The sequence below is a fragment of the Kitasatospora sp. NPDC002543 genome (assembly GCF_053594915.1).
In genome coordinates, this window is record NZ_JBSFWR010000042.1 from 1 (window position 1) to 57671 (window position 57671).

Annotated in this window: 44 protein-coding genes and 3 pseudogenes (1 of these 47 running past the window's edge); 20 read left to right on the top strand and 27 right to left on the bottom strand. The window is 73.3% G+C overall.

The features are described from left to right. Positions 1-112 precede the first annotated feature (112 nt). Positions 113-1825 carry a DUF262 domain-containing protein gene (locus ACWD4P_RS19325; protein WP_449780371.1) on the bottom strand — a complete coding sequence of 571 codons (1713 nt, stop codon included), beginning with the start codon at positions 1823-1825 and terminating at the stop codon, positions 113-115. Positions 1826-2018: 193 nt separating this feature from the next. Here ACWD4P_RS19325 and ACWD4P_RS19330 point away from each other — a divergent pair, with 193 nt between their 5' ends. Further along, a complete protein-coding gene (locus ACWD4P_RS19330) occupies positions 2019-2672 on the top strand; it encodes an MBL fold metallo-hydrolase (RefSeq protein ID WP_449780372.1) in 654 nt (217 codons plus the stop codon). 71 nt (positions 2673-2743) lie between these two features. Here ACWD4P_RS19330 and ACWD4P_RS19335 read toward each other — a convergent pair whose 3' ends face one another. From ACWD4P_RS19335 to zapE, 6 genes are all read right to left on the bottom strand, one after another. Further along, positions 2744-3721: a TerC family protein gene (locus tag ACWD4P_RS19335; RefSeq protein ID WP_449780373.1), complete on the bottom strand. Its 978-nt coding sequence runs from the start codon at positions 3719-3721 to the stop codon at positions 2744-2746. Positions 3722-3977: 256 nt separating this feature from the next. Next, positions 3978-4556, bottom strand: coding sequence for a TerD family protein (locus ACWD4P_RS19340; protein ID WP_359817166.1), 579 nt, complete (start codon positions 4554-4556; stop codon positions 3978-3980). A 259-nt stretch (positions 4557-4815) separates the two neighbouring features. Further along, a complete protein-coding gene (gene uvrB, locus ACWD4P_RS19345; protein WP_359817164.1) occupies positions 4816-6906 on the bottom strand; it encodes an excinuclease ABC subunit UvrB in 2091 nt (696 codons plus the stop codon). Positions 6907-6950: 44 nt separating this feature from the next. Continuing rightward, on the bottom strand, positions 6951-7259 hold the full coding sequence (locus ACWD4P_RS19350; RefSeq protein ID WP_449780374.1) for a helix-turn-helix domain-containing protein: 309 nt from the start codon (positions 7257-7259) through the stop codon (positions 6951-6953). Further along, on the bottom strand, positions 7256-7633 hold the full coding sequence (locus tag ACWD4P_RS19355; protein ID WP_449780375.1) for a type II toxin-antitoxin system RelE/ParE family toxin: 378 nt from the start codon (positions 7631-7633) through the stop codon (positions 7256-7258). The genes ACWD4P_RS19350 and ACWD4P_RS19355 overlap by 4 nt, the downstream gene beginning before the upstream one ends. A gap of 57 nt (positions 7634-7690) precedes the next feature. Next, positions 7691-8737, bottom strand: a complete 1047-nt coding sequence (gene zapE / locus ACWD4P_RS19360; protein WP_359817253.1) for a cell division protein ZapE — start codon at positions 8735-8737, stop codon at positions 7691-7693. A 210-nt stretch (positions 8738-8947) separates the two neighbouring features. Here zapE and ACWD4P_RS19365 point away from each other — a divergent pair, with 210 nt between their 5' ends. From ACWD4P_RS19365 to msrB, 4 genes are all read left to right on the top strand, one after another. After that, a complete protein-coding gene (locus ACWD4P_RS19365; RefSeq protein WP_359817158.1) occupies positions 8948-9739 on the top strand; it encodes a pyrimidine reductase family protein in 792 nt (263 codons plus the stop codon). Between the two features lie 51 nt (positions 9740-9790). Further along, the gene (locus ACWD4P_RS19370; RefSeq protein WP_359817157.1) at positions 9791-10252 is read left to right on the top strand and encodes an indole-3-glycerol phosphate synthase; all 462 of its coding nucleotides are present in this window, start codon (positions 9791-9793) and stop codon (positions 10250-10252) included. A gap of 131 nt (positions 10253-10383) precedes the next feature. Continuing rightward, on the top strand, positions 10384-11772 hold the full coding sequence (gene murC, locus ACWD4P_RS19375) for a UDP-N-acetylmuramate--L-alanine ligase (RefSeq protein ID WP_359817251.1): 1389 nt from the start codon (positions 10384-10386) through the stop codon (positions 11770-11772). Positions 11773-11828: 56 nt separating this feature from the next. Next, positions 11829-12233: a peptide-methionine (R)-S-oxide reductase MsrB gene (gene msrB / locus ACWD4P_RS19380; protein WP_359817155.1), complete on the top strand. Its 405-nt coding sequence runs from the start codon at positions 11829-11831 to the stop codon at positions 12231-12233. 52 nt (positions 12234-12285) lie between these two features. Here the strand turns inward: msrB and ACWD4P_RS19385 are convergent, their stop codons facing one another. The 7 genes from ACWD4P_RS19385 to ACWD4P_RS19415 form a co-directional block, all read right to left on the bottom strand. After that, the gene (locus ACWD4P_RS19385) at positions 12286-13479 is read right to left on the bottom strand and encodes a cytochrome P450 (RefSeq protein ID WP_449780376.1); all 1194 of its coding nucleotides are present in this window, start codon (positions 13477-13479) and stop codon (positions 12286-12288) included. Beyond that, positions 13476-14033 carry a GTP-binding protein gene (locus ACWD4P_RS19390; protein ID WP_359817250.1) on the bottom strand — a complete coding sequence of 186 codons (558 nt, stop codon included), beginning with the start codon at positions 14031-14033 and terminating at the stop codon, positions 13476-13478. The genes ACWD4P_RS19385 and ACWD4P_RS19390 overlap by 4 nt, the downstream gene beginning before the upstream one ends. A 70-nt stretch (positions 14034-14103) precedes the next feature. Further along, positions 14104-14457, bottom strand: a complete 354-nt coding sequence (locus ACWD4P_RS19395; RefSeq protein WP_359817151.1) for a DUF742 domain-containing protein — start codon at positions 14455-14457, stop codon at positions 14104-14106. After that, complete coding sequence (locus tag ACWD4P_RS19400; RefSeq protein ID WP_359817149.1) at positions 14454-14885, bottom strand: roadblock/LC7 domain-containing protein; 432 nt, start codon at positions 14883-14885, stop codon at positions 14454-14456. Before ACWD4P_RS19400 ends, ACWD4P_RS19395 begins: the two co-directional genes overlap by 4 nt. Beyond that, a complete protein-coding gene (locus ACWD4P_RS19405; RefSeq protein ID WP_449780377.1) occupies positions 14882-16801 on the bottom strand; it encodes an ATP-binding protein in 1920 nt (639 codons plus the stop codon). The genes ACWD4P_RS19400 and ACWD4P_RS19405 overlap by 4 nt, the downstream gene beginning before the upstream one ends. A 115-nt stretch (positions 16802-16916) precedes the next feature. Continuing rightward, the gene (locus ACWD4P_RS19410; protein WP_449780378.1) at positions 16917-17927 is read right to left on the bottom strand and encodes an MBL fold metallo-hydrolase; all 1011 of its coding nucleotides are present in this window, start codon (positions 17925-17927) and stop codon (positions 16917-16919) included. Positions 17928-18156: 229 nt separating this feature from the next. Next, positions 18157-19110 carry an N-acetyltransferase family protein gene (locus tag ACWD4P_RS19415; RefSeq protein WP_449780379.1) on the bottom strand — a complete coding sequence of 318 codons (954 nt, stop codon included), beginning with the start codon at positions 19108-19110 and terminating at the stop codon, positions 18157-18159. Between the two features lie 327 nt (positions 19111-19437). On the opposite strand from ACWD4P_RS19415, the pseudogene ACWD4P_RS19420 reads away from it, so the two are divergent. The 3 genes and pseudogenes from ACWD4P_RS19420 to ACWD4P_RS19430 all read left to right on the top strand — a co-directional run bounded on the left by ACWD4P_RS19420 (position 19438) and on the right by ACWD4P_RS19430 (position 22871). After that, a pseudogene (locus ACWD4P_RS19420) lies at positions 19438-20750 on the top strand (DUF692 domain-containing protein). Between the two features lie 92 nt (positions 20751-20842). Next, on the top strand, positions 20843-21922 hold the full coding sequence (locus tag ACWD4P_RS19425; RefSeq protein WP_449780380.1) for a TIGR04222 domain-containing membrane protein: 1080 nt from the start codon (positions 20843-20845) through the stop codon (positions 21920-21922). A 166-nt stretch (positions 21923-22088) separates the two neighbouring features. After that, positions 22089-22871: a TIGR04222 domain-containing membrane protein gene (locus tag ACWD4P_RS19430; RefSeq protein ID WP_449780381.1), complete on the top strand. Its 783-nt coding sequence runs from the start codon at positions 22089-22091 to the stop codon at positions 22869-22871. Between the two features lie 604 nt (positions 22872-23475). On the opposite strand, the gene hemQ is transcribed toward ACWD4P_RS19430, so the two are convergent. From hemQ to ACWD4P_RS19445, 3 genes are read right to left on the bottom strand one after another with little or no spacing between them, the layout of a single operon-like run. After that, positions 23476-24201, bottom strand: coding sequence for a hydrogen peroxide-dependent heme synthase (hemQ, locus tag ACWD4P_RS19435; protein WP_359831592.1), 726 nt, complete (start codon positions 24199-24201; stop codon positions 23476-23478). Then, positions 24198-25628: a protoporphyrinogen oxidase gene (gene hemG, locus ACWD4P_RS19440; RefSeq protein ID WP_449780382.1), complete on the bottom strand. Its 1431-nt coding sequence runs from the start codon at positions 25626-25628 to the stop codon at positions 24198-24200. Before hemG ends, hemQ begins: the two co-directional genes overlap by 4 nt. A gap of 34 nt (positions 25629-25662) precedes the next feature. Next, a complete protein-coding gene (locus ACWD4P_RS19445) occupies positions 25663-26262 on the bottom strand; it encodes a Uma2 family endonuclease (RefSeq protein WP_359831596.1) in 600 nt (199 codons plus the stop codon). A gap of 55 nt (positions 26263-26317) precedes the next feature. Here ACWD4P_RS19445 and ACWD4P_RS19450 point away from each other — a divergent pair, with 55 nt between their 5' ends. Then, the gene (locus ACWD4P_RS19450) at positions 26318-26758 is read left to right on the top strand and encodes a DUF523 domain-containing protein (RefSeq protein WP_449780383.1); all 441 of its coding nucleotides are present in this window, start codon (positions 26318-26320) and stop codon (positions 26756-26758) included. Between the two features lie 38 nt (positions 26759-26796). Here ACWD4P_RS19450 and hemE read toward each other — a convergent pair whose 3' ends face one another. Next, on the bottom strand, positions 26797-27810 hold the full coding sequence (hemE, locus tag ACWD4P_RS19455) for a uroporphyrinogen decarboxylase (RefSeq protein WP_359828445.1): 1014 nt from the start codon (positions 27808-27810) through the stop codon (positions 26797-26799). A 234-nt stretch (positions 27811-28044) separates the two neighbouring features. On the opposite strand from hemE, the gene ACWD4P_RS19460 reads away from it, so the two are divergent. From ACWD4P_RS19460 to ACWD4P_RS19480, 5 genes are all read left to right on the top strand, one after another. Further along, positions 28045-28707 (top strand): DUF3000 domain-containing protein, encoded by a 663-nt coding sequence (locus tag ACWD4P_RS19460; RefSeq protein ID WP_449780384.1) that lies wholly within the window; start codon positions 28045-28047, stop codon positions 28705-28707. Positions 28708-29027: 320 nt separating this feature from the next. Continuing rightward, the gene (locus tag ACWD4P_RS19465; RefSeq protein WP_359828442.1) at positions 29028-29744 is read left to right on the top strand and encodes a response regulator transcription factor; all 717 of its coding nucleotides are present in this window, start codon (positions 29028-29030) and stop codon (positions 29742-29744) included. 188 nt (positions 29745-29932) lie between these two features. Continuing rightward, positions 29933-31180 carry a ribonuclease D gene (locus ACWD4P_RS19470; protein ID WP_359828441.1) on the top strand — a complete coding sequence of 416 codons (1248 nt, stop codon included), beginning with the start codon at positions 29933-29935 and terminating at the stop codon, positions 31178-31180. A 241-nt stretch (positions 31181-31421) separates the two neighbouring features. Further along, entirely contained in the window at positions 31422-32639 is a 1218-nt protein-coding gene (locus ACWD4P_RS19475) for a thiolase family protein (protein WP_359828440.1), read from the top strand. Positions 32640-32641: 2 nt separating this feature from the next. Then, a complete protein-coding gene (locus ACWD4P_RS19480) occupies positions 32642-34789 on the top strand; it encodes a 3-hydroxyacyl-CoA dehydrogenase NAD-binding domain-containing protein (protein ID WP_359828438.1) in 2148 nt (715 codons plus the stop codon). Between the two features lie 157 nt (positions 34790-34946). Here ACWD4P_RS19480 and ACWD4P_RS19485 read toward each other — a convergent pair whose 3' ends face one another. The 3 genes from ACWD4P_RS19485 to ACWD4P_RS19495 all read right to left on the bottom strand — a co-directional run bounded on the left by ACWD4P_RS19485 (position 34947) and on the right by ACWD4P_RS19495 (position 39997). Further along, entirely contained in the window at positions 34947-36473 is a 1527-nt protein-coding gene (locus ACWD4P_RS19485; protein ID WP_359828436.1) for an ArnT family glycosyltransferase, read from the bottom strand. Positions 36474-36622: 149 nt separating this feature from the next. Beyond that, positions 36623-38530: a 1-deoxy-D-xylulose-5-phosphate synthase gene (dxs, locus tag ACWD4P_RS19490; protein WP_449780385.1), complete on the bottom strand. Its 1908-nt coding sequence runs from the start codon at positions 38528-38530 to the stop codon at positions 36623-36625. Between the two features lie 288 nt (positions 38531-38818). Further along, the gene (locus ACWD4P_RS19495) at positions 38819-39997 is read right to left on the bottom strand and encodes an ROK family transcriptional regulator (protein ID WP_359828433.1); all 1179 of its coding nucleotides are present in this window, start codon (positions 39995-39997) and stop codon (positions 38819-38821) included. A 474-nt stretch (positions 39998-40471) separates the two neighbouring features. Here ACWD4P_RS19495 and ACWD4P_RS19500 point away from each other — a divergent pair, with 474 nt between their 5' ends. Both ACWD4P_RS19500 and pepN read left to right on the top strand, forming a co-directional pair. Beyond that, on the top strand, positions 40472-42175 hold the full coding sequence (locus ACWD4P_RS19500) for an outer membrane protein assembly factor BamB family protein (RefSeq protein ID WP_449780386.1): 1704 nt from the start codon (positions 40472-40474) through the stop codon (positions 42173-42175). A 148-nt stretch (positions 42176-42323) separates the two neighbouring features. Beyond that, positions 42324-44903 carry an aminopeptidase N gene (gene pepN / locus ACWD4P_RS19505; RefSeq protein WP_359828975.1) on the top strand — a complete coding sequence of 860 codons (2580 nt, stop codon included), beginning with the start codon at positions 42324-42326 and terminating at the stop codon, positions 44901-44903. 186 nt (positions 44904-45089) lie between these two features. Here the strand turns inward: pepN and ACWD4P_RS19510 are convergent, their stop codons facing one another. From ACWD4P_RS19510 to ACWD4P_RS19530, 5 genes and pseudogenes are all read right to left on the bottom strand, one after another. Beyond that, a complete protein-coding gene (locus tag ACWD4P_RS19510) occupies positions 45090-45317 on the bottom strand; it encodes a hypothetical protein (protein WP_359828974.1) in 228 nt (75 codons plus the stop codon). A gap of 247 nt (positions 45318-45564) precedes the next feature. Continuing rightward, positions 45565-47688, bottom strand: a complete 2124-nt coding sequence (malQ, locus tag ACWD4P_RS19515) for a 4-alpha-glucanotransferase (protein WP_449780387.1) — start codon at positions 47686-47688, stop codon at positions 45565-45567. Between the two features lie 166 nt (positions 47689-47854). Beyond that, positions 47855-48361, bottom strand: a complete 507-nt coding sequence (locus tag ACWD4P_RS19520; protein ID WP_449780388.1) for a hypothetical protein — start codon at positions 48359-48361, stop codon at positions 47855-47857. Further along, positions 48355-49233 carry a hypothetical protein gene (locus ACWD4P_RS19525; protein ID WP_449780389.1) on the bottom strand — a complete coding sequence of 293 codons (879 nt, stop codon included), beginning with the start codon at positions 49231-49233 and terminating at the stop codon, positions 48355-48357. Before ACWD4P_RS19525 ends, ACWD4P_RS19520 begins: the two co-directional genes overlap by 7 nt. Positions 49234-49284: 51 nt before the next feature. Further along, a pseudogene (locus ACWD4P_RS19530) lies at positions 49285-50058 on the bottom strand (RHS repeat-associated core domain-containing protein); the annotation flags it as partial. Here ACWD4P_RS19530 and ACWD4P_RS19535 point away from each other — a divergent pair. Beyond that, entirely contained in the window at positions 49960-50217 is a 258-nt protein-coding gene (locus ACWD4P_RS19535) for a ricin-type beta-trefoil lectin domain protein (protein WP_449780390.1), read from the top strand. The pseudogene ACWD4P_RS19530 and the gene ACWD4P_RS19535 overlap by 99 nt on opposite strands. 283 nt (positions 50218-50500) lie before the next feature. Then, entirely contained in the window at positions 50501-54511 is a 4011-nt protein-coding gene (locus ACWD4P_RS19540) for a beta-N-acetylglucosaminidase domain-containing protein (RefSeq protein WP_449780391.1), read from the top strand. A 344-nt stretch (positions 54512-54855) separates the two neighbouring features. Here ACWD4P_RS19540 and ACWD4P_RS19545 read toward each other — a convergent pair. Continuing rightward, positions 54856-55359 (bottom strand): annotated as a pseudogene (locus ACWD4P_RS19545) (HNH endonuclease); the annotation flags it as partial. Between the two features lie 550 nt (positions 55360-55909). On the opposite strand from ACWD4P_RS19545, the gene ACWD4P_RS19550 reads away from it, so the two are divergent. Both ACWD4P_RS19550 and ACWD4P_RS19555 read left to right on the top strand, forming a co-directional pair. Next, positions 55910-57016: a mechanosensitive ion channel family protein gene (locus ACWD4P_RS19550; protein WP_449780396.1), complete on the top strand. Its 1107-nt coding sequence runs from the start codon at positions 55910-55912 to the stop codon at positions 57014-57016. 245 nt (positions 57017-57261) lie between these two features. Next, a protein-coding gene (locus ACWD4P_RS19555; RefSeq protein WP_449780392.1) for an ROK family transcriptional regulator crosses the window boundary here: on the top strand, positions 57262-57671 show its 5' portion. Its footprint extends 781 nt past the window's final position; the window shows 410 of its 1191 coding nt (coding positions 1-410); it begins with the start codon at positions 57262-57264; its stop codon lies beyond the right edge, outside the window.

The following is a 57671-nucleotide window of genomic DNA, read 5'->3' on the forward strand; positions in this document are numbered from 1 at the left end:
GCCCCCGCCGCCGGGTCGAAGCAGCCCGCCGCTCCGATCGACGAGGAGCCCCCGCCGTACGAGGAGGACGCCCCGTACGACGCGTACGAGGAGGCCACCGGCGCGTGGTGTGTCACCAGTCCTGGCCGGGCTCCAGCTCGGAGCGCTCGTCGTCAGCATGGACCGAGCTCACGGACGCGATGTCCTCGTAGTTCCACTCGGCCATGCTCGAGATGAACCTTCGAAGTTGGTCCTCCACCACTTCCTGGCGAAGGCTGAGAAAGTCGTCCCGGTCATCGGCGGACAGCTTCTGACTCGCCTCGCGGGAGATGCAGTGCGATTCCAGCACCGCATCCCAGGTGTCCTCGTCCATGTTCAGCGGCCTGATGCCGAGCAGGCCAGGCACTTCACTGACGGGTTCGTCCCGGCTCGGCAGGATCAGTCGGTTGGCCGCCCAAAGCTGCTGCCTCGGCGACGGCACCTTCGTGAAGAACCTGCGCACCGCGACGGCCGCGGTCACCTGCTCGGCCAGGATGTCGCTGAGCTCCTCGGCCGAATACTCAAGTCCGGTGATCGGCGACCGGGGTCGCAGGGCCCACCAGGAGCAGAGGATGATCCTTCCGGTGGCCTCGTTGGTCCGGAACCGCTTGGCGTCCGGGATCGAGGATTGAGCTGTCTCCATCGACGCCAGGAGCCTCGCCACGGACCCGTCCTCGTCCTTTGGGTGGATCCGCGTGGCCAACGACCGGGCCATCTGCGTAAAGCTCCCCTTGAAGACCGCAGGCCCTGCCACAACGACCCGCCAGTACAGACGGCGGAGGAGCTTGCGGTTGCGCTTCTCGGGGTTCGGGAAGTGCGCAAAGAACCGCGCGAACACCACCAGGGGCGCCCGATAGGCGAGGAGCGAGAGATGCGGGACCCCGACTTCCTTCTGGAAGAAGGTGATGGCCCGGATGAGCGCCAGCTCCCCTTCGGCGTAGGCCGTCTCCTGATCCTCCCCCGGAAACTCCGGATCGGTACGTCGCCGGCTGTCGTCGAACTCCGTCCGCGGTTCGCGGGTGATGTCCGGACCGCGCCTGGCGAGGATGGAATGCAGCACCGTGTCGTTGTCGATGGTGCCGAACCCAGTACGGGCCGCCACCCGATCAGCGATCTTGCTGATGGACAGTCGACTGCTGGCGCCCTTTTCGGGACCCGCGAACAGGGCGGAGAAGATCTCCGCCCTACTGAGTCGCTTGCCGAAATTGTTCATCCGGTCGAAGATGTCAGTCAGGATCGCTTCGTCGTGCTGCTTGACAAGATAGGCCGGCACCTTGTATTGACGCAGCCGCTTCGCGACACTCCGGGCCTCGTTGAAGTATTCGGAGGCACCCTTCCCCGCCCCGGCGAACCAGCCCAGAAGTTCTTCCAGGTCAAATAGTGTGGGCAAGGGAATGTGATGTGGCTCCGCAACCTTGGGAGTGGGAATGAATTCCCGCTTTTCCAAGTCGTAGTAGACGTCGAAGGGCTCCCGTCGATTACCAAGCGAGTGCAGCGCATTCGCCAGACTCGTGACCCGCTGCTGCCCGTCAACCACCCACAACGCCTGATCCGTCTCCGGCGCCTCGACAGTCAGCGCGCCCAGGCGGACGAGGTCCGAGGGAGAGTGGCGCACCCAGAGCAGGAGGCTCCCGATGGGATATCCGCGAACGATGCTGTCGAAGAGCCTGATGACATCCCTGGACGTCCATCGGTAATCGCGCTGGAAATGCGGGACACGAATCCGGCCGGACCACGCCTCGGCGATCAAGTCTTCCAGATCATACGTAGCCGCACTTGGCTGCGTATCAAGCCCCGGTGTGCTCATTGACCCTCCCCTAATGTAATCATCGTCACGATCCCACCCCGCCAAGGATTTGGCAAACACATTGCCCGCCGCTCCCGAATGTGCTAATGACAGGAAGAATCCCGCCCGAGGTGAACGGAACGCCGGTCCGGCGACGGCGTTCGTCATGCGGGAGGATGCTGTCAGGGCAATCCTCACGACAGGGAGCGAACGGATGACGTACCACGGAGCGGTCAAGGTCGGCGGGGCGCCGGACGTGCGGGAGCTGGCCCACCTGATCATCACCAAGGTGGCCGTCGGCCCGTACGACAACAACGCCTACCTGCTGCGCTGCCGGGCCACCGACGAACAGCTGCTGATCGACGCGGCCGCGGACGCCCCGGTGCTGCTGGAGACGGTGGGCGAGGAGCTGGGCACCGTGGTCACCACCCACCGGCACCACGACCACTGGGGGGCGCTGGCCGAGGTGGTCGCCACCACCGGCGCCCGCACCGCGGCCGGCGAGCACGACGCCGAGGGCATCGACGTCCCCACCGAGCTGCTGCTCGCGGACGGCGACACGCTGCGGGTCGGCGAGGTCGCACTGACCGTCCGCCATCTGGTCGGGCACACCCCGGGCGCCATCGTGCTGGTCTACGACGACCCCCAGGGCCACCCGCACGTCTTCACCGGCGACTGCCTCTTCCCGGGCGGCGTGGGCAACACCTGGGGCGACCCGGAGGCCTTCCGGACCCTCTACCGGGACGTCACCGAGAAGATCTTCGACGCCCTGCCCGACGAGGCCTGGGTCTACCCCGGCCACGGCAACGACACCACCCTCGGCGCCGAGCGCCCGCACCTCGACGAGTGGCGCGAGCGCGGCTGGTAGCCCTCCGCGCCGGACGGCGGGGCCCCCGCGACCGGAAGCGGTCGCGGGGGCCCCTGTGCGCCCTCGGCGGGTCAGGCGTCGAGCTTCTCCTGCTCGTCCCGGTCCGCCTTCTTCGCGGCCCGCAGGCTGGTGAAGGTCGTGATCGCCAGCACGACCACGATGAAGCCCAGCGAGAACGGGATGCCGATCTCCGGGGCCCACGTCGCGCCGGCCTCGTGGGCGGCGTGCAGCACCAGCTTCACGCCGATGAAACCGAGGATCACCGACAGGCCGTACGACAGGTGGACCAGCTTCTTCAGCAGGCCGCCGATCAGGAAGTACAGCTGGCGCAGCCCCATCAGGGCGAAGGCGTTGGCGGTGAAGACGATGTACGGGTCCTGGGTCAGGCCGAAGATGGCCGGGATCGAGTCCAGGGCGAACAGCACGTCGGTGGTGCCGATCGCCAGCATGACGATCAGCATCGGGGTGATCAGCCGGCGGCCGTGCTCCCGGACGATCAGCCTGGTGCCGCGGTAGTCCTCGGTGGCCGGGAAGCGGCGGGTGATCGACTTGAGGACGCGGTTCTCCTCGAACTCCTCGTCCTCCTCCTCGGCGCGGGCCTCCTTGATCAGCTTCCAGGCCGTCCAGATCAGGAAGCCGCCGAAGATGAAGAACACCCAGGAGAACTCGGAGACCAGCGCGGCGCCGCCGGCGATGAACACCGCCCGGAGCACCAGTGCGATGATCACGCCGAACATCAGCACGCGTTGCTGGTAGATCCTGGGCACCGCGAACTTGCCCATGATCAGGATGAACACGAAGAGGTTGTCGACACTGAGCGACTTCTCGGTGATGTAGCCGGCGAAGAACTCGCCCGCCGGCTGCCCGCCGGAGTGCCACCAGAGGAAGCCACCGAAGAGCACCGCCAGGGCGACCCAGACGGCCGTCCAGATCCCGGCCTCCTTGATCGAGACCTCGTGCGGCTTGCGCCCTCCGATGAAGAAGTCGGCCACGACCAGTGCGATCAGCACCAGGATCGTGGAGACCCACATGGTTACGGAAACGTCCACTACTGCTCCTCCGGCAGGTAGGCGAGACAGTCATCGTCACTGCCGGAGGTCTCTTCCGCCCGTCGGGCCAGCGCCCCGGGATGCCGCGACGGGCATCCGTGATGACGGGGTCGGCTGTCGAGGAATACTCCCCTCCGCTGCCAACGAGGGTAACAGGACACCCAAGGAAAGGTAAAGAAGGTAAAGAACGCGGAGGCGACTCACCCCGCCGCGGGGGTTCTCCGGCGGCTGCCGGACCGCGCGGCCGCGGCGGTGGCTACAGGTACGGCTCGATCGCCGGCAGCAGATCCTGGAAGGTGCGCCCCTTGGCCGGGGCGCCGATCGCCTGCATCTCCCAGCCGCCGTCGCCGTCCCGGACCACCTTGGCCATGATCTGCCCGGTGTGCGGCCCGCCGCCCGCCAGCTCGTAACGGGCCAGCTCCAGCCCGGTGGCCTCGTCCACCAGCCGGCAGTGCGCCCGCTGCACCTCGGCGAAGGTCTGCCCGGTGTACGAGCTCACCGTGAACACCACCTGGGTGATGTTCACGGGCACGTGCACCAGGTCGACCAGGATCGCCTCGTCGTCCTCGGCGCCCGAGCCGCCCTCCAGGTTGTCGCCGGTGTGCCGGACGGAACCGTCGTTGCTCTCCAGGTGCGAGAAGAACACCACGTCGGACGGGGTCTTCTCGGCGTACAGCAGCGCCGAGGCGTCCAGGTCGATCTTCCGGGTGCGGCTGCCGAACAGCCCGCGCTTGGGCGCGGCCTGCCAGCCCAGGCCCATCCGGACCACCGTCAGGGCACCGCCCTGACCCTTCTGGAGGCTGACCCTCTGCCCCTTGGCCAGGTTCACCGACACGACGTTGCCCTCTCTGCCGGCCGCCCGGTCGCGCCCGCGCGGCTCCACGGTGGAACACCCCGTCGCCGTCCCCCGGCTGAGGCCCCCTCTGCGTACGGCCCGCCACCCCGTCCCGAGGGCACGATGCCGCAGGCCAGCCTAGGGCCTGCGGCACCCCGGGCTCCCCCGGGTTTCCCCGTTTGTGGCAAGGCTGAGACACCGGTGGGCTTGACCGGTGTCATTCCGGCCAAGCCCGGGCGGGGCGCCCCCAGGACACGCCCTACGCCACACCGGCCTCGCGCATCTGCCGCAGCTCCTTCTTCAGCTCCTTGACCTCGTCGCGCAGCCGGGCCGCGACCTCGAACTGGAGGTCCGCGGCGGCCGTGTGCATCCGGTCGGTCATCTCCTGGATCAGGTCCGCCAGTTCGGCGGCCGGCAGGGACTTGGCCGGCTTGCGGTCCGCGCCCAGCGCCGGCACCGGCGCCTTGCCCTTGCCCTGGTTCCGGTAGCCGGAGGAGAGCAGCTCGTCGGTGTCCACGTCCTCGCGGGCGAGGGTGTCCAGGATGTCGCCGATCTTCTTGCGCAGCGGCTGCGGGTCGATCCCGTGCTCCTTGTTGTAGGCCTGCTGCACGGCCCGGCGGCGGTTGGTCTCGTCGATGGCCTTCTCCATCGCGGGGGTGATCCTGTCCGCGTACATGTGGACCTGGCCGGAGACGTTGCGGGCGGCGCGGCCGATGGTCTGGATCAGCGAGGTGCCGGAGCGCAGGAAGCCCTCCTTGTCCGCGTCCAGGATCGCCACCAGCGACACCTCGGGCAGGTCCAGGCCCTCGCGCAGCAGGTTGATGCCGACCAGCACGTCGTACCGGCCCGCCCGCAGCTCGCGCAGCAGCTCCACCCGGCGCAGGGTGTCCACGTCGCTGTGCAGGTACCGGACCCGGATGTCCAGGCCGAGCATGTAGTCGGTGAGGTCCTCGGCCATCTTCTTGGTCAGCGTGGTGACCAGGACGCGCTCGTCCCGCTCGACCCGCGTGCGGACCTCATGCACCAGGTCGTCGATCTGGCCCTCGGTCGGCTTGACGATCACCTCGGGGTCGATCAGGCCGGTCGGGCGGATGATCTGCTCGACCTGGCCGTCGCCGCGCGACAGCTCGTACGGGCCGGGCGTCGCCGAGAGGTAGACGGTCTGGCCGATCCGCTCCAGGAACTCCTCCCACTTCAGCGGGCGGTTGTCCATCGCGGAGGGCAGCCGGAAGCCGTGCTCGACCAGGGTGCGCTTGCGGGAGGCGTCGCCCTCGTACATCGCGCCGATCTGCGGGACGGTGACGTGCGACTCGTCGATGACCAGGAGGAAGTCCTCCGGGAAGTAGTCGAGCAGGGTGTTCGGCGGGGAGCCGGGCTCGCGGCCGTCGAAGTGCATCGAGTAGTTCTCGACGCCCGAGCAGGTGCCGATCTGGCGCAGCATCTCGATGTCGTAGGTGGTGCGCATCCGCAGCCGCTGGGCCTCCAGCAGCTTGCCCTGCTTCTCCAGCCGGGCGAGCGTCCCCTCCAGCTCCTTCTCGATGCCGGTGATCGCCCGCTCCATGCGCTCGGGGCCGGCGACGTAGTGCGAGGCGGGGAAGACGTAGACCGAGTCGTCCTGGCTGATGATCTCGCCGGTGAGCGGGTGCAGGGTGTACAGCGCCTCGATCTCGTCGCCGAACATCTCGATCCGGACGGCGAGCTCCTCGTAGACCGGGAAGATCTCGATGGTGTCGCCGCGGACCCGGAAGGTGCCGCGGGTGAAGGCCACGTCGTTGCGGGCGTACTGGATGTCGACGAAGCGGCGCAGCAGGTCGTCCCGGTCGATCTCCTGGCCGACCTTGAGCCGCACCATCCGGTCCACGTACTCCTGCGGCGTGCCGAGGCCGTAGATGCAGGAGACCGAGGCGACCACGACCACGTCCCGGCGGGTCAGCAGCGAGTTGGTCGCCGAGTGGCGCAGCCGCTCGACCTCCTCGTTGATCGAGGAGTCCTTCTCGATGTAGGTGTCCGTCTGCGGGACGTACGCCTCGGGCTGGTAGTAGTCGTAGTACGAGACGAAGTACTCGACCGCGTTGTTCGGGAGCAGCTCGCGGAACTCGTTGGCGAGCTGCGCGGCCAGCGTCTTGTTCGGCGCCATCACCAGGGTGGGCCGCTGCAGCTTCTCGATCATCCAGGCCGTGGTGGCCGACTTGCCGGTGCCGGTGGCACCGAGCAGCACGACGTCCTTCTCCCCTCCCCTGATCCGCCGTTCCAGCTCGGCGATCGCCGCCGGCTGGTCACCGTTCGGCTGGAAGGGGCTGACGACCTCGAAGGGCGCCACGGACCGCTCAATACTCGTGATGGGACGCACCACTCAACGGTACGACCCCCCACTGACAAGCGAGGCCGGTTCGATCAGGCCGCGTGGGCCTCGAAGCTCATGGCCGGCTCCCGGGCGGGGTCGATCCGCACCACGGAGTCGAAGGCGGCGGCGAGTCGCTCGATCAGCGGAAGGGTCGGATCGACCCCGCTCTCCTCGATGCCCTCGACGGTCTCCTCGTCCAGCCCGGCCCGCTCGGCGAGCTCGGCGAGTGTCCACCCGAGCGCGGAGCGTCGGGCGTACACGGCCTCGGCCAGCGCCATCCGCCGCCCGGCCGCGCGGTACTCCTCGCTCTCCCGGTGCTCCGTCGGCACGGTCCAACGGGTGTGGTAGCCGCTGCTCATCGCCGCTCCTCCCGGTCGTAGATCTCGTGGTCGGCGGCGGGCCCGTGCTCCGCCTCGCAGACCTTCTGCGCGCGGCGCGCCCGTTCGACCTGATCGGTCTCGCGGTTCCTAGTCTTGCGGAAGACCGTCAGCAGCACAGCCCTCCGCCCCGGCGCGAGCCAGTACGTGATGCGCATGGACCCGATCCGCAGCTCGCGCAGCGGGCCGCCCAGGTGGCTCGCCAACGGGAACGACAGCGCCTCACCGTCCTCGGCGAGACGGTCGGCGGCGCGTTCGGCCGCCCGGTACTCGGCGGTCGGGCAGTTCTGAAGCCACACCCGCACCTCGGGCTCGATCTCGATCTCGTAGCCCGCCCCGGACTCGTCACCGGTCACGCCTCTCCCCCTCGCTCGGCAGTGGGAACAACTGCCGAGCGAGGGGAGGGTCACGGGTCAGGCCTTGGCGCTGTCCCGGGCGAGGGCGACCAGGCGGGAGATCGCGCGCAGGTACTTCTTGCGGTAGCCGCCGCGCAGCATCTCCTCGGGGAAGACCTGGTCGAAGGGCAGGCCGGAGGCGGTGATCGGCAGCTCGCGGTCGTACATCCGGTCGGCCAGCACGACCAGGCGCAGCGCGGTCGACTGGTCGTCGACCTGCTTGACGCCGCGCAGGCAGACCGCGGTGACGTCGTCCAGCAGCGCGCCGTAGCGGCTGGGGTGGACGGCGGAGAGGTGGGCGAGCAGGCCGTCGAAGTCGTCCAGCGAGGCGCCGGGGGTGCGGGCCGCGGCGGCCGCGACGGCCTCGTCGGTGTACGGCGGCGGGGCGTCCGGCAGGCCGCGGTGGCGGTAGTCCTGGCCGTCGATCCGCATCGGGCGGAAGTGCGCGGACAGGCCCTGGATCTCGCGCAGGAAGTCGGCGGCGGCGAAGCGGCCCTCGCCGAGCTTCTCCGGCAGGGTGTTCGAGGTGGCGCACAGCTTGACGCCGTTGTCGACCAGCCGGCCGAGCAGGGTGGAGACCAGCACGGTGTCGCCCGGGTCGTCCAGCTCGAACTCGTCGATGCAGAGCAGGGTGTGCCCGGAGAGGGTCCGCACGGCCTGCTGGAAGCCGAGCGCGCCGACCAGGTTGGTCAGCTCCACGAAGGTGCCGAAGGCCTTGGGGCCGGGGGCGGCGTGCCAGAGCGAGGCGAGCAGGTGGGTCTTGCCGACGCCGTAGCCGCCGTCGAGGTAGACCCCGGCCGGGCCGGTGGGCGCGGGGGCCGAGCGGCGGAACCAGCTGCGCTTGGGCGCCGAACCGTTTCCTCCACCGAGCGTGGCCGCGAACTGCTCCAGGACCTGGACGGCCTCGTACTGGCTCGGCTGGGTCGGGTCCGGGATGTACGTCCCGAAGCTCACGTCGGCGAACCGGGGCGGCGGGACCATCTCGGCGACCAGCCGCTCGGCGGGCACGACGGGGCGGCGGTCGGTGAGCGCGATCGGGGAGCCGGACGCGGGTGCGGCGGCTATCGGCTCGGGCGCGGTGGCGGAGTGGGAGGCTGCGGGCACATCAGTAGAGGGTACGCCTGCCGGGTGGGCCGTCCGAACGACGCACGGCTGCGGGCGGCGCACGGCTGAGGGCAGTGCACGGCCGGGGCGGCGCACGGCTGGGGACGGCTGGGGACGGCCCGCCGCCCGCGGACCCGGACGGCCCACGCCGGGCGGTGGAAGACTGGGGACATGCAACAGTTGATCAGTCCGCTGAGCGGGCGGCTCACCGATCCGGCCGCACTGGAATCGCTCGCCGCCGTCTACGCGTACCCCGAACAGGTGAATCAGGGACGCCCCTGGCTGCGCGCCAACATGGTGTCCGGCCTGGACGGCGGGGCCAGGCTCGACGGGCTCTCCGAGGGCCTCTCCGGCGATGCCGACAAGCGGATCTTCGGTGTGCTGCGGGCGCTGTCGGACGTGGTACTGGTGGGCGCGGAGACCGTCCGCGCCGAGGGCTACCGGCCGGCCCGGGCCCGCAAGGAGTTCGCGGCGGCCCGCACGGCGGCCGGGCAGGCGCCGGCCCCGGTGATCGCCGTGGTGAGCCGTTCGCTGCAGTTGGACCTGACCGCGCCGCTGTTCACCGAACCGCTGGTCAGGACGGTGGTGATCACCACCGAGGACGCCGCCGAGGAGCGCCGCCGGGCGGTCGCCGAGGTGGCCGACCTGGTGCTCGCCGGCACCGGCTCGGTGGACCTGCGGATGGCCGTGGCGGCCCTGGCCGAGCGGGGCTGGACCCGGCTGCTGACCGAGGGCGGCCCGCGCCTGCTGGGGCAGCTCGCGGCGGCCGGGCTGCTGGACGAGCTGTGCCTGTCGCTGGCCCCGCTGCTCACCGGCGGCGACGCGCCGCGCATCCTCCACGACGCGCGAATGCCGGACGTCCAGCGGATGCGGCTGGTCTCATTGATCGAGCAGAAAGGATTCCTCTTCACCCGCTACCTGCGTCACCCCGGTTCGGATGACCCCGTGACCCCCCGATCGTGATCCCGTTATGCGATGCCGGGGCCCGGGGGCCGGCCACTGGAAGGGACTCACGTGTTCAAGACGGTACTGATGATCGAAAAGGCTCTCTCCGACGCGGACGTGGAACTCGTCACCACGCTCCACGGCGAGGAGAAGGTGTCCTTCGTCGTCCTGATGCAGCCGCGCGGCAAGCAGGACGAACTGCTGCGGGCACTCGACGACGTCGCCCTCGGCCACCTCGACAAGGTGGTCCACGAGCACGACGAGTCCGAGAGCGGGCCGACCGTGGCCACCGAGTCGCTGGAGCACAGCCTGCGCCACCTGCGCTCGGCCGGGGCCGAGGCGGTGGGCGAACTCGTCGAGGACAAGCCGCTGGAGCGGCTGCGCGCCGTCGTCGAGGAGCAGCGGGCGGACGAGGTGGTGGTGCTCACCTCACCGCACTTCGTGGAGGAGTTCTTCCACCGCGACTGGGCCTCCCAGGCCCGGCACAAGGTGGGGGTCCCGGTGCTCAGGCTCTTCGCCAGCGACTCCTGACCTCACCCGGTGGTGGTGCAGAATCGTCCTTGCGGTCCGCCCGCGAGGACGATTCCGTCTTCCGTCCCGTCCGCCCGCCCTGTCTGCCCCCGCCCGTACGGAGCCACGCCTTGAACGACGCCGCGCACGACCTGCACGCCCCGCACTTCATCGGCATCGGCGGCGCCGGGATGTCCGGCCTGGCGAAGATCCTCGCCGTCCGCGGGGCCAGCGTCTCGGGCAGCGACTCCAAGGAGTCCGAGACCGTCCTCGCGCTGCGCGCCCTCGGCGCCACCGTGCACGTCGGCCACGCCGCCGAGCACGTGCCGGACGGCACCAGCAGCGTGGTCGTCTCCAGCGCGATCCGCGCCGACAACCCGGAGCTGGTCGCCGCCAACGAGCGCGGCATCCCGGTGGTGCACCGCTCCGACGCGCTGGCCGCGCTGATGGGCGGCCGCCGGGCACTGGCGGTGGCCGGCACCCACGGCAAGACCACCACCACCAGCATGCTCGCCGTCGCCCTCGGCGAGCTCGGCCTGGACCCGTCCTACGCGATCGGCGGCGACCTCGACGCACCCGGCTCCAACGCCCACCACGGCACCGGCGAGATCTTCGTCGCCGAGGCGGACGAGAGCGACCGCAGCTTCCACAAGTACGCGCCCGAGGTGGCGATCGTGCTCAACGTGGAGCTCGACCACCACGCCAACTACGCCTCGATCGACGAGATCTACGAGTCCTTCGAGACCTTCGTGGGCCGGATCGTGCCCGGCGGCACCCTGGTCGTCTCCGCCGACCACGACGGCGCCCGCGAGCTCACCTCCCGGGTGGCCGGCCGCGAGGGCCTGAACGTGGTGACGGTCGGCTCCGCCGAGGACGCCGACCTGCGGGTGCTCTCGGTGGTCGCCCGCGGCATGACCAGCGAGGTCACCGTGCTGATCGACGGCGCCGAGCTGGCCTTCACCGTGTCGGTGCCCGGCCGCCACTACGCCCACAACGCGGTCGCCGCGCTGGCCGCCGGTGTCGCGCTGGGCGTCCCGGCCGCCGACCTCGCCAAGGCGCTCGGCGCCTACACCGGCGTGCGCCGCCGCCTCCAGCTCAAGGGCGAGGCCGCCGGCGTCCAGGTGATCGACTCCTACGCCCACCACCCCACCGAGATGACCGCCGACCTGGAGGCGATCCGCGAGGGCCTGACCGGCGAGGGCCGGGTGCTGGTCGTGTTCCAGCCCCACCTGTTCAGCCGCACCCAGCAGCTCTCCGAGGAGATGGGCCGGGCCCTGGCCCTGGCCGACGCCTCGGTGGTGCTGGACATCTACCCGGCCCGCGAGGACCCGATCCCCGGCGTGACCAGCGAGCTGATCATCGACGCGGCCCAGCGGGCCGGCGCCGAGGTCACCGCCGAGCACTCCTTCGCCGCCGCCCCCGCCCTGCTGGCCGGCCTGGCCCGCCCGGGCGACCTGCTGCTCACCATGGGCGCCGGGGACGTCACCAACCTGGGGCCGGAAATCCTCCGGCACCTCGCGAACGTTGCTTCCAACGTCTGACCCACGTCCGTCCGACGTCCGTCCGACGTCCGTCCACCGCGACCGGGAGCCGTGAGATGAGCTACGAGATCGAGAAGTCCGAGGCCGAGTGGCGCGCCCAGCTCAGCCCCGAGGAGTACCACGTGCTCCGCGAGGCGGGCACCGAGCGCCCGTTCACCGGCGAGTACACCGACACCAAGACGGTCGGCGTCTACAGCTGCCGGGCCTGCGGGTCCGAACTGTTCAGCTCGGAGACCAAGTTCGACAGCCACTGCGGCTGGCCGTCCTACTACGCGCCGCTGGCCGGGGACCGCGTCCAGTACATCGAGGACGACTCCCTCGGCATGCGCCGGGTCGAGGTGCGCTGCGCGAAGTGCGGCGGACACCTCGGCCACGTCTTCGAGGGCGAGGGCTACGGCACGCCGACGGACCAGCGGTACTGCATCAACAGCGTCTCCCTGACGCTGAAGCCGGCCGAGTAGGCCCGGCGGACGGCGCGGAGGCCCGGACACGGTCGGTGTCCGGGCCTCCGCGCTACCCCTCCACCGGTGCGAAGCGGACCGGGAGGTGCATCAGGGCGCGGTGGAACGGGCCCGGGCGCCAGAGGAGGTCCTCGGCCGGGGTGGAGAGTTCGAGGTCGCTGAGGCGGCTGCCCAGCTGCTCGATGGCGGTGATCGCGATCAGCAGGGCCGGGTCCCGGGCCGGGCAGGCGTGCGGGCCGGCCGCCCAGGCCAGGTGGGCGCTCTCGCCGCTGCGCAGCCCGATGTCGTCCCTCGGCGGCGCGGCCTGGGAGTTGGCGGCCGCGTACGAGACCAGGACCAGCGTGCCCGCCTTGATCTCCCGGCCGTGGAAGGTGATGTCGTACCGCGGGTAGTGGGCCGAGAGGTTGGCCATCGGCGGCTCGTGCCAGAGCACCTCGTCGATCGCCTGGTGGGCGGTCATCGCGCCGCCGAACAGCGAGCCGGCGTAGCGGGCGTCGGTGAGCAGGCGCAGCAGGGCGTTGCCGATCAGGTTGGTGGTCGGCTCGTGCCCGGCGATCAGGGTCAGGGTGATCTGCCGGATCACCTCGTCGTCGTCCAGCCCGACCGGGTGGGTGACGTACATGGAGGTGAGGTCGTGCCGGGGGCGCTCGCGGCGCTCGGCGACCATCGCGGTGACCACGGCGAGGAGCTTGCCGTACGAGGCGCCGGCCTGCGCGGTGGACTCGATCAGCCCGGTGATCGCGGTCACCACCTCCTCGCGCTGCTCCTCCGGCACGCCGAACCAGGTGGTGAGCGCGAAGGCGGGCAGCCGGCGGGCGTACTCGGCGATCAGGTCGGCGTGCCCGAGGGCGGCGAAGCGGTCGATCAGCCGGTGCGCGGCGCCGGCGACCTGCCGCTGGAGCCGGTGCGGCTCGAACATCGCGAGGGCGTCGGTGATCACGGCCCGGTAGCGCGCGTGCGTCTCGCCGTCGCTGAACAGCGCGGTGGGGCGGTAGCCGAGCACCGGCAGCAGCGGGGAGTCCGGGGCGACGGTCCGCTGCCAGGCCCGGGAGTCCTTGGAGAAGGTGTCGGTGTCCCGCAGCAGGTCCAGCGCGGCCTGGTAGTCGGTGACCAGCAGGGCCTCGACGCCGGGCGCGATCTCCACCGGGGCGACCGCGCCGTGCCGCCGCAGCCGCTCGTAGACCAGCTGGGGGTCGGCGGCGAAGACCGGGCCGTGGATCGGGGTCGGGCGGGACTCGACGGTCACGGCTGCTCCGGGGTGGCGGGGGCGGCGGGCAGGGCGTCCAGGACGTGCTCGGCCAGCGCGATCAGCGCGTCCAGGCTGCTGCCGCGCTCGCGCGCGTCGCAGAGCAGCAGCGGGGTGGCCGCGTGCAGGTCCAGGTGGGTGCGCAGCACCTCGACGGGGTGGTCCGGTGCGTCCGGGAAGCGGTTGACCGCGACGGCGTACGGCAGGCCCTGCTCCTCGACCATGTCCATGATCTCGAAGGAGTCGGCGAGCCGGCGGGTGTCGGCGAGCACCAGGGCGCCCACCGCGCCGCGGGCGATGTCCTGCCAGAGCGGGAAGAAGCGGCGCTGGCCGGGGGTGCCGAACATGTAGAGCACGACGTTGCCGGGCAGGGTGAGCCGGCCGAAGTCGACGGCGACGGTGGTGGTGGCCTTCTCGGGCACGCCGGCCAGGTCGTCCACCGGGCGGCCGGTCTCGGTCATCGCCTCCTCGGTGTGCAGGGTGGCGATCTCGGAGAGGGTCCGGATGAGGGTGGTCTTGCCGACCCCGAACGGGCCGGCCACCACCAGTTTCATCAGCGTCTGGTCCTGGTCGGGCAGGTAGCCCACCCGGCTCTGGTCTTCCGGGTCCGGCCGGCCGGCCGGGTCACCGGAGCGCACGGAGTCCAACGAGGAGCCTCTCGACGATGGAGCGGTCGGTCTGCTGGGCCCGCGGGATCGGCGCGCGGGCGTGCAGGCAGCCCGCCTCGACCAGGTCGGCCGCGAGGAAGACGGTGGCGCTGACCGGCAGGCTCAGGTGCGCGGCGGCCTCCACCACGGTCAGCGCGCCGGGGCGCAGCAGTTCCCAGAGCCGGCGGTGTTCGGTTTCGAGCGTGTCCGGGGGGTCGGCGCGGTCGGCGAACAGCACGGTCAGCCGCTCGAAGCCCTTGGTGCCGGGGCGGCTGCGGCCGCCGGTGGCCAGGTAGGCGGGCACCATCCGCCTGCGGGGGGCCGCGGTCATGACCGCTCGTCGTCGTCCTGCCGCCGGGTCGGGCTCGCGAGCACGCGACCGAGGGCGGCGACCTGCAGCTGCATCTGGTAGGCCACGTTGCCGAGTTGGGCGTCCGGCGTGGTGAACACGGCGAGCGAGGTGTTCTCCCCGGCGGGCACCACGACGGCGTAGCCGAGGTCGGACTCCACCACGGTCTGGGCCAGCCGGGGCCGCTCGACGTCGGTGAACGCGCTGGTGAAGGCGCGGGCGGCGGCGTGCACGGTGGCGGTCATCGCGGCGACCCGCTCGGCCGAGGCGCGTTCCAGGCCGTCCGAGGCGCCCTCGACCAGACCGTCCCCGGTGGCGATGACGGCGTGCAGCACCCCCGGCAGCTCCAGCAGCGGGGTCAGCACCCACGAGATCTCGTCGGTGGCGGTCGGACTGGGCGTGCTGCTCACTGCGCTGCTCCTTCTGAGGCCGTACCGGCGCTCGGGGCACCGGGGTCGCGGTCGGCGGTGGTGGCGCCGAGGGTGCTCGTCGTGCCGGTGGTGCTGACGCCGTGTCCGGGGGCGGCCCGGCCGGGCGCGGCGCCGGCGGCCTCCTCCCGTTCGGCCCGGGCCACGGCGGCCCGGCCGGAGTCGGTGCCCCGCTGCAGCGCCTGCCAGTGGGAGGCGGCCCGCTCGGGGGTGCGTTCACCGGCGGGGGTGCGTCCGGCTGCCGGGGCGGGGCTCGCGGCGGGCTTCGCGCCGGTCGACCGCTCGGCGGCGGCCAGGGGGCGGCGCCGCCGCCGGGTGGGCAGGCCCGTGCCGTCGTCGGCCGGGGCCGGGTCCGGGGCGTCCGCCGCGGCGGATTCCGCCACCGGGGTGTCCGTCCCGGGCGCTCCGGCCGCGGGCGCGTGCTCCGCCGGGCCGTCCGGGTCCGGGACCGGGTCCGGGACCGGGTCCGGGACCGCGCGGATGGCCGGCGCCGGGTGCGGGCCCGGCAGGTTGTGGCGGTCGGCGAGCGGTGGGCCGTCCTGCTCGTCCGCGTCGCGCATCGGCGGGACGGCCGCGACGGTGGGCGCCGGGGCCGGGCCGGCGCCGGCCCGCAGCGGCAACGGGGTGAGCACCGACAGCTGCTGCTCGTCGTCCACGACCGTCACCAGCGCGGCCGGGATCCGCAGGATGGTCCGCATGCCGCCGTACGGCGAGGGCTCGATGTGACAGGAGAAGCCGTACTGCCGGGCCAGCTTGCCGACCACCGCGAAGCCGGTCTTGGGCGGGTTGCCGAGTTCGGTGAGCAGCATGTCGGGCGGGCCGGCCAGCAGCCGGCGGGCGCGGCGCAGCTGGTCCTCATCCATGCCGATGCCGCTGTCGTCGATGATCACCAGCGCGCCGCGGCCACCCTGCTGGACGGTGACCGGGACGTCGGTCTCCGGGTGGGAGTAGGCGGTGGCGTTGGCGAGCAGTTCGGCGATGGTGACGGCGAGCGGCTCGGCGGCCCGGGCGACCACCGCGAGGCGCTGCTCGCGCAGGTGGTTGGCGACCTTGATCCGGGCGTAGCCGGGCACCCGGGAGAGCGCCCCGACGACCACCTCGGCGAGCGGCGAGTCGGTGCGGGCCAGGCCCGGCCAGGCCTCGCAGAGCACCGCGACGGTCTGGATCCGGCGCAGCGCGACCTCGTTGCGGAAGTCGACCTCCAGCAGCCGGGGGTCGTCGTTCTCGTGCTGGAGCTGCTGGACCAGGCTCTGGATCTGGTACAGCAGGGTCTGGATCCGGGAGGTGGCGCCGCGCATGGCGGCCCGGGCGGCGGCGTCCACCCGCTCGCGCTCGTCGGCGAGGGCGGCCTGGGCGGCGTCCAGCACGGCCTGCAGGGCCCGGACCGCCTCCGGGCCGACGGCCTCCGCGTCCAGCGGTCCGACCAGCGGGGCGTTGGCGTGGGTGAGCCGTACGGCGGTGGCGGCGACCCGCTCCTGGGCGAGGTGGCCGATCTCGGCGAGCAGCGCGGCGCCCCGGGCCTCGGCCCCGGCGAGCGCGTGGTCGGCCCGCTCGGCCCGGGCGGTCGCGTCGGCGCCCTGCCGCAGGGCGTCCCGGACGGTGTCCTGGGCCTGCCGGGCCGCCTCCTGCGCCTCGCGGACGCTGTCCTCGGCGGCCCTGGTGCGCTCCTGCGCCCGGCCGGCCTCCTCGGCGGAGCGCCGGGCGGCCTCCTGCGCCTCGCGCTGCTGCTGTTCCGCGCGGGCGAGCCTGCCCTCGGCGGTCCGGGCGCGTTCCTCGCTCCGGCCGAGCGCGGTCTCGGCGTCCGCTGCCCGGGCGACGGCCCCGGCCCTGCCGCGGGCGAGCACGGCCGCGGCCACGGCGGCGACCAGCGCCAGGACGATCAGCGCGATCTGCGTCATCGAAGTCCTCGGGGGTGCTTGCGGGTTGGAGCGGGTGGTACGGCGGGGCCGGACGCCTGCGACGGGGCCGCGCTGTTACGGCGGGGCCGGGCGTTCGCGGCGGGGCCGGGCGGGGTCAGTTCCGGACGGTGCCCGGGCGCTGAGCACGGGCTCCGTCCTCGGCGAGCTCCCGGGCCACCAGGGCGACCTGGCCCAGCGCCTCCAGGGCGCCCGGGGCCGGGGTGCCGTCCAGGTGCCGGTACTCGGCCGCGACGGTGAGCACCAGCCGCTCGGGCAGCCCGAGTTCGGGGTGGCGCTGTTCGGCGATCACCCGCCGGGCGGCGTCCAGCGCGGGTATCCCGGCGGCGTGCAGGGCGTGGGCGCGGTCGCGGACGTAGGCGAGGTAGCCGATGTGCTCCCGGACGCCGTCCCGGTCGAGCACCGGGCCGTGGCCGGGCACGAAGATCTCCGCGCCGGTGGCCAGGGCCTGCTCGCAGGCGCCGATGACGTTCTCCAGCGGTCCGGCCCAGTGCGAGGGGTGGTCGCCGGGCTGCGCGGGAGTCGAGGAGAAGATCACGTCACCGGTGAACACCGCGCGCTGGTGCGGGAGGTGGACGAGAAGGTCGCCGCCGGTGTGGGCGGCGGGCAGGCTGGTGATCCGCACCGGGTGGCGGCCGACGGTCAGTTCCAGCTCGCCGGTGAAGACGGTGTCGGGGCGCACCGGCTCGGTCTCGGACCAGTCGAACTGCCCGAAGTGCTCCTTCAGGTAGCCGCCGAGCGGCGAGTGCGGGTCGCTGTTGGCGACCAGCGCGTGCTGCTGCTGCGGGGTGGGCTCCCAGTGGATGTGCTCCAGCGCCTCGCGGGTGGCGATCACCTCGGCGTCCGGCAGTACCCCGGCGCCCCACAGGTGGTCCCCGTTGGCGTGGGTGACGACCACCCGGTCGATCCCGACCCCGTCCGGCAGCAGCCGCCGGCTCGCGGCGAGGAACTCCTGGGCCATCGAGGGGTCGTACGGCGTGTCGATCCAGAGCGCGGTGGTCTCCGAGGCCAGCAGCCCGCAGTTGGCCAGGCCCCAGCCCCGCTTGGGCGGGAGCCACACGTACAGGTCCTCGGCAATCGCGCTCACGTTCGCACGGCTGATCGTCATGTGCGCGATTATGCCCATGCGGTGACAGGAGTGGAGCAAAACTATTACGGTTCAAGCCACTTCGCGCCCGAAGAAGGCCGATCCGTCCCGGTTCCTCCCACGTGGTCTGGACCACATCTGGCCGAAGTGCTCCCCGACACCCGACCCCGGTACCGACACCCGACGCCCTGCACCCGGCACCCGACGCCCTGCACCCGGCACCCGGCACCCGGCGCCCGGTGCCCCGGCGTCAGATCCCCTGCGCCGACGCCGGATTCAGCCGCTTGATCGCCTTGCGCTCCCCCGCGCAGCGCTCGTACCCCAGCCACCGGTTGATCGCCAGCATCGGCCCGTTGGTGGTGTCGTTGCTGGTGTACGCGTAACGGTAGCCCGCCAGCGCCGCGAGCCGCAGGGACTCCAGCTTGGCCGGCTTGGTCAGCCCCCGGCCGCGGAAGTCCCGGCGGCAGGCGGTGAACGCGGACCAGTAGCGGTCCACCCCGTCGGTCTGCGCCATGCTGAAGGCGGCCGGCACGCCGTCCACCACGGCGACGACGCTCAGCGCCCGGTCCCGGTCCGGCCTCGTCCAGTCGGCGCGCAGCCAGTCCTCGTACTCGTAGGCGTCCATCGGCACCTCGCTGCCGGGCTCGTCCAGGACGGCGTCCGCCTCGACCAGGAACAGCGGGTGCGGGTCGTCCGCCCAGTCCGAGGCCGGGCGCAGCTCGACACCCGGCGGCAGGACCGGCGCGGGCGGCAGCGGCAGCGCCAGGTCCCGTCCGGCGAACTGCATGGTGCGCCCGAGCCGGTAGCCCCGGGCGGTGGCGAAGGCCAGCGAGGCGGGCTCGTCGTCCATCCAGGTGTGCAGCTCCGCCACCCCGTGCCCGGCCAGGTGCCGCTCGGCCGCGGCCAGCAGGGCGGTGGCCGCACCGCGCCGCCGGAACGTCGGCAGCACGCTGCCGTTGGCGTAGCCGACCCCCTCGGTCGTCGTCCCGAGCACCACCCCGCAGCGCACCGCCCCGATCACCTCGCCGGCCAGCTCGGCGACGAAGGTGCGGAAGTGCTCCTCGGGGCTGGGCTGGGCGTTCAGCCAGACCAGGGCCTCGGCGGAGAGCACCAGGTGCTCGCGCCCGGCCCGGTGCGCCGCGACCACGGCCCCCGCGTCGTCGGGGCGGAAGTCACGGATCGTCAAGGAATCAGAAGGAGTCATGGATTCCCACGCTAGCCGCGCCCGCCCGCCCGGCGCCTCCGGTTTTCCGGCGGGCCCGGCACGGCACTCGCGGACGCCGACCCGGACTCGGGTCCCGACTCGGACTCGGGTCCGGACTCGGGCTCGGGTCCGGACTCGGGCTCGGGCTCGGGACCAAAGTCCCTGATCGTCGGAGCGGCATGCTCAAATAATGCTCTGAGAAGACCGGGCGAGGCTTGGCAGCAACCCCGCCCGGGGACATTCTCAGCAGCACGGCCGCGCGGTTCCGGCGACGACGCCCACACCGGTCGACGGCCCTTCCACCCGGCCTCCGAAGGGGGCGAACCGATGACTTCTCCTGCCCTGGGCGCCAAGCCCCGCGCCACCACCCGCCCCACCGGCACGCCCCGCCTGGGCGTCGGCCTCGGCTGGCGCAGCGAGATCGACACCGTCGTCGAGCGCCAGCCCGGCCTGGACTGGGTCGAGGTGGTCGCCGAGAACATCTGCGCCGACCACCTGCCCGACTCCCTGACCGTACTGCGTGAACGCGGCGTCACCGTCGTCCCGCACGGCGTCGGACTCGGCCTCGGCGGCGCCGACCTGCCCGACCCCGACCGCCTCGACCGGCTGGCCGGGGTCGCGACGGCGCTCGGCTCCCCGCTGGTCACCGAGCACCTGGCGTTCGTCCGGGCCGGCGGCCTGGAGGCCGGCCACCTGCTGCCCGTCCCCCGCACCCGGGACTCGCTGCGGGTGATCGCCGAGAACGTCCGGATCGCCCGGGACCGGCTGCCGGTGCCGCTCGCCCTGGAGAACGTCGCCGCCCAGCTCGCCTGGCCGGACGACGAGTTCACCGAGGGCCAGTTCCTCGCCGAGCTGGTCGAACGCACCGGCGTCCGGCTGCTGATCGACGTCGCCAACCTCCACACCAACCGGGTCAACCTCGGCATCGACCCGGCCGCCGAACTCGACCGCCTGCCGTTGGAGGCGATCGCCTACGTCCACGTCGCGGGCGGCACCATGATCGACGGCGTCTGGCACGACACCCACGCCCACCCCGTCACCGAACCGGTGCTGGAGGTGCTCGCCGAACTGTGCGCGCGGGTCGACCCGCCCGGGGTCCTGCTGGAGCGGGACGCCGACTTCCCGCCGCCCAGCGAGCTGGCCGGCGAACTGGACGCCGTCCGCCGGGTGCTGGAGGGGAGCACCCGGTGACGACCGACACCACGGCGCGGGAGAACGCCGGTCAGGGCACCGCCGACCAGGACCTCGCCGCCGCCCGGCGGCGCCTGGCCCGGCGGCAGGAGGAACTGCTGGCCGCCCTGGTGGCCGGCGGGCCCGTCCCGCCCGGCTTCGACGAGCGCCAGGTCCGCGCCCAGTCCGCCGGCCTGGCCGCCAAGCGGCGGGACACCGCCGCCAAGGTGGCCCCCGACCTGCCCCGCGCGCTCGGCGCGCAGTACGGGCCGCTCTTCCTCGGCTACGCCCGCTCCCACCCGCAGACCGGCGGCTACCGCGCCGACGCCCGGGCCTTCGCCGAGTGGGTGCTCACCGACGGCGGGCCGCTCGCCGCCGACCGCCGCCGGGCCCTGGAGCAGTGGCTCCACCCGGCACCCGTAAGGCCTCCGGGCCCGCTCGCACGCCTGCGCCGGGCCCTGCGCCGCTGACCACGGCCCGCCGACGGGCCACCGACGGCCCGCCGACGGACCTGCCGGCGCCACCGACCTCGACGAACCATCACCACCCCGGGGGACCGCCCATGTGGCACAACAGCTACTTCATCGTCCCGGCCGTCCTGCTGGCGGCCGCCGCGATCCACGCCTCCCGGACCCGCCAACGCATCGGCCGGGTCCGGTACGCCAAGGGCCTGCCCGGCCGCGGCCTGCCGCTGCTCGACACCGCGTTCCTGTCCGGCGGGCCGGGGCGGGTGTTCGACACCGCCCTGGTCCGGATGCACATGAGCGAGCAGGCCGTGGTCAGCCGCTCCGGCCTGGTCACCCTCACCGGCGGCAAGCCGTACGACGCCGTCGACAAGGCCGTCCAGGACGCCGTCGGCCCGACCGGGAGCCGCCAACTCGGCTCGCTGCGCCCCGCCGTGATGCGCTCCGCCGCCGTCCAGGAGATCGGCGACCGGCTCGCCGACCGCGGCCTGCTGCGCCGCCCCGAGCGACTGCGCCGGGCCCGCACCGCCCGCCGACTGCTCTGGCTCGCGATGCTCGTCGTGGTGGCCTCCGCGGTGGCCGCCGAGCTGCTGGACGACGGCGTCCCCGGCCGCGAGCGCCCGAACCTCTGGGTGCCGGGCATCCTGCTGCTGGTGGGCCTCGTCACGCTGCTCGCCACCCCGCCGGTGAAGAGCCGGATCACCCCGGCCGGGGAGCGTCAGCTCTCCCTGATGCAGGGCCGGCCGTGGACGCCCAACGCGGGGATGCCGCCCCGGCTGGCCGGCGGTGCGCTGCTGGGCGCGCTCGCGCTCGGCGGCCTGGCCGCCGCGGGGATGGACGACCAGGAGCTGCAGGCCGCGATGCTGGCCGCCTCCACCGAGGACGAGGCCGTCCGGCAGGCCGCCGCCGCGAACGCCTCGGGGGCGTCCTCGTCCTCCTCATCGTCCTCGTCCTCCTGCTCCTCCGGTTCGGACGGCGGCTCGGCCGCCTGGTGCGGCTCCTCCGACTCCGGTTCCTCCGGCTCGTCGGGCTGCGGCTCGTCCACCTCCGGCTGCGGTTCCTCCTCGTCGAGCTGCGGTTCCTCGTCCTCCTCCAGCTGCGGTTCCTCCTCGTCGAGCTGCGGCTCCTCGTCCTCCTCCAGCTGCGGATCGAGCTGCGGCGGCGGCTGCGGCTCCTGAGGCACCCCGGCGGGCCCGCACGGGGCGGAACGCCTGCCACCCGGCCGCCCGCCGGGCCGCGTCGGCGGATCCCGGCCCCGGCGGCCCGCCCGCCGGACGTCACAGTTCGGTATCGCGAACCGGGAAGACGTTCCGCCCGCCGTCGGCGCAGGCATACAACAAGCCCATGTGGTTGCTGTTCCTCATACCGGCCTGTGTCGCGGCGGTCCTGTCCTGCGCCCGGTTGGTCCGGATGACCGCCACCGCCGACGCCCTCGCCGACCGGAACGGCCTGCGGCCCCCCGAAGCCGTCGGCATCGGCCTGTACGAGACCGCCTACCTGGCCGGCGGCCCGGACCGGGTCGTCGAACTCGCCCTCGTCCTGATGGCCGGCCGCGGCCGGCTGCACCTCGCGCACACCGGCTGGACCACCGTGGTCGACCCCAAGGGCCGCAGCCGCCTGGAACGGGCGGTCATCGCCACCGTCGGCCCCGAGGTCCAGTGCCCGACCGACGAACTGCGCCGGGCGATGGCCGAGCACCCCACCGTGCTGGAGATCGGCGCCCGGCTCGCGCTGGCCGGCCTGGCCACCCCGGCCCTGGTGCAGCGCAACACCGTGGTGGTGATCCGGCAGGTCCGGCACGCGCTGCTGCTGACGGTGGTCCTGCTGGCCGCGTCGCTGGCCCTCGGCGGCTTCACCGGCGGTGACACCCTCGCCCCGCTCGCCTGGTTCTCGCTGCCGCTGGTGCTCACCTCGGGCACCCTGCTGATGGCCCGGGTCGACGTCTACCCGTACACCCGATGGGCCTCCCCGATCGGCCAGGAGGTGCTGCGCGAGGTCCGCCCGGCCCGCCAGCGCGGCCTGGCCGACGACGAGGAGCGCGAACTGCTCACCGCCGTCGCCATGAACGGCGCGGCCGCCCTGCCCGACGCCCGGCTCCGCGCCGCCCTGCGCCCGCACCGGTCCTGAACCCCGCGGGCCCGGCGGCCGCGGCCGCAAACGCGGCTGCGCCGTGCCCTCCCCCGCGCCGACCGGCTGGAGGGCTTCGTCCTCGGCACCGGCCCGGCCCGGTCCGGTCCGGACGCTGCTCGCCAACTGCGTCGACCACCGCCTCGACGGCTGGACCGCCGTCCGCACCGCCGACCTGCGCAAGGTCCGCGACCGGGGCAGCGAGGAGGGCCTGACCGTCCGGGCGCTGCGCCGCCGCGGACTGTGGCCGGTCCGCCCGCCCGGCGCCGAGCTGCCGTTGGACGACCTGCCCGGCCTGCTCACCGCCGCCTGCGCCGAGTACGGCCTGGTCACCCTGTACACCGAGCACCGCGGCCCCGGCGCCTGCCGGGTCGGGACGGTCACCGCGCTGCGCCGCTCCTCGCCGCGGCTGCACCGGGTCGATCCCGAGGGCGGTGGCACCCGGAGCCGACGAGGGTCCGCTTCGAGGACGTCACCCGGGTCGACCTCGGCACCCACTACACGGACGTGCTGCGCGAGTTCGCCGGGCCGCGCCCGTGGCGAAAAGCCCGGAGGCCGGCTCCCCGGCAGGGGGGAACCGGCCTCCGGCGGGCGCGCGGGTCGCTCAGACCAGGCCGTTCAGCAGCTCGGCGACCGGCTTGCGGCGGCCGGTGAAGAACGGCACCTCCTCGCGGACGTGCAGCCGGGCCCGGGAGGGGCGCAGGTCGCGCATCAGGTCGACGATCCGGTGCAGCTCGTCCGCCTCGAAGGCGAGCAGCCACTCGTAGTCGCCGAGCGCGAACGAGGCCACCGTGTTGGCCCGCACGTCGGGGTAGCCGCGGGCCATCTGGCCGTGCTCGGCGAGCATCGCGCGCCGCTCGGCGTCCGGCAGCAGGTACCACTCGTAGGAGCGGACGAACGGGTACACGCAGACGTAGTCGCGCGGGCGCTCGTCGGCCAGGAAGGCCGGGATGTGGGACTTGTTGAACTCGGCCGGGCGGTGCAGCGCCATGTTCGACCAGACCGGCTCCAGCGCCCGGCCGAGGCCGGTGCGGCGGAAGCGGTTGTACGCCTCCTGGAGGTCGTCGGAGTCGGCGGCGTGCCACCAGACCAGGATGTCGGCGTCCGCGCGCAGACCGGAGACGTCGTACGTGCCGCGCACGGTCACGTCCTTGGCGTCCAGCTGGGCGAACAGCTCGTCCACCTCGGCGGCCAGCGCGGTGCGGTCCTCGGGCAGGGCGCCCTTGAGCTTGAACACCGACCACATGGTGTAGCGGATGACCTGGTTCAGGTCGCGCGCCTTCTTCTTCTCGGGCCGCTGCTCCGGCTCCCGCTCAACGCTCTCAGTCATGCGCCCATTGTCCTCTCCGTGGAACCTTCCCCGGTCGCCGGGGTCAACAGTCCGTCGACGGCCGCCGCGGCCGCCGCGGCCGATCCGATGCACGCCGGAATGCCCACCCCGTCGTACGCGGCGCCGCACAGCGCCAGCGCGCCCACCCGCCCCGCCGCGGCCCGTACCCGGGCCACCCGGTCCAGGTGCCCCACCGGGTACTGCGGCAGCCCCGCCGAGAACCGGGAGACGAAGGTGTCGTACGGCCGGGCGGTCAGCCCGATCGCCTCCTCCAGGTCGGCGAGCGACCGTGCCACCAGCTCCTCGTCCGGCAGCCCCAGCGCCTCCTCCTCGCGGTACCGGCCCAGCGAGGTGCGCAGCAGGAACGCGTCCGGCGCGGAACGCTCCAGCCAGCCCCACTTGTTGGAGGAGAAGGTCGAGGCCTTGATCCGCCGCCCGTCCACCGGCGGCACCAGGAAGCCGCTGCCGCTCGGGAGCTCGGCCAGGTCGGCGCGGCGGAAGGCCAGGGTCACCAGGGCCATGCCCGCGTACTCGACGGCGTCCAGTTCGGCGGCGGCCGCCGGGGCGTCCTCGCGCAGCAGCCGGGCCGCGGCGGGGGCCGGGACGGCCAGCACCACGGCGTCCGCGTGCAGCGCCTCACCGCCCGTCACCACCCGCCAGCCGTCGGGGGTGCGGCGCAGTTCGTCCACCGGGGCGTCGGTGCGCAGGTCCACGCCCGCCTTCACGCAGGCCTCGGCGACCGCGCCGGGCAGGGTGCCGAGGCCGCCGCGCAGGCCCTGGAAGACCGGGGTGCCGACCACCTTCGGCCGGGAGGCCAGCTCGTGCACGCCGTCGACCAGCGAGCCGCCGTCGCGCGCGATGGACAGCAGCTGCGGCACGGCGGCGCGCAGCGAGATCTCCTCGGCGCGGCCGGCGTAGACGCCGCCGAGGAGCGGTTCGACCAGCCGGTCCACCACTTCCTGGCCCAGCCGGTCGGCGACGTAGCGGCCGATCGCGACGTCCTCGCCGACCTCGGTGGTCCGCTCGTTGCGGGCCCGCTCCAGCCCCTCGTCGCTCAGCACCCCGGAGGCGGCCAGCGCCGCGAGGTCGCCGGGGACGCCCATCACCTGCCCGCCGGGCAGTGGCCGCAGCGCGCCGCGGGTCCAGATCGCGGCCTTGGCGGTGGTCGGCGGCTCCAGTTCCGCGCCGAGCCCGACCGCCCGCGCCAGGTCCACCGCCTCCGGCCGCCGGGCCAGCACCGACTCGGCCCCGAGGTCCACCCGGACCCCGCCGACCTCGCCGCCCCACAGCTTCCCGCCGACCCGCCCGGACGCCTCCAGCACCGTCACCCGCGCCCGCGCCGGCCCGCCGGCCGCCCCGCTCAGGAAGGCGGCCGCAGCCAGCCCCGCGATCCCACCACCGACGACGACGACCCGTGCTTCCGACATGCTCCGCAGTCTCGCAGGTCCTTACACCGGACCTTCAATCCGCTGCACGCTTCGCCCGCTTCCAGCGGGACACGAGGCGGTCGAGATCGATGACGACCGGAAACGGCACCGGACGCTCCAGTTTGGCCCGAAAGATCCCGGCAGGGGCGTAGGCAGCGGTTGCCTGATCCAGCTCGTAGACGTGTACGACGGGCAGGCCGTCCTCATCCTCGACGATCCAGTAGTGCGGAATCCCGGCTTCGGCGTACTTGCGGAACTTGACCGTGCGGTCGCGGTGCACGGACTCCGGCGACACGACCTCGATGACGAGCAGTACATCGGCCGGGTCATACCGCGTGCGGTCGGGGTCGGGCTCCGCGGTCACGACCATCACGTCCGGCTCCGGACGGTTGAGCCGGTCAAGCTTGATCGCGATCTCACGCTCCGGCCACATCCCGTCCGGCACAAGACCTTCCAGCGCCGTGTTCAGTCCCGATACGACCCAACTGTGCCAAGGACGCTGAGGGGACATCATGAAGACCAGTGCTCCATCGATCAGTTCGGTGTGCCGCGGCGCCTGCGGCAAGTGGTCGAGGTCGTCTGCGATCCAACCCTCGACTCTGGGCGCGTACATCCAGTCCGGCAGCTCGCTCATGCCCTCAAGATAGCGAGTGGGGGGAGAGGCCGGACCGCCACTTAACCTATGTGCCATGGAACCGATCGTGGTGAGCGCGTGTCTGGCCGGCGTCCCCTGCCGGTACGACGGGCGGGCGAAGACCTCCGAGGGCGCCGTGCGGCTGGTCGAGGAGGGGCGGGCCGTGGTGGTGTGCCCGGAGGGGGCGGGCGGGCTGCCGACGCCGCGGCCGCCGGCGGAGATCGTGGGCGGGGACGGCGCGGACGTGCTGGACGGGCGGGCCCGGGTGGTGGACGCCACCGGGGCGGACTGCACCGCGGAGTTCGTGGCCGGCGCCCGGGCGGCGCTCGCCGCCGCCGAGGAGGCCGGGGCCCGGCGGGCGGTGCTGATGGCCCGCAGCCCGTCCTGCGGCTGCGGGCAGGTGTACGACGGGACGTTCACCGGGGAGCTGCGCCCCGGTGACGGCGTGACGGCGGCGCTGCTGCGCCGGGCCGGGATCGAGGTCACGGCCGGGTAGTGGCGGGCCCCCGGAGCCGGGGGCCCGCCACCGCGGGGTCAGCGCGCGCTGGCCTCGTGGACGAAGGCGACGAGGCGGCTGAGCGCGTCCGGGTCCATGGACGGCAGCACGCCGTGGCCGAGGTTGAAGATGTGGCCGCTGGTGCCGAGTGCCTGGGCGGCGTGCAGCACCTCGCGGGCCTTGGTCTCCACGACCTTGGTCGGCGCGAACAGCACCGCCGGGTCGAGGTTGCCCTGGAGGCCCTTGCCCGGGCCGACCCGCTCGGCGGCGACGTTCAGCGGCACCCGCCAGTCGACGCCGACGATGTCCGCGCCGGCCTGGCCCATCAGGCCGAGCAGTTCGCCGGTGCCGACGCCGAAGTGGATCCTCGGCACCCCGTAGTGGGCGACGGAGTCGAAGACCTTGGCGCTGGACGGCATCACCGAGCGGCGGTAGTCGTCCGGCGCGAGCGCGCCGACCCAGGAATCGAACAGCTGGACCGCCGAGGCGCCGGCCTCGATCTGCACCTTGAGGAAGGCCGAGGTGATGTCCGCGAGCCGGTCCACCAGGGCGGCCCACAGCTCGGGCTGCCCGTACATCATGGCCTTGGTGTTCTCGTGGTTCTTGGACGGGCCGCCCTCGACCAGGTAGCTGGCCAGCGTGTACGGGGCGCCGGCGAAGCCGATCAGCGGGGTCTCGCCGAGCTCGTCCACGAGCAGGCCGACGGCCTCGGTGATGTAGGGGACGTCGTCGGGCTCCAGCGGGCGCAGCCGCTTCAGGTCCTCGACGGTGCGGATCGGGTCGGCGATGACCGGGCCGATGCCGGGCTTGATGTCGACGTCGATGCCGACGGCCTTGAGCGGCACCACGATGTCGCTGAAGAAGATCGCCGCGTCCACCTTGTGCCGGCGCACCGGCTGGAGGGTGATCTCCTTGACCAGCTCGGGCCGCATGCAGGACTCCAGCATGGGGATGCCCTCGCGGACCTTCAGGTACTCGGGCAGCGAGCGGCCGGCCTGGCGCATGAACCACACCGGGGTGTGCGGCACCGGCTCGTGCCGGCAGGCCCGCAGGAACGCCGAGTCGTGCGCGGCGCCGCGACGCTCGGGAGTGGTCGGGCCGTCGTGGTGGGCCGTGGTGTCTGCCGTTGTCTCGCTCACGCGTCAAATCTTCGCACGCGTGCCGGGCCCGGTTTCCCGGCCGGTCTCGTGGGTTCCTCCAAGATCTGCCCGGGTTTTGCCGTTCCGGCACGCCGCTGGGAGAGAAGTTGCGGCGATAACCCCGGTCTTCGACCTAGTCTTCGGGTCATGGCAGCGGTCGGAGGGCACCCCGCGCAGGGTGGCGGAGCAGGTGGTGGAGCGGGTCGCGAGGGGGCGCCGAGCGAGTTCCGGGCGGCGGTGGCGGCCCTGGACGGGGCCCGTTTGCGGCCCGAGGTGCAGCTCTCCCCCGCGCCGGCGCCGCGCCGGCTGGCCCCGTACTCGTTCGCGGTGACCGCCGCGGTCGAGGTGGACGGCGAGGAGCTGGCGGACGGCCGGCTGGTGCTGCTGTACGACCCGGCCGGGCAGGAGGCCTGGAACGGGGAGTTCCGGGTGGTGACGATGACCCGGGCCGAGCTGGAGCCGGAGATGGCCGGCGACCCGATGCTCTCCGAGGTCGGCTGGGCGTGGCTGCTGGACTCCCTGCAGGCGCACGGCGCCGGGTACGCGGAGCCGTCCGGCACGGTGTCCCTGGCCGCCTCCCAGTACTTCGGGGGTCTGGCGGACCGCCCGTCCTCGACCGAGATCGAGATCCGGGCCTCCTGGACGCCGGCCGACGGCCGCTTCGAGCGGCACCTGGCGGCCTGGGCGGACCTGCTGTGCGTCAGCGCCGGCCTGCCGCCGGCCGCTCCGGCCGCGCAGGGACCGGCCGAGGTTCCTTCACTCGGTGGGGTGGTCCCGATGCCGGCGCGGCGACGCCCCCGGTCGCACTGACGGGTGGTGTGCGGCCCCGGCGGCACCCCGGGGCCGGACGCCACCCCCAGGGCTGACGGAGTGTGACTTCGGACCCGCTCTGCGTCAATTCATCGGTCGATACCGACCGATTGGCATCGAATCTGATCGATTTTGTGCGAATACCAGGCATGTCGCATCAATCATTTGCGCGATTTGTCCGTATTGTTACTCACTAGATCGTGATCTTTCGCTAAAGCCGGGCACGGATGCTGCCGAAGCAGACTGTGACCCTTTCCGAACGCGGAACACTCCGACCGCCCCCATCGGGGTTCCGTCCGCCACTCCCCGCAGGAGGCCTGGTGTCGGTCCTTCTTGAGCACCCCGCAAACGTGGTCGCCTACCGGCCGACCAAGCCCACCGCCATGGTGGTCATCGCCGATCCCCGCGTCCGAAACACCGTCACCCGCCACCTGTGGGCCCTCGGCGTCCGGGACGTGATCGAGGTGTCCTCGATCGCCGAGGCCCGCCCCCGGGTGTCCACACCGCGCGACATCTGCGTCGCCGACGTGCATCTTCCGGACGGCTCCGGGCTGACCATCCTCGCCGAGACCCGCGCCGCGGGCTGGCCCAACGGCCTGGCGCTGTCCGCCGCCGACGACATCGGCGCGGTCCGCAGCGCGCTGGCCGGCGGCGTCAAGGGATACGTGGTGACCGGCACCCGGACGAACGTCGCGATGCCGGGCCGCCCGGGCCTGCCGCTCGGCGCCGCCGGGCTGGCCGGCCGGATGCGCCGCCCCGGGATGCCGGGCATGCCGGGCGCGTCCGGTGCGCCGGGCGCCCCCGGAGCCCCTGGTGCGCCGGGCGCGCAACAGGCCGCCTACCGCGAGCTCTCCGGCCGCGAGGTCGAGGTCCTGCGGCTGGTCGCCGAAGGGCAGTCCAACAAGGCGATCGGCGTGGCCATGGGCCTGTCGGCACTGACCGTCAAGAGCCACCTCGCCCGGATCGCCCGCAAGCTGGGCACCGGCGACCGCGCCGGGATGGTCGCGGTCGCGCTGCGCACCGGCATCATCCACTGAGCCGGGCGCTCCGGACCGCTGCGGCGGCCGAGGAGGAACGTTTCCTCCTCGGCCGCCGCACCGCTGTTCCGGGGAGCCCCTGGCGCACGGATCCGGCCCCGGGGACGGGCGGGCGGCTCCGCGGGCGATCAACAGTCTGACCAGTCCGACAACACTCCCGGTCGCGAGGACCGTCGTACCCTTGGGGGGTGACCGACGCCGTAGCAGCCATCCCAGAAGAAGCAGCCCCGGTCCCGCTCCTCGAGCCGAGGGAGGGGATCCCGCCCGTGGTGGCGGACGAGCAGGCGCTGTCCGCCGTCGTCGCCGCCTTCGCCGCGGGCGACGGACCGGTGGCCGTCGACGCCGAACGGGCCTCCGGCTACCGCTACGGGCAGCGCGCCTACCTCATCCAGCTGCGCCGCGCGGGTTCCGGCTCCGCCCTGATCGACCCGATCGCCTGCCCGGACCTCAGCGCGCTCGGCCGGGCCGTCGAGGACGCCGAGTGGGTGGTCCACGCGGCCTCCCAGGACCTGCCCTGCCTGTCCGAGGTCGGCATGAGACCCCGGCGCCTGTTCGACACCGAGCTGGCCGGGCGGATCGCCGGCTTCGCCCGGGTCGGCCTCGGGCCGATGACCGAGAACGTGCTGGGGCTGAGCCTGGCCAAGGAGCACTCCGCGGTCGACTGGTCCACCCGCCCGCTGCCCGAGCCGTGGCTGCGCTACGCCGCTCTGGACGTCGAGGTGCTGGTCGAGCTGCGCGACGCACTCGAACGGGAGCTGGACGCCCAGGGCAAGCTCGGCTGGGCGATGGAGGAGTTCGCCTCGATCGCCGCCGCGCCGCGCCCCGCCCCGCGCACCGACCCGTGGCGCCGCACCTCCCAGCTGCACAAGGTCCGCCGCCGCCGTCAGCTGGCCGTGGTGCGCGAGCTGTGGCTCGTCCGCGACCGGATGGCGCAGGACCGCGACGTCTCCCCCGGCCGGGTCCTCGCGGACGCGGCCATCGTCAACGCCGCGCTGGCCATGCCGCTGAACATCGCCGCCCTGCAGGCCGTCCAGGGCTTCGGCCCCCGGGTGCACCGGCGCCAGCTGGAGCAGTGGCTCGCGGCCGTGCAGCGCGCCCGGGAGATCCCTGAGAGCATGCTGCCGCCGTCCACCGCGCCGCACGACGGACCGCCGCCGCCGCGGGCCTGGGCCGAGAAGGACCCGGTGGCCGCCGCCCGGCTGTCCGGCGCGCGCGGCGCGATCGCCGAGCTGGCCGAGCGGTACCACGTGCCGGCCGAGAACCTGATCACCCCGGACCTGGTCCGGCGGGTCTCCTGGGCGCCGCCGGCCGATCCGGACCCGGAGACCGTGGCCGCCGCGCTGCGCGGGCTCGGCGCCCGGCAGTGGCAGGTGGACCTGGTGGCGCCGGCGGTGGCGGCCGCGTTCGCCGCCGCGGCCGCGGCCACGGCGGGCTGACAGGCCGACAGCGGGAAGGGGATGTCATCCGTACGGGTGACATCCCCTTCGTCGCACCCGGGAACGGCGCCGCTGGTCGGACGGCCGGGAACGTGTCGGGGGACACATGGTCGGATCCCTCCGAGAGGCCTGGGCAGGTTGGTTACCGGCGGGTAGCATGGCCGTGGAGCGGCGCCGCTCGGGTCTTCGACGGCGGCAGCCTGCCCACCTCGAAATGTTGGTCCCTGGGAGGAGAGCCCCCGTGCCTCGTACCGCGAGGGACGTCGTCTTCGTCGATGGCGTCCGCACCCCGTTCGGCAAGGCCGGCCCGAAGGGCATCTACCACGAGACCCGCGCCGACGACCTGGTCGTCAAGTGCATCCGGGAACTCGTGCGCCGTAACCCGAGCCTGCCCGTCGAGCGCATCGACGAGGTCGCCGTCGCGGCCACCACCCAGATCGGCGACCAGGGCCTGACCATCGGGCGCACCGCCGCCCTGCTGGCCGGCCTGCCGAAGTCCGTCCCCGGCTACGCGATCGACCGCATGTGCGCCGGTGCGCTGACCGCCGTGACCACCACCGCCGGCGGCATCGCCTTCGGCGCGTACGACGTGGTCGTGGCCGGCGGTGTCGAGCACATGGGCCGCCACCCGATGGGCGAGGGCGTCGACCCGAACCCGCGCTTCGTCTCCGAGAAGCTGGTCGACGAGTCCGCCCTGTTCATGGGCATGACCGCGGAGAACCTGCACGACCGGTTCCCGCACCTGACCAAGGAGCGCTGCGACGCCTACGCCGTGCGCTCCCAGGAGAAGGCCGCCAAGGCGTACGCCAACGGCGACATCCAGCCCGACCTGGTGCCGATCTCGATCCGCAACACCAACCCGGAGGTCGGCGAGACCGGCTGGGGCCTGGCCACCGTGGACGAGCCGATGCGCCCGGGCACCACCATGGAGTCCCTGGCGGGCCTCAAGACCCCGTTCCGCCCGCACGGCAACATCACCGCGGGCAACTCGGCCGGTCTGAACGACGGCGCCACCGCCTCGCTACTGGCCGCCGAGGACGTCGCCGAGGAGCTCGGCCTCCCGGTCAAGATGCGCCTGGTCTCCTACGCCTTCGCCGGCGTGGAGCCCGAGGTCATGGGCATCGGCCCGGTGCCGGCCACCGAGAAGGCCCTGGCCAAGGCCGGTCTGACCATCGACGACATCCAGGCCTTCGAGGTCAACGAGGCCTTCGCCGTCCAGGTGCTGGCCTTCCTCGACCACTACGGCATCGCGGACGACGACGAGCGCGTCAACCCGTACGGCGGGGCCATCGCCTTCGGCCACCCGCTGGCCTCCTCGGGCGTTCGCCTGATGAACCAGCTGGCCCGCCGCTTCGAGCAGCGCCCGGACGTCCGCTACGGCCTCACCACGATGTGCATCGGGTTCGGCATGGGTGCGACCGTCATCTGGGAGAACCCGCACTTCGAGGGTGGTAAGTGAGCATGAGCAACACCACTGAGCTGCTCCAGCACGGCGCCGAGCTGTTCCCGGGCGAGGTCGTCACGACCGCCCACGTGCGCCACCTCGACCTGCCGCTGCAGGCCGGCAAGCTGGCCCTGATCACCCTGGACAACGGCTTCGACCACACCAAGCCGACCACCTTCGGCCCGGGCTCGCTGCTCAAGCTGGACGCGGCGCTGGACCAGGTCGAGGCCGAGGCGGCCGAGGGCCGGATCGTCGGTGCCGCGATCACCGGCAAGCCGTTCATCTTCGCGGTCGGCGCCGACCTCAAGGGCGTCGAGCTGCTCAAGGAGCACGCGGACGCGCTGGCCATCGGCAAGGGCGGCCACGAGGTCTTCAAGCGGATCGGCGCGCTGCCCGTCCCGACCTTCGCCTTCTACAACGGCGCGGCGATGGGCGGCGGCGTCGAGGTCGGCCTGCACTGTGACTACCGCACGGTCTCGGCGGGCGTCCCGGCCTTCTCGCTGCCCGAGGTCTTCCTCGGCCTCGTCCCCGGCTGGGGCGGCTGCACCATCCTGCCGAACCTGGTGGGTGCCGGTAAGGCCGTCAAGGTCATCGTCGAGAACTCGATGAACCAGAACAAGCAGCTCAAGGGCAAGGACGTGTTCGAGCTGGGGATCGCCGACGCGATCTTCGAGCCGGCCGACTTCCTGGAGCAGTCGCTGCTCTGGGCCGCCAAGGTCGTCAAGGGCGACGTCGTCGTCGAGCGCGAGGCGATCGACCGCGGCAAGGCCTGGGACGACGCCGTCCTCTGGGGCCGCATGGTCGCCGACGGCAAGGTGCACGGCGCCGCCCCGGCCGCCTACAAGGCGCTGGACATCATCGCCGCCGCCAAGGACTTCGACCTGGCGGACAAGGCGAGCCTGCAGGCCGGCTTCGACGCCGAGGACGCGGCCCTGGCCGACCTCATCATGAGCGGCGAGCTGCGCAGCGGCATCTACGCCTTCAACCTGGTGCAGCGCCGGGCCAAGCGCCCGGTCGGCGCGCCGGACAAGTCGCTGGCCCGCCCGGTCACCAAGGTCGGCGTCGTCGGCGCCGGCCTGATGGCCTCTCAGCTGGCGCTGCTGTTCGCCCGCCGTCTGGAGGTGCCGGTGGTCCTCACCGACATCGACCAGGAGCGCGTCGACAAGGGCGTCGGCTACGTCCACGCCGAGATCGACAAGCTGCTCGGCAAGGGCCGGATCGGCCAGGACAAGGCCAACCGCCTCAAGGGCCTGGTCTCCGGCTCGCTGGACAAGGCCGCCGCCTTCGGCGACGCGGACTTCGTCATCGAGGCCGTGTTCGAGGAGATGGGCGTCAAGCAGACCGTCTTCGCGGACCTGGAGAACGTGGTCTCGCCGACCTGCGTGCTGGCGACCAACACCTCCTCGCTGTCGGTCACCGAGATGGCCTCGAAGCTGAAGCACCCCGAGCGGGTCGTCGGCTTCCACTTCTTCAACCCGGTCGCGATCCTGCCGCTGCTGGAGATCGTCCGCGGCGACGGCACCGACGACGCCTCGCTGGCCACCGCCTTCGCGGTGTCGAAGAAGCTGAAGAAGACCTCGGTCCTGTGCAAGGACCGCCCGGCGTTCGTGGTGAACCGGATCCTGACCCGCTTCATGGGCGAGATCCAGAACATCATCGACGAGGGCACCCCGATCGCCGACGTCGAGAAGGCCGTCGAGCCGCTCGGCCTGCCGATGTCCCCGATCGTGCTGCTGGAGCTGGTCGGCCCGGCCATCGCCCTGCACGTCTCGGAGACCCTGGCCGGCGCCTTCCCGGAGCGGTTCACCGTCTCCGAGAACCTCGCCGAGGTGGTCAAGGCCGGCAAGCGCGGCTTCTACACCTGGACGGACGGCCGGCAGGTCCTCGACCCCGAGGTGCTCGCACTGCTGACCTTCGGCGACTCGGTGCTCACCGAGGAGCAGGTCCGTGCCCGCTCCCTGGAGGCCGTGGCGCAGGAGATCGGCCTGATGCTGGAGGAGGGTGTCGTCGCCGAGGCGCAGGACATCGACCTCTGCATGATCACCGGTGCCGGCTGGCCCTTCCACCTGGGCGGGATCACCCCGTACCTGGACCGTGAGGGCATCTCGGAGCGGGTGAACGGCAAGCCCTTCCTCGCCCCCGGCGTGGCCTCGGTGCCCGCGTAACGCACGGCCCGCTGTACACGGAGGAGCCCCGGTGACCGAGTGGTCACCGGGGCTCCTCGGTGTGTACGGGGGTGACGCCGTGCGGGCCGTGTACGGGGGCGGCCCAGGCACGGGCCGTGTACAGGGGCGACCCGGGCACGGGCCGTGTACGGACGTCTCAGTGCTTGAGGCGGTAGACCACGGTGTCGGCGAAGACGCCGACCATCTCGTAGTGGGTGTCCAGCAGGTTCTCGATCCGCGGGACCATGACCGGCTGGTACGGGGCGATGCCGGAGTCGTCGACCACGACCTCGGGCAGGCCGTCGGCCAGCTCCTTGTCGAAGGTCTGCCAGGCGTTGGAGACGCTGAACTGCTCGCCGACGTTCTGGTTGCCGTCCTTGCCGCCGCTGTAGTTGGTGAGGAAGCCGGCCGTCAAGTAGCGGGTGGCGGGCTTGCGGTCGGCCAGCCAGTACAGCTCGGGGTGCATGCCCCAGACCAGCAGGCGGTCCTTGGGGGTGGTCTGGGCGGCGACGGCGGTGGCGACCTCGGTGGTGCGGTTGAGCCGCTCCCCCGGCCAGGCCAGCGCCAGGCACCAGAACACCGTGGCGGCGGCCGTGGTGTACACCAGGACGGGCTTCCAGCGGACCGCCGAGGTGGCCACCGCCCCGGTGCCCAGCAGCACCAGCGGCGGCATCAGCTGGAGGTAGTAGTGGCCGAAGAAGTGGAAGCCCACGCTGACCGCCACCAGCGAGGACAGCAGCCAGACCCAGAGGTCGGTGGTCGAGCCGTGCTCCTCGCCGGCCACCGGCAGCGGGCGGTGCCGGTGCTTGAGCCAGAGCCGGCGCCCGACCGGGAGCAGGAAGCCCAGGCCGGCCACGGCCAGGATGGCCGAGTTGCCGAGCGCCCGGCCGAGCATCTGGAGCCAGGCGCCGCCGAAGGAGGCGTAGTCGCCGCTGCCGGTGACCACCCAGAAGAGGAAGCCCTTGGGCTTGGTGAGGATCACCGCGACCAGCGCTATCGGCAGGGTGAAGCCGAACCCGATCTTGAACAGCGCGGGCGGCCAGCGCACCCCGCGCCGACGGGCGTCCTGGAACAGCATCCAGAGCACCGGCAGCAGCACGGCGCCGCCGGTCTGCTTGGTCAGTGAGCACAGGGCGACCGCGATGCCCGCGGCCAGCCAGCGGCGCCGTTCGGCGTACCGGAAGGCGGCCACCATGGCGGGCAGCATGAAGACCTCGAAGGTCGCCGCCTGGGTGTCCTCCGGGGAGAGCCCGATGGAGACCAGCAGGTAGAGCAGTCCGGCCCCGGCCCCGGCCCGGTTGCCCCAGCGGCCGCGGGCGATCGAGGCCAGCAGGATCGCGGTGACCAGGTGGGCCACCACGGCCAGGGTGCGCAGCGGCCAGAGCGAGGCGGAGCCGAAGACCGCGAAGCAGGCCTGGTAGAGCCAGGGCAGCAGCGGCGGCTTGCGGTCCACCACGGTGTCGTACAGCACTCCGCCGTCCGCGAGCATCCGGGCCTGGGTGGCCAGGAAGCCCTCGTCCGGGCTCCAGACGGGCCGGGCGAAGGAGGGGATGTGGGTGAGCAGGGCGACCAGCGCGAGCACCGGCACCAGCCTGGTCCAGTACCCGGCCAGCACATGGGTACGGACGCGCTCGGGCAGGCGCTCGGCCAGTCCGGTGAGGCGGAGGCGGGTGGGGGTCGGCACGGGTGACAACCTACCCGGCGGGATCGGCGCGGGTGGCGCCGGTCCCGCCTTTCGGTGGGATTGTCAGCTTGTTTCGTGACGAACTGTTACGAAGTTACGACAAACGGTCGTCGACGAAACGGCGACCGGTCCGCCCGGGCGGCCTCCGGTCAGGCCTTGACCGGCGCCGTGTCCAGCTTGGCGACCAGAGCCGTCACCTTTCGGGCGATGTCCGGGGCGTTCAGGCCGATCTCGGCCAGGATCTCGGCCCGGCTGGCGTGGTCCAGGAACTCCTGCGGGATGCCGAAGTCGCGCACCGGCAGGTCCACGTCCGCGTCCCGCAGCGCCTGCGCCACGGCCGCGCCGACGCCGCCCACCCGGCCGTTGTCCTCGATCGTGACGACCACCCGGTGCTCGGCGGCCAGGCCCGGCAGGGCCGCGTCCACCGGCTTGACCCAGCGCGGGTCCACCACGGTGGCGGTGACGCCCTGGGCGGCCAGCAGGTCGGCGACCTCCAGGCTGGTGGGGGCCATCGCACCGACCGAGACGATCAGCACGTCCGCGCGGTGGGCACCGGAGGGCTCCTCGGCGGCGCGCAGCACGTCCATGCCGCCGATCCGGCCGACCGCGGGGACGGCCGGGCCGACCGTGCCCTTGGAGTAGCGGACCACGGTCGGGGCGTCCTCGACCTCGACGGCCTCGCGCAGCTGGGCGCGGACCTGCTCGGCGTCGCGCGGGGCGGCCAGCCGCAGGCTCGGGATGATCTGCAGCATCGACATGTCCCACATGCCGTTGTGCGAGGCGCCGTCGTCACCGGTGACCCCGGCCCGGTCCAGGACGAAGGTGACGCCCAGCTTGTGCAGGGCGACGTCCATCAGGACCTGGTCGAAGGCCCGGTTCAGGAAGGTCGCGTAGACCGCGAACACCGGGTGCAGGCCGTTGGTGGCCAGGCCGGCGGCGCTGGTGACGGCGTGCTGCTCGGCGATGCCGACGTCGAAGATGCGGTCCGGGAAGGCCTCGGCGAACGGGGCCAGACCCACCGGGTGGAGCATGGCGGCGGTGATGCCGACGATGTCCTCGCGCTCGTGGCCGAGGGCGACCATCTCCTCCGCGAAGACCGAGGTCCAGCTCCGCCCGCCGCCGCTCGTGATCGGCAGGCCGGTCTCCGGGTGGATCTTGCCGACCGCGTGGAAGCGGTCCTCGTCGTTGTTCTCGGCGGCGTGGTAGCCGCGGCCCTTCTCGGTGAGGCAGTGCACGATCACCGGGCCGCCGAAGCCGCGCGCCTTGGTCAGCGCGGACTCCAGGGCGGTCAGGTCGTGGCCGTCGATCGGGCCGATGTACTTGAGGCCGAGGTCCTCGAACATGCCCTGCGGGGCGATGAAGTCCTTGAGACCCTTCTTGGCGCCGTGCAGCGTCTCGAACAGCTGCTGGCCGACCACCGGGGTGCGCTGGAGCGCGTCCTTGCCCCAGGACAGGAAGCGCTCGTAGCCCTGGGTGGTGCGCAGGGTGGCGAGGTGGTTGGCCAGGCCGCCGATGGTCGGCGAGTAGGAGCGCTCGTTGTCGTTGACGACGATGACGAGCGGGCGGTCCTTGGCGTCGGCGATGTTGTTGAGCGCTTCCCAGGCCATGCCGCCGGTGAGCGCGCCGTCGCCGATCACCGCGACGACCGGGTCGTTCTTGCCCAGGATCTGGTTGGCCTTGGCCAGGCCGTCGGCGTACGAGAGGACGGTGGAGGCGTGCGAGTTCTCGATCACGTCGTGCTCGGACTCGGCGCGGGACGGGTAGCCGGACAGGCCGCCCTTCATCCGCAGCCGGGAGAAGTCCTGGCGGCCGGTGAGCAGCTTGTGGACGTAGCTCTGGTGGCCGGTGTCGAAGAGGATCCGGTCGCGCGGCGAGTCGAAGACCCGGTGCAGCGCGATGGTGAGCTCCACCACGCCGAGGTTGGGGCCGAGGTGGCCGCCCGTCTTCGAGACCTCGGTCACCAGGAAGGTCCGGATCTCCTGGGCCAGCGCGGCCAGCTGTCCGGGCGTGAGCCGGTCGAGATCGCGCGGTCCCCGAATGCGGGTCAGCAGGGCCACCCGTTCCTCCTCGTTCAGTGTTCGCGGACCACGGACGGTCCGGCGGGCGTCGCTGCCCGTCCCGGCGGCAGGCCGACGGTCCCGGCCGGTGCCGACCGGTCGAGTCTAATGTCCGCCTCCCGGACACCGAGCGGCGCGCCCGGTGCCACCGCTCGGTTGCCGCCATTCCAGGAGGTCGGACGGGGGAGCCGGGTCATACCGAATTGACGCACTGGCGTTCGATCGCGCTTGCGCCGGGCCCGCCGGCCCGCTCGTGCCACCGGAGCCGGCGATGACCACGAACACCCCCTAGGGACGGCCCAGCGCGCCGGACTCCCCCATCTCGCTCATCACCAGGGCCAGCGCGCCGAGCACCTCGGCCCGGCCGCCGAGGGTGCCGGGGACGACCGAGAGCTGACGGGCCGCGCTCGGGATCGCGTAGCGGGCCACCGAGTCCCGGATCGGGGAGAGCACCAGCTCACCGGCCTCGGCGAGGTCCCCGCCGAGGATCACCCGGCGGGGGTTCAGCAGGTTGCAGAGGGTGGCGACGCCGGTGCCGATCTGCCGGCCCGCGTCGGCGATCACCCGGCGGCAGCCGAGGTCGCCCTGCTGGGCCAGCTCGACCACCCGCGGCAGGCTGAGGTCCGGGCCGAGGGTGGGGAGGAGCAGCGAGAGGAGGTAGCGGGAGCCGACGAAGGTCTCCAGGCAGCCGCGGTTGCCGCAGCGGCAGACCGGCCCGGCCTCGTCCAGGGTGATGTGCCCGATCTCACCCGCGGTGCCGCCCGGGCCGCGGTAGATCTGGCCGTTCACCACCAGCCCGGCGCCGACGCCGCTGGCCACCTTGATGTAGGCGAGGTCGCTCAGCCCCCGGCCGGCGCCCCAGACCAGCTCGCCGAGCGCGCCCAGGTTGGCGTCGTTGTCCACGTGCACCGGCATGCCGAGCCGCTCGGCCAGCTCCCGGCCCGGGGCGATGCCCGTCCAGCCGGGCAGGATCGCGGTGGAGCCGAGCGCGCCGGTCTCCACGTCGATCGGGCCGGGCACGCCGAGGCCGACGCCGATCACCTTGTCGGGGCGGAACCCGGCCTGTGCCAGCAGCCGCTCGACCATCGCCTCCGCGCGGTCGAAGCCCTGCTGGGCGGAGACGTCGACGTCGATCGGGGCGCTCTCCTCGGCCAGCACCCGGTGGGCCAGGTTGCCGACCGCGACCCGCAGGTGGGTGTGGCCGAAGTCGATGCCGACCACGATGCCGGCGTCCCCGCTGAGCGAGACGCTGCGGGCGCGGCGGCCGCCGGAGGAGGTGTCGGCGACCACGACGGTGCCGCTCTCCTTCAACTCCCGCACGATGTTGGACACGGTGGCCGCGGACAGTCCGGTGCCGCGGGCGATCTCGGCCTGGGTCAGCGAGCCGGCCATCCGTACCGCGCGGAGCACCCGTTCCAGGTTCGCCCGGTGCAGCGAGGACTGCGAGCCCGGTGTGTCCGTCGACATGATCCACCCTCCCAGGGCGGGGACCCCTCCGCCGGGTGTCCCCTTCAACTCCTGAAGGGTAAGGCCCGGGGGCCCGCGCGGGGGTTCCGGGCGGGGCGGGCGGGAGCACCGGGGAGGCGCGCACCGCGGGCGGGCGGCGCGGGCCGAGGGCGCCGGCGCCGGGGCGTGGGGGCGCGGTGATCGGCGGGTGAAGGTGTTGCACGGCCTGGACCTGCGGGGACGGCCAACGGCCGTCCTGGCAGCGGCCGAAAATGACGCACCACTAGCATGGGTGCCACTTATCACCGTCCCAGCCGGGCCGTGGACGGCACCGGCAGGGGGACGCTTCCAGACATGACGGGGAATCAGATGGCAGGGGATCACCCTACGCCGGGGGCAGGCGAAGCGCCCGGCAGCGGCCCGCAGGACAATCGGGGCGTCTCGTTCGGGCGCCCGCCGGGCGGCGGTGTGGATCCGGCCGCCGTCGCGGACCAGATGACGCAGCTCGACGGCGCCGCCGTCCCGGGCCAGGCCCCCGGCCCGGTCGTGCCGGGTCCGGTCGCGCCGGGTCCGGTCGCGCCCGCCGGGCCGCCGCCCGCCCAGCCGCCGGCACCGCCCGCGCAGCCGCCCGTCGGCAGCCCGGAGTACGCGGCGTACGCGCCGACCGCAGCCGGCGGGTTCCCCACCCAGGCCCCGCCGCCGCCCGGCGCGCCGGTCGGTCCGTACGACCCGGTCCCCGGCGCGTACGGCGCCCCGGACGCCGGGCAGGCCTACAACGCCGGCGGCTACAACTACCCGCCGCAGGGCGGGTACAGCTACCCCGTCGCGCCCGTCGCGCCCAAGCAGCGCAACCCCGTGATGCTGTGGGGCGGGATCATCGGCGGTGTGCTGGCGATCTCGATCGTGGTCGCCCTGGTCGTCCTGCTCAAGGACCCCAAGCCCGCCCCCGACCCGGCGCCGGGCCCGGTCGCCGCCGACAGCGGCGGCACCAGCAGCGGCGGGACCGGTGACGGCGGAACCACTCCCGGCCCCGCCCCCAAGGGCAACGCCTCCTTCAACGTCGCCTGGAGCGCCGCCAAGCCCGCCAACGCGGACAGCTCGAACCAGATGCTCGGCGTCTGGGGCACCGACAAGCTCGCCGTGCGCGTCGACAGCTCCGGCATCAGGGCCTACAACCTGACCGACGGCAAGGAGGCCTGGACGATCCCCGTCCCGGCCGGCAGCAAGGAGCTGTGCACCGCCTCCTACGGCGCCAACTCCAAGGGTGTCGCCGCCGTCTCCTTCAACACCGGTGACAGCGACTGCTCCACCGTCGGCGCCGTCGACCTCGCCCAGGGCAAGCTGCTCTGGAGCGTCAAGGTCTCGGCCGACCGGATGTCCTCGCCGACCCTCAGCGTCACCGAGAACGTGGTCGCCGTCGGCGGCAACGCGGTCGGCGCCCTGAGCATCGCCAGCGGCCAGCCGGCCTGGCAGTACCAGCCGCGCGACAAGGACTGCGTCCTGCGCGCCAAGGCGGCCGGTGCCCAGATCGCCGTCAGCGACCGCTGCTACGGCACCAGCGGCCCGAAGTCGCAGCTGGTCATCGTCAACGCCGAGACCGGCAAGGCGGCCAGCACCCCGATCACCCTCGCCGGGAACATCGAGGAGGTCGACTCGGTCGTCCAGGACAAGCCGCTGGTGCTGCTGATGTCCAACGGCCCGCAGGGCGACTACGTCCTGCCGTTCGACAAGGACAACAAGCCGGGCAACCAGATGTCCGTCAAGGAGCCCGGCTCGGACAGCCTGCGGCTCTCCGGCCAGGACGAGGCCGTCACCCGCAACGTGGTCAGCGGCACCACCCTGTACGTCCAGGTCAGCGGCACCAAGTCGGGCATCAACGCCTACGACCTGAACACCGGCAAGCGGCTGTGGTCGGCCAACTCCGGCTCGGCCAGCAATGACATGCGCCTGGTCGCCGGGACCGACAAGGACGGCAAGGTCCGCGCGGTCGTCGACCAGGGCTACAACAAGCCGGCCCGGCTGGTGACGATCTCCCCGACCGACGGCTCGCTGACCGACCTCGGCACCATGGCCATGCCGAGCAGCATGAACATCGGCAGCAGCACCTCCGAGTACCTGATCTCGGACGACGGCGCCGCCGTCTACGCCTTCCGCCGCTACAGCGCCACCGACGGTCCACTGACCAAGTGGAAGAAGTGACGCCACCGGCGTGACCACGTCGCGACCCGCACGGGCGGGGCGGGAACGGGCTGACCGCCCGGGCCCGCCCCGCCCGTGATCTTTCGGCCGCCCCGTGCGTTGGACGTGCGAGGATTCGGACCATCAGTCTGACAAAGGAGTGCAACGAGTGCCCGGCACAAACCTGACCCGTGAGGAGGCCCGCACCCGGGCCGACCTCCTCCACGTGGACGCGTACGACATCGAGCTCGACCTCGGTTCGGCCCGCGAGGGCGGCACCTTCCGGTCCACCACCGTGGTCCGGTTCACCGCCACCACCCCCGGCGCGGAGACCTTCATCGACCTCGTCGCCCCGAGCGTCGAGGAGATCACCCTCAACGGCGTGCGGCTGGACCCGGCGAGCTTCGCCGACAGCCGCATCCCGCTGCCGGGCCTCGCGGCCGAGAACGAGCTGCGGGTCGTCGCGAACTGCGAGTACACCAACACCGGTGAGGGCCTGCACCGGTTCGTCGACCCGGTCGACGGCGAGACCTACCTGTACACCCAGTTCGAGGTGCCGGACGCCCGCCGGGTCTTCGCCAACTTCGAGCAGCCCGACCTGAAGGCCGCGTTCGCGTTCACCGTGACCGCGCCGGCGGGCTGGGTCGTGGTCTCCAACTCGCCGACCCCGGAGCCGACCGGCGACGGCGACACCCGGGTCTGGACGTTCGAGCCCACCGGCCGGATCTCCAGCTACATCACCGCGCTCGTCGCGGGCCCGTACGTCGGGGTCTTCGACACCTACGAGAACGGCGAGCAGAAGGTGCCGCTGGGCGTCTACTGCCGGCCCTCGCTGCGCGAGTTCCTGGACCCGGAGGCCGTCTTCGAGGTCACCAAGCAGGGCTTCGACTACTTCCAGGAGAAGTTCGACTTCCCCTACCCGTTCGCCAAGTACGACCAGCTCTTCGTCCCGGAGTTCAACGCCGGCGCGATGGAGAACGCGGGCGCCGTCACCCTGCGCGACCAGTACGTGTTCCGCTCCAAGGTCACCGACGCCGCGTACGAGGCCCGCGCGGCGACGATCCTGCACGAGCTCGCCCACATGTGGTTCGGCGACCTCGTCACCATGGAGTGGTGGAACGACCTCTGGCTCAACGAGTCCTTCGCGACCTACGCCGAGGCGGTCTGCCAGGCCGAGGCCCCCGGCTCCAAGTGGCCGCACTCCTGGACCACCTTCGCCAACCAGATGAAGACCTGGGCGTACCGGCAGGACCAGCTGCCGTCCACCCACCCGATCATGGCGGACATCAACGACCTGGAGGACGTCCAGGTCAACTTCGACGGCATCACCTACGCCAAGGGCGCCTCGGTGCTCAAGCAGCTGGTGGCGTACGTCGGCCAGGACGCCTTCTTCCAGGGCGTGCAGGCGTACTTCAAGCGCCACGCCTGGGGCAACACCCGGCTCAGCGACCTGCTCGGCGCCCTGGAGGAGGCCAGCGGCCGCGACCTCAAGGCCTGGTCCAAGGCCTGGCTGGAGACCGCCGGCATCAACGTGCTGCGGCCCGCCGTCACCGTCAACACCGACGGTGAGATCGAGTCCTTCGCCGTCCTCCAGGAGGCCCCGGCGCTGCCCGCCGGCGCCAAGGGCGAGGCCGTGCTGCGGCCGCACCGCATCGCGATCGGCCTGTACGAGCTGAACGGCGACGCGCTGGTGCGCACCGACCGGATCGAGCTGGACGTCGACGGCCCGCGCACCGAGGTGCCCGAGCTGGTCGGCCGGCACCGCCCGGCCGTCGTGCTGCTGAACGACGACGACCTCTCGTACGCCAAGATCCGGCTGGACGAGGACTCGATGGCCGTCGTCACCGAGCACCTCGGCGGCTTCACCGACTCGCTCCCCCGCGCGCTGTGCTGGGCCTCGGCCTGGGACATGACCCGCGACGGCGAGCTGGCCGCCCGCGACTACCTGGCGCTGGCGCTGTCCGGCATCGGCCGCGAGAGCGACATCGGCGTGGTGCAGTCCGTGCACCGCCAGGTCAAGCTCGCCCTCGACGCCTACACCGACCCGCAGTGGCGCGAGGAGGGCCTCGGCCGCTGGGCCGCCGCCGCGGAGGAGCACCTGCGCGCCGCCGAGCCCGGCAGCGACCACCAGCTGGCCTGGGCCCGCGCCCTCGCCTCGGTCGCCCGCACGGACGGTCAGCTGGACCTGCTCGCCGGGCTGCTGGACGGCTCGGTCGAGATCAAGGGCCTCGCCGTCGACACCGAGCTGCGCTGGACCCTGCTGGTGCGCCTCGCCGCCACCGGCCGGGCCGACGAGGCGCTCATCGCCGCCGAGCTGGAGCGGGACAACACCGCGGCCGGCCAGGAGCACGCGGCCACCTGCCGCGCCGCCCGGCCGACCGCCGAGGCCAAGGCGGAGGCCTGGGCGTCGGTGGTGGAGTCCGACAAGCTGACGAACTATGTGCAGGAGGCCGTCATCGCCGGCTTCCAGCAGTCCGACCAGCGCGAGCTGATCGCCCCCTACGCGGCCAAGTACTTCGCCGCGGTGAAGGGCGTCTGGGAGACCCGCAGCCACGAGATCTCGCAGCAGATCATCGTCGGGCTGTACCCGGCCCTGGAGGTGACGGCCTCGACCCTGGAGGCCACCGACGCGTGGCTGGCCTCGGCCGAGCCGGCCCCGGCGCTGCGGCGCCAGGTCGTCGAGGCGCGGGCGGGCGTCGAGCGCGCGCTCAAGGCCCAGGCCGTCGACCGTGCGGCGGGGGCCCGCTGACGGTGCGGTGACAAGCCCGAAGGGGCGCCGGACGGGTCGTCCGGCGCCCCTTCGGGGTTCGTGCGGGTCCTGGGTGGACGGGTGCGTCCTCGGCGGACGCGTGCATCGCGGCGGACGCGTGCGTCCCGGGCGGACGCGGCGGTCGCCTCCGCGCCCTGCGCTCTGCGCTCTGCGCTCTGCGCGAAGCTACTTCTTCTTGCCCTTGCCGTACGGCAGGCCGGCCAGCCCGGCGATCACCGCGAAGGCGACGAGCGGGAGGAACACGAACAGGCCGAGGGTCTCGCCGACGCTCAGGCCGGAACCGGGGTCGTCACCGTCGTCCCTGGTGAAGGCCATGGCGGGCGACGACAGCAGCATCATCAGCGTGACCGTTGCGCAAACCGCGCCGGCTCGCAAAGCGTTCCTCTTGTCCACGTTTCCAACTTACTCGCTGCTTATGGGAGGGCGCGCGTCGGGGTCCGCCTGACGGGGCGGGGCGCTCGCGGCGGGGCGGGCGCGGGCGTACGAGCGGGGACAGGAGCGGGTGCGGGTGTGCCTGACGGGGCGTGTGCGCCGGAGCGTGCCTAACGGGCGGGGGCGGGTTTCCACCGCCCCTCGCCCGGTCGGTCGGGCGGGCGGGCGGACCGGTGGGCCGGCGGGCCAGTGGGCCAGCGGTCTGCGGTCAGCCCGGGTGGGGCCGGGAGCCGGGCGGGGCGAGGAGATGGGCGAGCAGGCCGGCCGCCGGGGTGGCGGCGAGGCGGTCGAGGGTGACCGGGTCGCCGGCGCCGTCGGCGAGCGGCAGGCGCCAGTTCGGGTACTGGTCCCAGGTGCCGGGCAGGTTCTGCGGCCGCGGGTCGCCCACCAGGTCCGGCAGCCAGACCCCGACCAGCTCCGCCGGGGTGGCCCGCAGGAAGCGGTACAGCACCGGCATCGTCAGCGGCTCGCCCTCCGCCAGCAGCCCGAGCCGGCCCAGCTCGGCCCGCCAGTCCGCCAGCTCCGCCGCCGCCTGCGCCTGTTCCTCCCCCAGCGGCCGGGCCAGCAGGCCCAGCCGGTGCCGCAGCTCGACGTGCTCGCCGGACAGCCGCGCCGCGGTGCTGGGCAGGTCATGGGTGGTGAGGGTGGCCAGGCAGCCCGGCCGCCAGCGGTCCGGGCCCAGGATCGCGCCGTCGGACTGCCAGTCCCGCTCGAACCAGAGCACCGAGGTGCCGAGCACCCCGCGCTCCGCCAGCTCCTCCCGCACGCCCGGCTCCACCGTGCCGAGGTCCTCGCCGATCACCGCCGTCCCCGCCCGGTGCGCCTCCAGCGCCAGCACGCCGAGCATCGCCTCCGCGTCGTAGCGCACGTACGCGCCCTCGGTCGGCGGGTGGCCCTTCGGCACCCACCAGAGCCGGAACAGGCCCATCACGTGGTCGATCCGCACCGCCCCCGCGTGCCGGGCGGCGGCCCGCAGCAGCTCCGCGTACGGGGCGTAGCCGGCCTCGGCGAGCGTGTCCGGGCGCCAGGGCGGCAGGCCCCAGTCCTGGCCGTGGGCGTTGAAGGCGTCCGGCGGGGCGCCGACCGAGATGCCGTCGGCCAGCACGTCCTGCAGCGCCCAGGCGTCCGCGCCGTCCGGGTGGACGCCGACGGCCAGGTCGTGGATCAGGCCGACCGGCATGCCGGCCTCGCGGGCAGCCCGCTGGGCGTGGGCGAGCTGCTGGTCGACCTGCCAGGCGAGCCACAGGTGGAACTCGACCCGCTCCTCCAGCTCCTTGGCGGCGCGCTCGACCTGTGGGCCGTCCGGGTGACGAAGGCCCTTCGGCCAGTGGTGCCGGTCCGGGCCGTGCTCCTCTGCCAGCGCGTTCCACAGGGCGTTCCGGCGTAGCCACTCGCCCTCGCGCCGCAGGAACGCCTCGCACTCGGCCTGGCGGCCGGGGCCGCGCGGCACCCCGTGCAGCAGCTCCAGGGCCTCGCGCTTGAGCTGCCGGACGGCGTCCCGGTCGATCAGCGCGTCGTGGCCGAGCACCTCGTCGCGCAGCCGGGCGGCCCGGCGGGTCAGCTCCTCGGCCTGGTCACGCCGGTCGCCGTCCAGGTACGCGTACTCGGGGACGGCCTCGATCCGCAGGTGCACCGGGTCGGCGAAGCGGCGCGAGGACGGGCGGTACGGGGACGGGTCGGAGGGGGCCCCGGGCAGCGCCTGGTGCAGCGGGTTGATCTGCACGAAGCCCGCGCCCAGGCCGGCCCCCGCCCAGCGGGCCAGCTCGACCAGGTCGCCGAGGTCGCCCATGCCCCAGGAGCGCTCGGACAGCACCGAGTACAGCTGGGCGAGGAAGCCCCAGCTGCGGCCGGGCAGCTGCGGCAGCCGCTCGGGCGCGACCACCAGCGCGGCCCGCGCGGTCCTCGTACCGGCTTCCGCCGTCAGCACGTGGCGCCCCAGCGGGAGGTCCCCCGGCAGCCAGTGCGAGTGGCCCCGCGGCAGCTCCCAGCCGCCCCCGTCCTCCAGTTCCACCCGCAGCCGGGCGTCCGCCGGGACGTCCAGCGCGGTGCGCCGCCCCTGCCGCACCACCACGCACGGCGGCAGCAACCGGGCCCGCTGCTCGGCCCGGTGACGCTCCAGCGCCTCCCGCACCTCCTGCGGCGACCCGGCCGCCACCCCCATCGCCGCCAGCACCGCCACCAGCGTCCGCGCCCCCACCGTCTGCCCGCCCGGCCCCGGGTACCGGGTGTCCACCCCGTACGCCTGCGCCAGCGCCACCAGTTCGGCGGGCGGCGGCGGGGCATCCTGCGCCGGCACCTGCTCGGCTCCGTCACTGTCGTGGTAAGCGGCCACTCGCGGCTCCTGCGATGTCTCGGCAACGCCCGGTCGGGACAGCCACAGTCCTACCCGCGTGACACCACGATCACCCAGCGCGACACGTCGGCGCCCGGTGCGGGAACGGCGGAGGGCCCGCCTCCGCCGGGTGGTGGCGGGGGCGGGCCCTCGGGGGTAGGGCGGGTCAGCAGAGTTTCAGGGCGTTGGCGCGGAACTTGTCGGCCTTCTGCCGGGTCGTGCCGCCGCCCTTCTTGTAGGTGAGGACCTCGTCGTCCTTCAGCTTCTCCAGGTCGGCGAGCGTGAAGCCGACGACGGCGTCGGTGGTGCGGGAGGTCGAGACGACCGACACCCGGTAAGCCGCTCCGGGCTCCAGCGCGGTGAGGTCGTCGTGCTCGGTCTTCCAGCCGGGGGGCGTGGTGAAGAGCGGGTACCGCTCCATCGTGGCTTCGGCCCCCTCCGAGGAGACGGACCATCCGGTGTTCACGTCGCGGGCCCTGTCGCGGACCGACACGAACAGCACCGTGCCGTCCGGGCAGAGCGGGACGACGACGGCGTAGCCCGTGCCGTCCCGTTGGACGGCCGCCGTCGGCTCGGGGGCCGGCGAGCACCCGGCTGCCGTCAGGAGGACGGCGGCGGCGACGGCCGGGAGCAGCAGGCGGCGTCGGAGCGGCGGGTGGCGGTGGATCAGCACGAGAACCTACCGTACTGGTCGACCCTGAACCGGCAGGTGGCGAGCTTCTCGAAGGGGTCGGTCGCCTTCTTCCCCATGTTCTCGAAGAAGTTCTTGACGTCCGACCTCGACCAGTACCAGGTCATCTTCGGATAGGCGCCCTTGTCGGTGGGCGCTTCGTCCTTGACTCCGGCGTTGAGGTATCCGCCCCAGTAGAGGTTGGCCCCCATCTCGAAGGAGTTGAGCCGGGCCGCGTCCCCGGACTTCGCGTACGACTTGGCGACCTCCGCGGAGTAGTCCTTCAGGAAGTCCCTGGCGTCGCGGTAGCCGGCCCACTGGCCGGAGTGGACGGCCTCGTGTGCGAGGAGGTTGCGTCCGAACTTGGCGGAGTAGCCGTCACCGTGGGCCGCGTCGAGGGCCCGGTTGGTCCGGGGCTCCCCGTTCTCCAGGACGTCGTCGAGGTCGTCGTACCCCTTGGGGTAGAACAGCACGTCGCCGATGGTCATCGGCTGGTCCCCGCCGGGCGAGAAGTCGTAGCAGACGACCTGGAGCTGCTTGCGCTCGCAGCCGCTGCTGAAAGCGGCGAAGCCCTGCGCCATGAGGTTGGAGCCGTTGAGGTTGTTCGAGAGGTGGAAGGGGTTCTTGAGCAGGAAGTCCGAGGGCTTCTGGCTCGCCCTGGGGATGATGGTCGCCTTCGGGCGGGGTTCCACGTCACGGCACCACTTGACCCCGCACGGGCCCTCCTTGGCGGCGCCGCCGTTGCCGTTGCTCGCCGTGGTGGAGGAGCCGGTCTGGGCGCGGACGCCCTCCCAGTACTCGCGCGTCGCGGTGCCCTGGGCGCAGGCCAGGGTGGCGCAGAAGCCGGCCGGCGGGTAGGTCGTGGAGTTGGACACCGGCGGGTACCAGGGGTCCTCGGGGCCGCCGGGGCGTTCGCCGGTGGGGTCGGAGAGGTTGACCGGGTCGTTGTTGCTGTAGGCGTAGGCGTTCCACTGCTGCGGGTCGTTGTCGGAGAGCAGCGGGTCGGCGCTGATGAAGCGGGCGCGTTTGGGGTCGTAGTGGCGGGCGCCGACGGAGGTCAGGCCGGTGTTGTCGTCCTGGATGCCGCCGAGGTAGCCCTTGGTGCCGGCCCAGGCGGAGGGGTTGGGCTGGGTGCCGCGGGCGACGCCGAACGGGTCGGTGGGGCGGCGGGTGACGGTCTGGGCCGCGTCGCAGGAGATCTGGACGGCGTTGGTGCCGTGCGGGTCGGCGGCCTGGACGTAGAGCTTGCCGCCGCCGGGGGCGGTGACCCGGGTGAGGCTGAGGCCGCTCGGGGCGCCGAACCAACGGGCGTTGGTGACGGCGCCGTTGGGAACGGTGGTGTCCAGGGTGAGCTCGTCGGTGGTGAGGCTCAGGGTGGTCCTGCCGGGGCTGCGACGGATCAGCTGGTTGCCGTCCGCGTCGTAGAGGTAGGTGGTGGCGTTCGGTCCGGCGGTGGTGGCGGTGAGTTTGCCCTCGCTGTTCCAGTCGTAGGTGGTGGTGCCGCTCTGGTCGGTGGCGGCGGTGGTGTTGCCGCGGGCGTCGTAGCGGTAGCCGGTGGTGCTGGTGCCGGTGGCGGACTTGGTGGTGGAGCTGAGCAGGGCGTGCGGGCCGCCGGTGGGCTCTGCCTGTCCACCCGGGACAACGCCCTCGTCCAGAGCACCCAGGCCGTGATGCGGCCGTGCGCCGGGCTGGACGGCCAGAAGTGGACGTACCGCGCCGACGGCACGCTGCGCAACACCGTCGCGGACCTCTGCCTGGACCTGCCCAACGGGGCGACCGCCCCCGGCACCCGGCCGATGCTCTGGCCCTGCTCGGCCAACCCGAACCAGCGCTGGCTGCTCAACCCCGAGAAGGCCTGAGCCCTCTCGCCGGCGGCCGCGGTGAACCGGCGCTGACCTGCGCCGACAGCGGCCCGGGCGCCGCTGTTCCGGTACCCTCCGGACGGCGGCGCCCTCCGTTTTCCGGGCTGGTCCGGCACTGGTCCGGCACTGGCCCGGCGCTCGGTCGGGCGCTCGGTCGGGCGCCGGTCCGACATCCGATCGAATCCGGCAAAACGGTCATAGCAGTCGACGGCGTTGACACCGCATCGGCCAGCTGGTGGGGTTGCCGGAGTTGTGGTTCCGGCCTGGCGAGGAGGCTCCTGTGCAAGCCCGTGTGTCCGTTGCGGCCGGGCGGCGGCTCAGGTCGCAACTGGAGCAGAGTCCGGCGTTGCGGGAGGTGCTCCAGCACCCGGCGGCGGAGGCGGCGCGGCGGGCCACGGCGCGGACGTGCCGTCAACTGGCGCCGCGGGCCACCGACCGGCTGCTCGCCGACCTCAAGGGCACCGAGCCGCTGCTGGCCTCGGTGCGCGACGAGCGGGCGGAGCGGACCGAGCGGGCGGAGCGGACCGAACTGACGGAGCGGGCAGAACGGGCCGCGGGACGGCCCGGACGGCGGGCGCTGCAGATCGCCGCCGGCGTCGCGGCCGCGGCGGTGGTCGGCGGGCTGCTGGCCGGCTCGCTGCCGTCGGCGGCGTACGCGGCGGTCTCGGCCACCTCGACGGCCTCGAACGTGGTGAGCACCGCTCCGCAGACGCCGCTGGGCAGCGTGACCGACCCCAGGGTGTTCCCCCGGCCCCAGCAGCAGACCGTGGCGGGCAAGCCCGTCGCGGTGCCCTCCGCCGTGACGCTGGTGCCCGCCGCCAAGGTGGACCAGGGCGCGGTGGGGGCCGTCCGGGAGGTGCTGGAGGTCGCCGGGGCGACCGAGGTGACGCCGCAGCCGGACGGCGGGACGCCGGCCGCCGGCGCACTGGTGGTGTACGTCGGCGGGCCCGCCGAGGGCGCCGGCACCGAGGTCGGCCGGGTGCTGCGGCAGCTGGCCGCCGCGGCGGGCGGCAAGGAGGACGCCGCACCCTCGACCGCGGGGATGCCCGCCGGCGGCTACGTGCTGTCGGCCGGTCAGCTCCCCGCCCAGGGCGGCGGGACGTACGGCGCCGTGGTGCTGTCCGGCGTGGACGCCACCGGCACCTTCTACGCCGCGCAGAGCCTGCGTCAGCTGCTCGCCGCCGTCCCGGCCGGGCAGGGGCAGGCGCCGGGGGCGGCCGGGCTCGGCCTGCCCGGGATCACCCTGCGGGACTGGCCCACCGGTGCACCGGTGCGCGGCACCGCGGAGGGCTTCTACGGCACCCCGTGGACCGCGCAGCAGCGGCTGGAGCAGGTCGACTTCCTGGGCCGCTCCAAGCAGAACTTCTACCTCTACGCCCCCGGCGACGACCCGTACCGGCTGTCCCGCTGGCGCACCGCCTACCCCGAGGCCCAGGCCGAGGAACTGCGCGAACTGGGCTTCCGGGCACGGCAGAACCACGTGACGCTCGGCTACGCGATCGACCCGGGGCAGTCCCTCTGCTTCAGCTCCGGCAAGGACGTGGACGCGCTGGTCAACAAGCTGGACGGGCTGCGCAAGCTCGGCTTCACCGCCTTCCAGCTGCAGTTCCTGGACGTCAGCTACGACGAGTGGCACTGCGGCGACGACCGCGACGAGTACGGCACCGGGCCCGCCGCGGCCGCCAAGGCCCAGGCCGCGCTGGTGAAGAAGGTGCAGGACCGGCTGATCGCGAAGAACCCGGGCCTGGCGCCGCTGTCCGTCGTCCCCACCGAGTACCACCAGCAGGGCGCCACGCCGTACCGCAAGGCGCTCGCGGCGGCGCTGCCGGAGGGCGTCCAGGTGGCCTGGAGCGGGGCCGGGGTGATCCCGGAGAAGATCACCGGCGCCCAGGCCTCGGACACCGCCGGGCTGTACGGGCACCCGCTGCTCACCATGGACAACTACCCGGTCAACGACGCCACCCCGGACCGGCTCTTCCTCGGCGCCTACACCGGGCGCGACCCGGAGGTGGCCACCCGCTCGGCGGCCCTGCTGACCGGCGCGATGCAGCAGCCGGTGGCGTCCCGGATCGCCCTCTCCACGGCCGGCGACTTCGCCTGGAACCCGGCCGGGTACAAGCCGGAGGAGTCCTGGCAGGCCGCCGTGCGCTCGCTCGCCGGGCCCACCGGCGCCGCCCCGACGCCGGCCGGCACGGCGCTGTCCGCGGTCACCGCGCTGGCCGGCAACAGCACCTCCTCGCCGCTGTCCGCGCAGGAGTCCGGCTACCTGACGCCGCTGCTGGGCCGGTTCTGGGCCGCCGCCGAGCCCACCTCCGGCGCCACCCCCGACCTCGCGAAGCTGATCGAGGCCGCCGCCCCGCTGCGGGACGCCTTCGCCACCATGGCCACCGCCCAGCAGACCCTGGCCGGCACCCCGGCCACCGCCCAGCTGGCCGGCGAGGCCGCGCCCTGGCTGGGCCCGCTGCGCGACTACGGGCTGGCCGGGCAGGCCGCCCTCGACATGCTGCTGGCGCAGCACGGCGGCGACGGCACCGCGGCCTGGAAGGCCCGGGTCGAACTCAACCGGCTGCGCGAGCAGCTGGACCGGGCCCCGGCCACCGTCGGCGCCGGGGTGCTCGGCGTGTTCCTCGACCGGGCCGTGCGCGCCGCCGACAACTGGTCGGGCGTGGGCGGCGGCGGCGTCGCCCCGACCACCACCATGGGCACCGCGCAGGACCACCTGCCCGCGCTGATGACCGACGGCGTGGCCGACACCTTCTACTGGAGCTCCGCTCCCCCGCAGCCCGGCGACTCCGTCGGTCTGGACCTCGGCGCGGGCCGGCCGGTCAGCGGCGTGACCGTGCTGATGGGCGGCTGGGGCAACGGCCCCGACGCCCGGACGGCGCTGGACGACTACATCCGCGACGGCGTGCTGGAGTACTCCACCGGCGAGGGCGGCTGGAAGCAGCTCGCCGTGGTGAAGAACCAGAAGACCGTCAGCGCCCAGCTCCCGCCGGGCACCGTGGTGCGGGCGGTGCGGCTGCGTGCCACCGCCGCCCAGAAGACCGCCGTCGCGGTGCGCGAGTTCACCGTCACCGCCCCGGACGACTCCCCGGCCAGTGTCAGCGGCGGTCCTGACGCGGCGCCCGGCTCCTCCGCCGCCGCAGTGCTGGACGGCAACCCGGACACCGCGTACCGGGCCGCCAAGGCGCCGACCGCGATGGACGCCCCGCTCGTCGTCGAGCTCGGCGCGGCCCGCCCGCTGGACCGGCTCACCGTGCTGACCGACCCGGCCGTGCGCGCCACCGCCACCCTCGCGGTGCGCCGGGCCGACGGCACCTGGGCCGACATCGGCACCGTGCAGCCCGGCTACAACGAGCTGCCGGCCGGCGGCCAGGCCGCCGACGCGTTCCGGCTGACCTGGAAGCCCGGCGGCGACCCTCCGGTGGTCAACCAGGTGATCCCGTGGTACGCGGACGCCCCGGCGGCCCGGCTCAGCCTCTCCGACCCGGCCCTGGACGTCGTCACCGGCGCCTCCGCGCCGGTCACCACCCAGGCCACCGTGGAGGCCGGCCGCCCCGAGGGCACCACCGGCGAGCTGCGCACCGAGGTACCGGCCACCGCCAAGGGCCTGACCGTCACCCCGGCCGGGCCGGTGAGCGTGCCGCGCGGCGGCCGGGTGGGCGTGCCGCTGCTGGTCAGCGCCGCCGCGGAGACGCCGTCCGGGACGTACCGGGTGCCGGTGCAGTTCGTGGCCGGCGGCACCACCGTCCGGCAGGTGCTCCAGGTGCACGTGGTGCCCCCCACCGGCGGCCCGGACCTGGCGGTCGGCGCGAAGGCCACCTCCTCGGGCGACGAGACCGCGAACTTCCCGGCCTCGGCCGTCACCGACGGCGATCCGAAGACCCGCTGGTCCTCGCCGGCCAAGGACGACGCCTGGGTGCGGCTGGAGCTGCCGCAGGCGACCAGGCTGGGCGCGGCGGTGCTGCACTGGCAGGCCGCGTACGCCGCCTCGTACCGGATCCAGGTCTCCTCGGACGGGAACAGCTGGACCGACGCGGCGACGGTGGACAACGGCAAGGGCGGCGACGAGACGGTCCGCTTCGACGCGTCCGGGGTCCGCTACCTGCGGGTCCAGGGCGTGGCGCGGGCGACCAAGTACGGCTACTCGCTGTGGGGCGTCGAGCTGTACGCGGTGACCCCGCCGGCCGCGCCGCAGCCGCCGGCCGGCCAGCCCTCGCAGCCCACCCAGCCCGGCGGCGCGCCGGGCGGCGCCCCGGCGGCTCCGCCCGCGACGGCCCAGAAGCCCTAGCGGGGGCAGGAACCCCGGCGGGGGCAGGAACCGGGGGCAGGAAACCCCGGCGGGGCCAGAAGCCCTGGCGGGGGCAGGAGCCCTGTCCGGGCAGGCCCCGGAGGAAACGCGGCGGGCCGCCGGCTCCCCGGTGCGGGGGGCTCGGCGGCCCATGAGGCGCGTACCGACGGTGTGACGGGCGGGCCCTTGTGGTGCGGCGGTCAGGCGGAGAGCGGTTCGGGCTGCTCGCCGCGGCGGACGGGGGCGGGGTGGCCGGGGTGCGCCCGGCCGAGCGGGACCGGGTGGACCGGCTGCTCGGTGTGGTCGTGGTGCTCGTGCTCTCCCCACTGCGGGGCACGCAGCTGGTCGCCGCCGCCGTAGGGTTCCAGGTAGGGCCGCCACCGCGGGTCCTTGATCCCGGTGCCGATGATGCGCCAGGCCAGGCCGCTGGGCGGCGCGGGTGGTCGTTTCATCCGCCAGCCGAGCTCGGTGAGGTGGCGGTCGGCCTTGGTGTGGTTGCAGCGGCGGCAGGCCGCCACCACGTTGTCCCACCGGTGCTGGCCACCGCGGCTGCGCGGGATGACGTGGTCGACGCTGGTGGCGGCGGCCCCGCAGTAGACGCAGCGGCCGTGGTCGCGGGCGAACAGCGCCCGGCGGGTGAGCGGGACGGGCCCGCAGAACGGGACCCGCACGAAGCGGGTCAGTCGGACGACGGACGGCGCCGGAAGGGCGCTGGTGGCGCTGTGCAGAGTGACTCCCGAGTCCTCCAGGCTGACCGCCTTGTGGTTGAGGACCAGGATGAGTGCGCGGCGCATCGATACGACGCCGAGTGGCTCGTAGGACGCGTTGAGGACCAGGACATGCGGCACGGATGCCTCCTTGGACGCCTGCGGCGCGTGGCTCGCGCCGGGACGAGCGGTTGGATCGCGCCACGCGTGCGCGATCTCCCCCAGTGTCGCCTTACGACTTTGTACGGCGCCACCACTCCTGTGTAACGGACCTGATGTGAACTCCGGGTGTGGTCTCTGTCATGACCGGTATGCCCGGGGGAAGGTCGGGTTGCACCCGGGTGGCGGTGCGACGCGCCGCGGTGACCCTCGCGGGTGGCCCTCCGGGGGCACGGTTCGGCCGTCCGGAGCAGCGTCCCGACTGCCCCGGAGGGCCTCGGCGCCCGGGGGCGCGGGGAGCGTACGGGGGCGTTGACGGGGCGTTCGGCACGCTCCGTACGCCCACGGGCACGCTCGCGGGAGGTTCCCGGCGTGTCAGGGCGGGCATGCGGTGGCGGATAGGCTAACGCCCACGGTCCGCGGGCCGCTTGCCGGCGGTGCGGGCCGCCACGCACCCAGCCAGGAAGGTCCGCACGTGTTCAGCTCCGGTGCCACCGGCCCGTCCGACGCGTCCTCGACGCTCGCCAACCCGATGCCGGCCCCGAGCCCCACCGCGCAGCTGCCGGAGCTCGACCTGCGGATCCCGACCAGCGCGCAGGAGGTCTCGGAGACCACCCGGCAGGCGGCCAGCTGGTTCGACACCCACTGGCAGGGCTGGCTGACGGCCGGGCTGCGGATCATCCTCATCATCGCGCTGGCCCTGGTGCTGCGGGCCGCGGTGCGCAAGCTCATCTCCCAGTTGATAGGGCGGATGGCGCGCACCTCCGAGCACCAGGAGGAGAGCCGGCTGGGCGGGCTGCTGGCCAACACCGGCGTGGTGAACACCGAGCGGCGCCAGCAGCGCTCGGAGGCGATCGGCTCGGTGCTGCGCAGTGTGGCCTCCTTCACGATCCTGGGCACGGCGGCGCTGATGGTGCTCTCCGCGCTGGGGGTGAACCTGGCGCCGCTGCTGGCGAGCGCCGGTGTGGCCGGTGTGGCGATCGGTTTCGGCGCCCGCAACCTGGTCACCGACTTCCTCTCCGGGGTCTTCATGATCATGGAGGACCAGTACGGCGTCGGCGACGAGATCGACACCGGGGTGGCCACCGGCACGGTGCTGGAGGTCGGCCTGCGGGTGACCAAGCTGCGCGGCGGCAACGGCGAGATCTGGTACATCCGCAACGGCGAGGTGAAGCGGATCGCCAACATGAGCCAGGGCTGGGCGACCGCCTCGGTGGACGTGCAGGTCGGGTACAAGGAGGACCTGGTCCGGGTCGAGGACCTGATCCTGGCGACGGCCGAGGAGATGGCCAAGGAGGCCCCGTACGACGAGCTGATCTGGGCGCCGGTGTCGATCCTGGGCGTGGAGTCGGTCGCCTCGGACTCCGTGGTGGTGCGGGTCGAGGCCAGGACGGCTCCGGGCAAGGCGGCCGCCGTCTCCCGGGCGCTGCGCCAGCGGCTGAAGGTGGCCTTCGACCGGTCCGGGATCAAGGTCAAGGAGGAGGTCGCGGCGGCGGCCGGGGCGACCGGCGTGGTGATCGCGCCCTCGCCGGCGCCGGCCGCCGAGCAGCTCGCGCCGTCCGCGCTGGCCGACCCGGGCTCCCCGCGCTACCGCGCCACCGAGCCGATCCCGGCCGCGAAGGGCACGGACGCTCCCTAGCCCTCCGGACGTACGGACACGGACGAAGCCCCGCTCCCACCACGGTGGAGGCGGGGCTTCGCGCTGTCCGGTAACGCTTCGGCATCCTCGGCGACACCGGCCATTGACACCCCGCTGACACGGCCCTTACGGTCCTTCCCTAGCGACTGGAAAGTTTCCTAACAGTTCGTCCGAAGCCCGTCCGCCCCTCGCACCGGGGCCACCTGCGGTCTTCCCCGACCAGCCGAAAGAGGAGGATTCCGGGCATGACGAAGAGCACCGCCAAGGCCCCCCTCGCCGGCACCCCCAGTCTGCTGCGCGCCATCAACGACCGCGCCGCCCTCGAACTGCTGCTGGAGAACGGGCCGCTGTCGCGCACCCAGATCGGCACCCTCACCGGGCTGTCCAAGCCCACCGCCTCCCAGCTGCTGGCCCGGCTGGAGGCCGCCGGGCTGGTCCTGCCGGTCGGCACCACGGCGGGCGGTCCCGGCCCCAACGCCCGCCTGTACCAGGTGAATCCGGCCGCCGGGTACGTCGCCGGACTGGACGTCACCAACAGCGGGATCCGGGTCGCCGTCGCCGACATCACCGGCACCACGCTGGCCGAGCACACCGTGCCGACCAAGGGCGTCCCGGCCGCTGCCACCGTGGCGACCGTCGCCGCCGCGACGGCCGA

Bases quoted from the DNA above. Each gene is read 5' to 3' on its own strand.
- ACWD4P_RS19325 (WP_449780371.1), bottom strand. From the start codon at position 1,825: ATGAGCACACCGGGGCTTGATACGCAGCCAAGTGCGGCTACGTATGAT.
- ACWD4P_RS19330 (WP_449780372.1), top strand. From the start codon at position 2,019: ATGACGTACCACGGAGCGGTCAAGGTCGGCGGGGCGCCGGACGTGCGG.
- ACWD4P_RS19350 (WP_449780374.1), bottom strand. From the start codon at position 7,259: ATGAGCAGCGGCTACCACACCCGTTGGACCGTGCCGACGGAGCACCGG.
- ACWD4P_RS19365 (WP_359817158.1), top strand. From the start codon at position 8,948: ATGCAACAGTTGATCAGTCCGCTGAGCGGGCGGCTCACCGATCCGGCC.
- msrB (WP_359817155.1), top strand. From the start codon at position 11,829: ATGAGCTACGAGATCGAGAAGTCCGAGGCCGAGTGGCGCGCCCAGCTC.
- ACWD4P_RS19390 (WP_359817250.1), bottom strand. From the start codon at position 14,033: ATGAAACTGGTGGTGGCCGGCCCGTTCGGGGTCGGCAAGACCACCCTC.
- ACWD4P_RS19395 (WP_359817151.1), bottom strand. From the start codon at position 14,457: ATGACCGCGGCCCCCCGCAGGCGGATGGTGCCCGCCTACCTGGCCACC.
- ACWD4P_RS19405 (WP_449780377.1), bottom strand. From the start codon at position 16,801: ATGACGCAGATCGCGCTGATCGTCCTGGCGCTGGTCGCCGCCGTGGCC.
- ACWD4P_RS19410 (WP_449780378.1), bottom strand. From the start codon at position 17,927: ATGACGATCAGCCGTGCGAACGTGAGCGCGATTGCCGAGGACCTGTAC.
- ACWD4P_RS19415 (WP_449780379.1), bottom strand. From the start codon at position 19,110: ATGACTCCTTCTGATTCCTTGACGATCCGTGACTTCCGCCCCGACGAC.
- ACWD4P_RS19425 (WP_449780380.1), top strand. From the start codon at position 20,843: ATGTGGCACAACAGCTACTTCATCGTCCCGGCCGTCCTGCTGGCGGCC.
- ACWD4P_RS19430 (WP_449780381.1), top strand. From the start codon at position 22,089: ATGTGGTTGCTGTTCCTCATACCGGCCTGTGTCGCGGCGGTCCTGTCC.
- hemQ (WP_359831592.1), bottom strand. From the start codon at position 24,201: ATGACTGAGAGCGTTGAGCGGGAGCCGGAGCAGCGGCCCGAGAAGAAG.
- hemG (WP_449780382.1), bottom strand. From the start codon at position 25,628: ATGTCGGAAGCACGGGTCGTCGTCGTCGGTGGTGGGATCGCGGGGCTG.
- ACWD4P_RS19445 (WP_359831596.1), bottom strand. From the start codon at position 26,262: ATGAGCGAGCTGCCGGACTGGATGTACGCGCCCAGAGTCGAGGGTTGG.
- ACWD4P_RS19450 (WP_449780383.1), top strand. From the start codon at position 26,318: ATGGAACCGATCGTGGTGAGCGCGTGTCTGGCCGGCGTCCCCTGCCGG.
- ACWD4P_RS19460 (WP_449780384.1), top strand. From the start codon at position 28,045: ATGGCAGCGGTCGGAGGGCACCCCGCGCAGGGTGGCGGAGCAGGTGGT.
- ACWD4P_RS19480 (WP_359828438.1), top strand. From the start codon at position 32,642: ATGAGCAACACCACTGAGCTGCTCCAGCACGGCGCCGAGCTGTTCCCG.
- ACWD4P_RS19495 (WP_359828433.1), bottom strand. From the start codon at position 39,997: ATGTCGACGGACACACCGGGCTCGCAGTCCTCGCTGCACCGGGCGAAC.
- ACWD4P_RS19500 (WP_449780386.1), top strand. From the start codon at position 40,472: ATGACGCAGCTCGACGGCGCCGCCGTCCCGGGCCAGGCCCCCGGCCCG.
- ACWD4P_RS19550 (WP_449780396.1), top strand. From the start codon at position 55,910: ATGCCGGCCCCGAGCCCCACCGCGCAGCTGCCGGAGCTCGACCTGCGG.